48 protein-coding genes (1 of these 48 running past the window's edge) are annotated in these 57,671 nt (G+C 70.9%); 22 read left to right on the top strand and 26 right to left on the bottom strand.

What is annotated here, in order from left to right:
* The 7 genes from LCH29_RS36235 to LCH29_RS36205 all read right to left on the bottom strand — a co-directional run.
* A protein-coding gene (locus LCH29_RS36235) for a LutC/YkgG family protein (protein ID WP_446465924.1) crosses the window boundary here: on the bottom strand, positions 1-626 show its 5' portion. The gene continues 19 nt to the left of window position 1, outside the view; only the first 626 of its 645 coding nucleotides appear in the window; its start codon is at positions 624-626; its stop codon lies beyond the left edge, outside the window.
* Positions 623-2,104 (bottom strand): lactate utilization protein B, encoded by a 1,482-nt coding sequence (locus LCH29_RS36230; protein WP_446465932.1) that lies wholly within the window; start codon positions 2,102-2,104, stop codon positions 623-625. The genes LCH29_RS36235 and LCH29_RS36230 overlap by 4 nt, the downstream gene beginning before the upstream one ends.
* A 29-nt stretch (positions 2,105-2,133) precedes the next feature.
* Positions 2,134-2,886: a (Fe-S)-binding protein gene (locus LCH29_RS36225; RefSeq protein ID WP_446465923.1), complete on the bottom strand. Its 753-nt coding sequence runs from the start codon at positions 2,884-2,886 to the stop codon at positions 2,134-2,136.
* Complete coding sequence (locus LCH29_RS36220) at positions 2,877-4,358, bottom strand: rhamnulokinase (protein WP_446465931.1); 1,482 nt, start codon at positions 4,356-4,358, stop codon at positions 2,877-2,879. Before LCH29_RS36220 ends, LCH29_RS36225 begins: the two co-directional genes overlap by 10 nt.
* Positions 4,359-4,618: 260 nt before the next feature.
* Positions 4,619-6,808, bottom strand: coding sequence for a bifunctional aldolase/short-chain dehydrogenase (locus LCH29_RS36215; RefSeq protein WP_446465930.1), 2,190 nt, complete (start codon positions 6,806-6,808; stop codon positions 4,619-4,621).
* A gap of 17 nt (positions 6,809-6,825) precedes the next feature.
* Positions 6,826-7,986, bottom strand: a complete 1,161-nt coding sequence (rhaI, locus tag LCH29_RS36210) for an L-rhamnose isomerase (protein ID WP_446465922.1) — start codon at positions 7,984-7,986, stop codon at positions 6,826-6,828.
* A 33-nt stretch (positions 7,987-8,019) separates the two neighbouring features.
* Complete coding sequence (locus LCH29_RS36205) at positions 8,020-11,226, bottom strand: alpha-L-rhamnosidase (protein ID WP_446465921.1); 3,207 nt, start codon at positions 11,224-11,226, stop codon at positions 8,020-8,022.
* A gap of 200 nt (positions 11,227-11,426) precedes the next feature.
* Here LCH29_RS36205 and LCH29_RS36200 point away from each other — a divergent pair, with 200 nt between their 5' ends.
* From LCH29_RS36200 to LCH29_RS36170, 7 genes are all read left to right on the top strand, one after another.
* On the top strand, positions 11,427-12,935 hold the full coding sequence (locus tag LCH29_RS36200) for a sugar ABC transporter ATP-binding protein (RefSeq protein WP_446465920.1): 1,509 nt from the start codon (positions 11,427-11,429) through the stop codon (positions 12,933-12,935).
* On the top strand, positions 12,932-13,981 hold the full coding sequence (locus tag LCH29_RS36195; RefSeq protein ID WP_446465919.1) for an ABC transporter permease: 1,050 nt from the start codon (positions 12,932-12,934) through the stop codon (positions 13,979-13,981). Before LCH29_RS36200 ends, LCH29_RS36195 begins: the two co-directional genes overlap by 4 nt.
* Positions 13,978-14,946: an ABC transporter permease gene (locus LCH29_RS36190; protein ID WP_446465918.1), complete on the top strand. Its 969-nt coding sequence runs from the start codon at positions 13,978-13,980 to the stop codon at positions 14,944-14,946. Before LCH29_RS36195 ends, LCH29_RS36190 begins: the two co-directional genes overlap by 4 nt.
* Before the next feature lie 25 nt (positions 14,947-14,971).
* Positions 14,972-16,054, top strand: a complete 1,083-nt coding sequence (gene rhaS / locus LCH29_RS36185) for a rhamnose ABC transporter substrate-binding protein (RefSeq protein WP_446465917.1) — start codon at positions 14,972-14,974, stop codon at positions 16,052-16,054.
* Positions 16,055-16,065: 11 nt separating this feature from the next.
* On the top strand, positions 16,066-16,386 hold the full coding sequence (locus tag LCH29_RS36180; RefSeq protein WP_446465916.1) for an L-rhamnose mutarotase: 321 nt from the start codon (positions 16,066-16,068) through the stop codon (positions 16,384-16,386).
* A gap of 62 nt (positions 16,387-16,448) precedes the next feature.
* Positions 16,449-17,876, top strand: a complete 1,428-nt coding sequence (locus tag LCH29_RS36175; RefSeq protein ID WP_446465915.1) for a BNR repeat-containing protein — start codon at positions 16,449-16,451, stop codon at positions 17,874-17,876.
* Positions 17,877-17,881: 5 nt separating this feature from the next.
* Positions 17,882-18,967, top strand: a complete 1,086-nt coding sequence (locus LCH29_RS36170; RefSeq protein ID WP_446465914.1) for a LacI family DNA-binding transcriptional regulator — start codon at positions 17,882-17,884, stop codon at positions 18,965-18,967.
* Here LCH29_RS36170 and LCH29_RS36165 read toward each other — a convergent pair.
* The gene (locus tag LCH29_RS36165; RefSeq protein WP_446465913.1) at positions 18,901-20,079 is read right to left on the bottom strand and encodes an aminotransferase class V-fold PLP-dependent enzyme; all 1,179 of its coding nucleotides are present in this window, start codon (positions 20,077-20,079) and stop codon (positions 18,901-18,903) included. The two genes, LCH29_RS36170 and LCH29_RS36165, sit on opposite strands and share 67 nt — an antisense overlap.
* Positions 20,080-20,198: 119 nt before the next feature.
* Between LCH29_RS36165 and LCH29_RS36160 the strand changes: the two genes are divergently transcribed.
* From LCH29_RS36160 to LCH29_RS36145, 4 genes are all read left to right on the top strand, one after another.
* Positions 20,199-21,092: a LysR family transcriptional regulator gene (locus tag LCH29_RS36160; RefSeq protein WP_446465912.1), complete on the top strand. Its 894-nt coding sequence runs from the start codon at positions 20,199-20,201 to the stop codon at positions 21,090-21,092.
* 174 nt (positions 21,093-21,266) lie between these two features.
* On the top strand, positions 21,267-22,286 hold the full coding sequence (locus LCH29_RS36155; RefSeq protein ID WP_446465929.1) for a LacI family DNA-binding transcriptional regulator: 1,020 nt from the start codon (positions 21,267-21,269) through the stop codon (positions 22,284-22,286).
* A gap of 130 nt (positions 22,287-22,416) precedes the next feature.
* Positions 22,417-23,658, top strand: a complete 1,242-nt coding sequence (locus LCH29_RS36150; RefSeq protein WP_446465911.1) for an ATP-grasp domain-containing protein — start codon at positions 22,417-22,419, stop codon at positions 23,656-23,658.
* A 40-nt stretch (positions 23,659-23,698) separates the two neighbouring features.
* Positions 23,699-25,729, top strand: a complete 2,031-nt coding sequence (locus LCH29_RS36145; protein WP_446465910.1) for a hypothetical protein — start codon at positions 23,699-23,701, stop codon at positions 25,727-25,729.
* A gap of 2 nt (positions 25,730-25,731) precedes the next feature.
* Here the strand turns inward: LCH29_RS36145 and LCH29_RS36140 are convergent, their stop codons facing one another.
* Both LCH29_RS36140 and LCH29_RS36135 read right to left on the bottom strand, forming a co-directional pair.
* Positions 25,732-26,829, bottom strand: a complete 1,098-nt coding sequence (locus tag LCH29_RS36140; RefSeq protein WP_446465909.1) for an NAD(P)-binding domain-containing protein — start codon at positions 26,827-26,829, stop codon at positions 25,732-25,734.
* 7 nt (positions 26,830-26,836) lie between these two features.
* Positions 26,837-27,148: a hypothetical protein gene (locus LCH29_RS36135; protein ID WP_446465908.1), complete on the bottom strand. Its 312-nt coding sequence runs from the start codon at positions 27,146-27,148 to the stop codon at positions 26,837-26,839.
* A 235-nt stretch (positions 27,149-27,383) separates the two neighbouring features.
* Here LCH29_RS36135 and LCH29_RS36130 point away from each other — a divergent pair, with 235 nt between their 5' ends.
* Both LCH29_RS36130 and LCH29_RS36125 read left to right on the top strand, forming a co-directional pair.
* Positions 27,384-28,214, top strand: a complete 831-nt coding sequence (locus LCH29_RS36130; protein ID WP_446465907.1) for a helix-turn-helix domain-containing protein — start codon at positions 27,384-27,386, stop codon at positions 28,212-28,214.
* Position 28,215: 1 nt separating this feature from the next.
* A complete protein-coding gene (locus tag LCH29_RS36125) occupies positions 28,216-28,428 on the top strand; it encodes a DUF397 domain-containing protein (RefSeq protein ID WP_446465906.1) in 213 nt (70 codons plus the stop codon).
* A gap of 4 nt (positions 28,429-28,432) precedes the next feature.
* Here the strand turns inward: LCH29_RS36125 and LCH29_RS36120 are convergent, their stop codons facing one another.
* From LCH29_RS36120 to LCH29_RS36095, 6 genes are all read right to left on the bottom strand, one after another.
* On the bottom strand, positions 28,433-31,354 hold the full coding sequence (locus LCH29_RS36120; RefSeq protein ID WP_446465905.1) for a SpoIIE family protein phosphatase: 2,922 nt from the start codon (positions 31,352-31,354) through the stop codon (positions 28,433-28,435).
* Positions 31,355-31,464: 110 nt separating this feature from the next.
* On the bottom strand, positions 31,465-32,634 hold the full coding sequence (locus LCH29_RS36115) for an LLM class flavin-dependent oxidoreductase (protein WP_446465904.1): 1,170 nt from the start codon (positions 32,632-32,634) through the stop codon (positions 31,465-31,467).
* Positions 32,634-33,671 (bottom strand): ABC transporter substrate-binding protein, encoded by a 1,038-nt coding sequence (locus tag LCH29_RS36110; protein WP_446465903.1) that lies wholly within the window; start codon positions 33,669-33,671, stop codon positions 32,634-32,636. Before LCH29_RS36110 ends, LCH29_RS36115 begins: the two co-directional genes overlap by 1 nt.
* Before the next feature lie 56 nt (positions 33,672-33,727).
* Positions 33,728-34,516, bottom strand: coding sequence for an ABC transporter ATP-binding protein (locus tag LCH29_RS36105; protein ID WP_446465902.1), 789 nt, complete (start codon positions 34,514-34,516; stop codon positions 33,728-33,730).
* The gene (locus LCH29_RS36100) at positions 34,489-35,301 is read right to left on the bottom strand and encodes an ABC transporter permease (protein ID WP_123099588.1); all 813 of its coding nucleotides are present in this window, start codon (positions 35,299-35,301) and stop codon (positions 34,489-34,491) included. The genes LCH29_RS36105 and LCH29_RS36100 overlap by 28 nt, the downstream gene beginning before the upstream one ends.
* A gap of 109 nt (positions 35,302-35,410) precedes the next feature.
* A complete protein-coding gene (locus LCH29_RS36095; RefSeq protein ID WP_446465928.1) occupies positions 35,411-35,494 on the bottom strand; it encodes a putative leader peptide in 84 nt (27 codons plus the stop codon).
* A gap of 100 nt (positions 35,495-35,594) precedes the next feature.
* Between LCH29_RS36095 and LCH29_RS36090 the strand changes: the two genes are divergently transcribed.
* Positions 35,595-36,014: a YjbQ family protein gene (locus tag LCH29_RS36090; protein ID WP_446465901.1), complete on the top strand. Its 420-nt coding sequence runs from the start codon at positions 35,595-35,597 to the stop codon at positions 36,012-36,014.
* A gap of 17 nt (positions 36,015-36,031) precedes the next feature.
* Here LCH29_RS36090 and LCH29_RS36085 read toward each other — a convergent pair whose 3' ends face one another.
* Positions 36,032-37,669, bottom strand: coding sequence for an IPT/TIG domain-containing protein (locus LCH29_RS36085; protein WP_446465900.1), 1,638 nt, complete (start codon positions 37,667-37,669; stop codon positions 36,032-36,034).
* A 405-nt stretch (positions 37,670-38,074) separates the two neighbouring features.
* Between LCH29_RS36085 and LCH29_RS36080 the strand changes: the two genes are divergently transcribed.
* Positions 38,075-38,809, top strand: coding sequence for an IPT/TIG domain-containing protein (locus tag LCH29_RS36080; protein ID WP_446465899.1), 735 nt, complete (start codon positions 38,075-38,077; stop codon positions 38,807-38,809).
* Positions 38,810-38,857: 48 nt separating this feature from the next.
* Here LCH29_RS36080 and LCH29_RS36075 read toward each other — a convergent pair whose 3' ends face one another.
* On the bottom strand, positions 38,858-40,906 hold the full coding sequence (locus LCH29_RS36075) for a non-reducing end alpha-L-arabinofuranosidase family hydrolase (RefSeq protein WP_446465898.1): 2,049 nt from the start codon (positions 40,904-40,906) through the stop codon (positions 38,858-38,860).
* Between the two features lie 53 nt (positions 40,907-40,959).
* Here LCH29_RS36075 and LCH29_RS36070 point away from each other — a divergent pair, with 53 nt between their 5' ends.
* Together LCH29_RS36070 and LCH29_RS36065 are read left to right on the top strand one after the other, a co-directional pair.
* On the top strand, positions 40,960-41,148 hold the full coding sequence (locus LCH29_RS36070; protein WP_446465897.1) for a hypothetical protein: 189 nt from the start codon (positions 40,960-40,962) through the stop codon (positions 41,146-41,148).
* Positions 41,149-41,254: 106 nt separating this feature from the next.
* Entirely contained in the window at positions 41,255-43,798 is a 2,544-nt protein-coding gene (locus tag LCH29_RS36065) for an ATP-dependent Clp protease ATP-binding subunit (RefSeq protein ID WP_446465896.1), read from the top strand.
* Between the two features lie 19 nt (positions 43,799-43,817).
* Here the strand turns inward: LCH29_RS36065 and LCH29_RS36060 are convergent, their stop codons facing one another.
* From LCH29_RS36060 to LCH29_RS36045, 4 genes are all read right to left on the bottom strand, one after another.
* Positions 43,818-44,339, bottom strand: coding sequence for a hypothetical protein (locus LCH29_RS36060; protein WP_446465895.1), 522 nt, complete (start codon positions 44,337-44,339; stop codon positions 43,818-43,820).
* A gap of 106 nt (positions 44,340-44,445) precedes the next feature.
* Positions 44,446-44,631 carry a GMC oxidoreductase gene (locus LCH29_RS36055; RefSeq protein WP_446465894.1) on the bottom strand — a complete coding sequence of 62 codons (186 nt, stop codon included), beginning with the start codon at positions 44,629-44,631 and terminating at the stop codon, positions 44,446-44,448.
* Between the two features lie 140 nt (positions 44,632-44,771).
* Entirely contained in the window at positions 44,772-45,182 is a 411-nt protein-coding gene (locus LCH29_RS36050; protein ID WP_446465927.1) for a VOC family protein, read from the bottom strand.
* 14 nt (positions 45,183-45,196) lie between these two features.
* Positions 45,197-46,084 carry a helix-turn-helix domain-containing protein gene (locus LCH29_RS36045; protein WP_446465893.1) on the bottom strand — a complete coding sequence of 296 codons (888 nt, stop codon included), beginning with the start codon at positions 46,082-46,084 and terminating at the stop codon, positions 45,197-45,199.
* A 510-nt stretch (positions 46,085-46,594) separates the two neighbouring features.
* On the opposite strand from LCH29_RS36045, the gene LCH29_RS36040 reads away from it, so the two are divergent.
* Complete coding sequence (locus LCH29_RS36040; RefSeq protein WP_446465892.1) at positions 46,595-47,422, top strand: AfsR/SARP family transcriptional regulator; 828 nt, start codon at positions 46,595-46,597, stop codon at positions 47,420-47,422.
* 102 nt (positions 47,423-47,524) lie between these two features.
* Here the strand turns inward: LCH29_RS36040 and LCH29_RS36035 are convergent, their stop codons facing one another.
* Entirely contained in the window at positions 47,525-48,646 is a 1,122-nt protein-coding gene (locus LCH29_RS36035) for a class I SAM-dependent methyltransferase (protein WP_446465891.1), read from the bottom strand.
* Between the two features lie 265 nt (positions 48,647-48,911).
* Between LCH29_RS36035 and LCH29_RS36030 the strand changes: the two genes are divergently transcribed.
* From LCH29_RS36030 to LCH29_RS36015, 4 genes are read left to right on the top strand one after another with little or no spacing between them, the layout of a single operon-like run.
* Positions 48,912-49,610, top strand: coding sequence for a hypothetical protein (locus tag LCH29_RS36030; protein WP_446465890.1), 699 nt, complete (start codon positions 48,912-48,914; stop codon positions 49,608-49,610).
* A 14-nt stretch (positions 49,611-49,624) separates the two neighbouring features.
* Complete coding sequence (locus LCH29_RS36025; RefSeq protein ID WP_446465889.1) at positions 49,625-49,879, top strand: phosphopantetheine-binding protein; 255 nt, start codon at positions 49,625-49,627, stop codon at positions 49,877-49,879.
* Positions 49,869-50,951, top strand: a complete 1,083-nt coding sequence (locus tag LCH29_RS36020; RefSeq protein ID WP_446465888.1) for an acyl-CoA dehydrogenase family protein — start codon at positions 49,869-49,871, stop codon at positions 50,949-50,951. Before LCH29_RS36025 ends, LCH29_RS36020 begins: the two co-directional genes overlap by 11 nt.
* The gene (locus tag LCH29_RS36015; protein ID WP_446465887.1) at positions 50,948-51,658 is read left to right on the top strand and encodes an acyl-CoA dehydrogenase family protein; all 711 of its coding nucleotides are present in this window, start codon (positions 50,948-50,950) and stop codon (positions 51,656-51,658) included. The genes LCH29_RS36020 and LCH29_RS36015 overlap by 4 nt, the downstream gene beginning before the upstream one ends.
* Before the next feature lie 70 nt (positions 51,659-51,728).
* Here LCH29_RS36015 and LCH29_RS36010 read toward each other — a convergent pair whose 3' ends face one another.
* The 3 genes from LCH29_RS36010 to LCH29_RS36000 all read right to left on the bottom strand — a co-directional run.
* A complete protein-coding gene (locus LCH29_RS36010; protein ID WP_446465886.1) occupies positions 51,729-53,255 on the bottom strand; it encodes an amino acid adenylation domain-containing protein in 1,527 nt (508 codons plus the stop codon).
* Positions 53,256-53,290: 35 nt separating this feature from the next.
* Positions 53,291-53,503: an MbtH family protein gene (locus LCH29_RS36005; protein ID WP_446465885.1), complete on the bottom strand. Its 213-nt coding sequence runs from the start codon at positions 53,501-53,503 to the stop codon at positions 53,291-53,293.
* A 165-nt stretch (positions 53,504-53,668) separates the two neighbouring features.
* Positions 53,669-57,671: alpha/beta fold hydrolase (locus LCH29_RS36000; protein WP_446465884.1), on the bottom strand; the 4,003-nt coding region annotated here is incomplete at its 5' end.

Below are 57,671 nucleotides of genomic sequence, written 5' to 3'. Positions count from 1 at the left end.
GCTTCCAGGGTGCGGGGGCCGTGGACGCCCTCCACGCGGTCCAGTTCGATGTCGCTCGTCGCCGACGGGCCCGAGATCCAGGTCAACGGGCGAGCCGGGTCCAGGCGTTCGAGGGCCTGCGGGACCGAGTCCACCACCTGGGCCGGGACGCGGATCACGCAGATGTGGTGGTCGGGGACGAGCGAGATGCGGCGGCGGCCCTGGTCGGCGTCGGCGTCCAGGACGATGGTGCCGGTCTCGGCGATGGCCACCGCGCAGGCGGTGACCACGCTGGACACGTCGTCCAGGTCGTGGGGCGTCTGGTCGGGCGAGTCCGTCAGCCGTACGACGTCCGTCGCGGACAGCCACTCGGCGGGCAGGCCGGACGGGGCGACCACGCTCGTCGCGCCGCGCGCGGTGAGCAGGCTCGCGATCAGGGCGGGCAGGGCGGAGGCCGTGGTGCGGTGCACGATCGCGCGGTAGTCGGCGAGGTTTTCGGCGAGCAGGTCCACGGTCTCGGCGGCGGTGCGGTCGCCGTGTACGCGGTGGTATGTACGGTCGACCGCCACCTCGGACGGTGACTCGGCGCGCGGGATGTCGGCCAGCGCGCGGCGGATACGGGCCATTACCAGGGCTCGGGAACTCATGGGGTCTTCCTCGCGTCGTGGTCATGGGCCGATTGCGTGGTGCCCCGCGTCCGTTGCCACCAGTCGCGGAACGACTCCTCCGGTACCTTCGGCAGCTCCCGCGTGTCGCTCCACGCCCGGCCCGGCCCGGGCAGGCGGCGCGGGTGGAAGCGGCGGGTGCGGGCGGCCAGGCGCTGGCCGGTGCGCAGTACGCCGGGGTGGTCCAGGGCCCAGCGCGCGGCCCGCATGGCGGCCCGCTCCGCGGCGTGGCCCTTGGCGGGCTTGACCACCGCGCGGGTGCCGCGCACCGACGCCGGGCCGCCCTCGACCACCCGCTCGCGCAGGTGCACCAGGATCTCGGGGATGTCGATGGCCACCGGGCAGACCTCGTAGCACGCACCGCACAGGGACGACGCGTACGGCAGGGAGGCGTCCAACTCGCTCTGGGTGCCGCGCAGTTGCGGGGTGAGGATGGCGCCGATCGGGCCGGGGTACGCCGAGCCGTACGCATGGCCCCCGGCCCGCTCGTACACCGGGCACACGTTGAGGCACGCCGAACAGCGGATGCAGCGCAGCGCCTGGCGGCCCACGGTGTCAGCGAGGGTGTCGGTGCGGCCGTTGTCCAGCAGGACGAGGTGGAAGGCGCGTGGGCCGTCGCCGTCCGTGGTGCCGGTCCAGGTGGAGGTGTACGGGTTCATCCGCTCCGCGGTAGAGGAGCGGGGGAGGAGCTGGAGGAACACCTCCAGGTCCTGGAAGGTGGGGACCACCTTCTCGATGCCGACGACGGAGATCAGCGTCTCGGGGAGGGTCAGACACATCCGGCCGTTGCCCTCGGACTCGACGACGACCAGGGTGCCGGTCTCCGCGATCATGAAGTTGGCGCCGGAGATCCCCACTTTGGCGTTCAGGAACTTCTCGCGGAGGTGGAGACGGGCGGCTTCCGCCAGGTCGGCGGGCGCGTCGGTCAGGCCCTCCGGGGCCGGGCGGCCCCACCCGGCCATCCGCTCGGTGAAGATGTCGCGGATCTCGCCGCGGTTGCGGTGGATCGCCGGGACCAGGATGTGGGACGGGAGGTCGTCGCCGAGCTGCACGATCAGCTCGGCGAGATCGGTCTCGTACGCCGTGATCCCGGCGGAGGACAGGGCGCCGTTCAGTCCGATCTCCTGCGTCGCCATCGACTTGACCTTGACGACCTCGCGCTCGCCCGTGGCCTGCACCAGCTCGGTGACGATGCGATTCGCCTCGTCGGCGTCGGCTGCCCAGTGCACCTGGCCCCCGGCCGCCGTGACCGCGCTCTCCAGCTGCTCCAGGTAGTGGTCGAGATGGCGCAGCGTACGGTCCTTGATGGCCGCGCCCGCGGCGCGCAGCCGCTGCCAGTCGTCCAGCTCGGACACGGCCGTGGCGCGCTTCGCGCGGATGGTGTGCGTGGCGTGGCGCAGGTTGGCGCGCAGCTGGGTGTTGCGGGTGGAGGCGTCGGCCGCCGCCGGGAAGGCGGGCATCCCCAGATAGGTGGCTTGGTGGGTTCCGCTCACCAGACGTCTCCTTCCGTGCTGGCCAGGATCTCGGCGATGTGCACCGGGCGGACCGCCGAACCCTGGCGGGCGAGGGTGCCGCCGATGTGCATCTGGCAGGAATTGTCGACCGTACAGACCGCCTCGGCGCCGGTCGCCGTGATGTTGCGTGCCTTGTCCGCGCCCATCGCCGCCGACACGGCCGCGTTCTTGACCGCGAACGTGCCACCGAAACCGCAGCACTCCTCCGCGCCCGGCAACTCCACCAGGTCCAGTCCCTTGACGGCGGAGAGGAGGGTGCGCGGGCGGTCGCCCAGGTGGAGCATGCGCAGACCGTGGCAGGTGGGGTGGTACGTGACGGTGTGCGGGTAGTAGGCGCCGACATCCGTCACCTTGAGTACCTCGGTGAGGAACTCCGTCAGCTCGTACGTCTTCGGGACGACGGTGGCCGCCAGGTCCGCCAGCTCCTCGCCACGGCCCTCGGCGGCGGCCTTCGCGCCCATCCTCGGATAGTTGTCGCGCACCATCGCGGCACACGATCCGGAGGGCGTGACGATGTAGTCGTAGCCGCGGAACGCGGTGGCATAGCGGCGCAGGAGGGGCTCCGTGTCGTGGCGGTAGCCCGTGTTGAACTGCGGCTGGCCGCAGCAGCTCTGCTCGGGCGGGAAGCCCACCTCCACGCCGAGCCGTTCCAGCAGGGTGACCACGGCCTGGCCGGTGCGCGGATACAGCGTGTCGTTGACGCAGGTGATGAAGAGCGCTACCCGCACCGTTCCTCCTCGTGGTCCTGTGCCGCCGCCTCGGTCCCGGTGACCCGTGTGTCTTCCAGGCGGGACGCTGCCCTGTCCCACGCCGAATGATCACCTGTGGGCTCATACTGCCTCAGCGGCTGGGTGCTGTGAAGCAGTGCGCGGAGTTCTGGCAGCCCGCCGCTGATCGTTCCGGCCGTGCGCGCCTGGATCAGGACGTTTCCGAGCGCCGCCGCCTCGGCCGGGCCCGCGACCACCGGGAGGCCGCAGGCGTCGGCCGTGAGCTGGCACAGCAGCGCGTTGTGCGCGCCACCGCCGACGATGTGCACGGTGTCGACCGTCCCCGTACGGCCCGACAGGCGAACGGCGTCCGCGAGTGCGCGGCGGTGCGCCAGGGCGAGGGAGTCCAGGACGCAGCGGGTCGTCTCGGCGGGCGTACGGGGAACGGGCTGGCCGGTGCGGCGGCAGGCGGCCGCGATGCGGTCGGGCATGTCGCCGGGGGCGATGAACGCGGGGTCGCCCGCGTCCACGATGGAGCGCAGGGGGGTGGCGTGGGCGGCTGCTTCGAGGAGGGTGGGGAGGTGATGGTCTTCTCCGGTGTTCTCCCAGGTGCGCAGGCACTCCTGGAGCAGCCACAGGCCCATGATGTTGCGCAGATAGCGCACCGTGCCGTCCACGCCCAGCTCATTGGTGAAGTTCGCCAGCCGGCTCGCCTCGGTGAGGACCGGCGCGTCCAGCTCCAGCCCGGCCAGCGACCAGGTGCCGGTGGCGATGTACGCGAAGCGGGGGCTCGTGGCGGGGACTCCGACGACGGCGGAGGCGGTGTCGTGCGAGCCGACCGCCGTGAGGGGGGTGTGGCGCGGGAGGCCGGTCGCGGCGAGGACGTCCGGGAGGAGGGTTCCGGCGGGGGTGCCGGGGTCCCGGAGGGGTGGGAAGAGGGCGAGGTCGATGCCGAGGGTGTCCGCGATGTGGGGGGACCAGGTGCGGGTGCGGGGGTCGATGAGCTGGGTCGTCGACGCGTTCGTCAGCTCCGTGCCCGCCTCGCCCGTCAGCCAGTACGCGATGAGATCGGGAATGAGGAGCAGGCGGTGGGCGGCGGCCAGGGCGGGGGTGCCGCGGGCGGCGACGAGCTGGTAGATCGTGTTGAAGGGGAGGTGCTGGAGGCCCGTCGCCGCGTAGAGGGCGGGGGGTGGGATGGCCGCCGAGACGGTGTCCGCCGCGTCGGCGGTGCGGGTGTCTCGGTAGTGGACGGGGTTGCCGAGGAGCGCGCCGGTGGCGTCGAGGAGGCCGTAGTCGACGGCCCAGCTGTCGATGCCGATGCTGGTCAGGGGGGTGTCGGTTGTGTGCGACGCCGCTGCCTTCAGGCCGGTCAGGACGCCCTGGTAGAGGGACAGGATGTTCCAGTGCAGGGTGCCGTTGAGGCGCACCGGTTCATTGGGGAAGCGGTGCACCTCGTGGAGCGTCAGCGTGTCCGGGGCGACCCGGCCGACCATGACGCGGCCGCTGGACGCGCCGAGGTCCACGGCGGCGAAGCGGTGTTCTTTGGACACGGTGACCTCGTGGTGGGGGTGGGCGGTTTTGTGGTTGCGGTGTTTGGTTCGGGGCGGGGCCGGGCCTCCGGGGCGGGGCCCTGGACCGTCTCTTTACGGCGCCGGTGCTCGGAGACGTCGGGTGGGCCGGAAGTCCACGGCGCCACACATCCACGTGGTGTCCAGGACCCCACCCCTGCTACCCCGTCCCCCTCACGGGCGCGTCAGCGCAGGAACGCCGCCGCGACCCCCGCGTCGACCGGGATGTGCAGGCCCGTGGTGTGGGACAGATCGCCGCCGGTGAGCGCGAAGACCGCGTTCGCCACGTGGGACGGGAGCACCTCGCGCTTGAGCAGGGTGCGCTGGGCGTAGAACTCGCCCAGCTTCTCCTCGGGCACCCCGTACACGGCGGCGCGCTGCGCGCCCCAGCCGCCCGCGAAGATGCCGCTGCCCTGGACGACGCCATCGGGGTTCACCCCGTTGACGCGGATGCCGTGTCCGCCCAACTCGGCTGCGAGAAGGCGTACTTGGTGTGCCTGGTCGGCCTTGGTGGCGGAGTAGGCGATGTTGTTGGGGCCCGCGAAGACCGCGTTCTTGGACGCGATGTAGACGATGTCGCCGCCCATGTTCTGGGCGATGAACACGCGGGCCGCCTCGCGGGAGGCGAGGAAGGAGCCGCGCGCCATGATGTCGTGCTGGAGGTCCCAGTCCTGGGTCGTGGTGTCCAGGAGCGGTTTGGAGATGCTGATCCCGGCGTTGTTGACGAGGAGGTCTACGCCGCCGAAGGCCAGGACGGCTTCGGTGAAGGCTTCCTTGATCTGGTCTTCCGACGTGACGTCTGCTGCTACGGGGATTGCCTTGTCCGGGCCGCCCAGTTCCGTGGCGACCGCGGCCGCTGAGTCCGCGTCGAGGTCTGCCACCACGACACAGGCGCCCTCGGCCACCAGGCGGTGGGCGATCGCCTTGCCGATGCCCGAGCCCGCGCCGGTCACCAGGGCGATGCGGGTCGCCAGGGGCTTCGGCTTGGGCATGCGCTGGAGCTTGGCTTCTTCGAGCGCCCAGTACTCGATGCGGAACTTCTCCGACTCCTCGATGGGGGCGTACGTGGAAACCGCCTCGGCGCCCCGCATCACGTTGATCGCGTTGACGTAGAACTCGCCCGCCACCCGGGCCGTCTGCTTGTCCTTGCCGTAGCTGAACATCCCCACGCCCGGGATCAGCACGATCGCCGGGTCGGCGCCGCGCATCGCGGGGGAGTCGGGGGTGGCGTGGCGGTCGTAGTAGGCCGCGTAGTCGGTGCGGTAGGCGGCGTGGAGTTCCTTGAGGCGGTCGATGCTTTCGTCGAGGGGGGCGTCCGGGGGGAGGTCCAGCACGAGGGGGCGGACCTTCGTACGGAGGAAGTGGTCCGGGCACGAGGTGCCCAGCGCCGCCAGGCGGGGGTGTTCGGCGCGGGAGACGAAGTCCAGCACGGTGTCGCTGTCCGTGAAGTGGCCCACCTGCGGGCGGTCCGTGGAGGCCAGGCCACGGATCACGGGCGCGAGCGCGGCTGCGCGGGCGCGGCGTTCGGCCGGGGGGAGGGTGGTGTGGACGACGGGGCCGAAGGGGTCCGTCTTGCCGCGTTCGGCGAGGAACTCCTCGGCGGTGCGGATGATGCGGAGCGAGTTCGCCTCGCATTCGGCGGAGGTGTCGCCCCAGGCGGTGATGCCGTGGCCGCCGAGGATGCAGCCGATGGCCTGGGGGTTGGCCTTCTTGACGGCGGCGATGTCCAGGCCCAGCTGGAAGCCGGGGCGGCGCCAGGGCACCCAGACCACCTGGTTGCCGAAGCACTCCTTGGTGAGCGCCTCGCCGTCGGCGGCGCAGGCGAGGGCGATGCCGGAGTCGGGGTGGAGGTGGTCCACATGGGCGGCGTCGACCAGGCCGTGCATGGCGGTGTCGATGGACGGCGCCGCGCCGCCCTTGCCGTGGAGGCAGTAGTCGAACGCGGCGACCATCTCGTCCTCGCGTTCCACCCCCGGGTAGACGCCGGTGAGGGCGTGGAGGCGGTCCAGGCGGAGGGCGGCCAGGCCGGAATGGGTGAGGGTGCCCAGGTCGCCGCCCGAGCCCTTGACCCACATCAGCTCGACGTCCTGGCCGGTGACGGGGTCGGTGTCGGTGCCCTTGGCGGAGGTGTTGCCGCCCGCGTAGTTGGTGTTGCGCGGATCGGCACCGAGGCGGTGGCTCCGCTCCAGCAGCGTGGCCGCTTCGGGGTGGAGTTCTGCGGTCATGTCGTCCTCTGTGTGGGCTGTCTCAGTGGGTTTCTGCGACCGGAGTCCGTTCGCCCGGCACTTCTGCGTACGAGGGCGCCCGGGCTCCGGGGCGGAGCCCCCGGGGGCCCGGGGGCTTGCCCCCGGTCCGGAGAGGGGCGGGGTGGGGATACGGCACGCCGCAGGCGTTACGCACCCCAGCCCGCCTGTTCGCCGCCCACGCGCTCCGCGACGATCCGGTCCGCCCAGCCGGACGCCCGGTACGCGGCCATCGGGTCGGGGTCGATGCCCAGTTCCTCGCGGACCTCGGCGAGGAGGGGGCGTACGTCGGTGTTGTACGCGTCCATCAGGGCCGCGTTGGCGCCGAGGACGTCGCCCGACCGCTGGGTGGCGGCGAGGGCGTCGCGGTCGACCAGGAGGGCCTTGGTGGTGGCCTCCTGGACGTTCATCACCGAGCGGATGATCGCCGGGATCTTGGGCTCGATGTTGTGGCACTGGTCGAGCATGAAGGCGATGTCCGGGGTGAGGCCGCCGCCGCGGATGACCTCGTACATGATGCGGAAGAGCTGGAACGGGTCGGCGGCGCCGACCATGAGGTCGTCGTCGGCGTAGAAGCGGGAGTTGAAGTCGAAGGCGCCGAGCTTCTTCTCGCGGAGGAGCAGCGCGACGATGAACTCGATGTTGGTGCCCGGGGCGTGGTGGCCGGTGTCGACGCAGACCTGGGCCTTGGGGCCGAGCTTCAGGCAGTGGGCGTAGGCGGTGCCCCAGTCCGGGACGTCGGTGGTGTAGAAGGCGGGCTCGAAGAACTTGTACTCCAGCAGCATGCGCTGGTCGTCCCCGAGCCGGTCGTAGACGGTGCTCAGGGCCTCGGCGAGGCGGTCCTGGCGGGCGGCGATGTCGTCCTGGCCGGGGTAGTTGGTGCCGTCGGAGAACCAGAGCTTGAGGTCGCGGGAGCCGGTGGCGTCCATGATGTCGACGCATTCCAGGAGGTGGCCCACGGCCTTGCGGCGGACCGCCGGGTCGGGGTGGGTGACCGAGCCCAGCTTGTAGTCGTCGTCCTGGAAGACGTTGGAGTTGATCGCTCCCAGCTTCAGCCCGCGCTCCTGGGCGTACTTGGCGAGCGCCGCGTAGTCGTCGACCTTGTCCCAGGGGATGTGCAGGGCGACGGTGGGGGCGACGCCGGTGAAGGCGTGCACCTGGGCGGCGTCGTCCAGCTTCTCCTGGGGGGTGCGGGGGACACCGGGCTGGGCGAAGACCTTGAAGCGGGTTCCGGAGTTGCCGTACGCCCATGACGGCGTCTCGATCGCCTGGCTCTTGAGGGCTGCTTTCACGGCCGGAACGTCAGACATGGGTCTCCTTGGGAGTGAAACGATTCAAGAAAGCTAAGCGCGCAGGTCGGTGCGCGTCAAGAAGTGGTACGAACCCGAGCCCGCGGCGTACACCGCGCAGCCGTCGGCCAGCCGCACGAACCGGGCGCCCCGCTGCGTCACGTCGGCTTCGCGGCGCGCGGGCACCCAGATCTCGGCGGTGGCGTTGACCGGTACCGAGACGGAGAGGGTGAACGCCCCGTCCCGCTGTGACCAGCGGGTGGTGATCGGACCGTAGAGGGAGTCGTAGCGGCCCTCGGCGAAACGGACCTCCCCGCCAGGGCGGGGCCGGACGAGGATCCGGCGGAAGCCGGGGGCGGCCGGGGCGATGCCGGTGATGTTCTGGTACATCCACTCGCCGACCGAGCCGTAGGCGTAGTGGTTGAAGGAGTTCATCCCGACGTCCTGGAAGCCGCCGTCCGGCTTGATGGAGTCCCAGCGCTCCCACATCGTGGTCGCGCCCCGGTCGATCTGGTAGCCCCAGGAGGGGAAGGTGCGCTGCCGCAGGAGGCGGTGGGCCAGGTCGGTGTGGCCGGTCTCGGTGAGCGTCGGGAGCAGCCGCGGGGTGCCGAGGAAGCCGGTGGACAGGTGTCCGTCGCGGGCCTCGATCAGGGCGACGAGGCGGTCGGCCGCCGGGCGGCGCAGGGCGGCGGGCAGCAGGTCCATGGAGAGCGCCAGGACGTAACCCGTCTGGGTGTCGCCCTTGACCTTGCCGTCGTCGGAGACGTACGCGGCGGTGAACGCCCTCTTGATGCGGGCCAGCAGGTCCTCGTAGGGGGCCGGGTCCTCGCGGAGGACGTGCGCCGTGCGGGCGACGAGGTCGGTGGCGTGGGCGAAGTAGGCGGTGCCGATGACGTCCTTGGGGGTCTCGGCGTCCACGTTGAGCCAGTCGCCGTAGCCCTCGGCGGGGCGCAGCAGGTCCGAGCTGTGCTTCTCCAGGTACGTGATCCAGTCGCGCATGGCGTGCCAGTGCTCGCGCAGCACCCGGGTGTCGCCGTAACGCTGGTACAGGTTCCAGGGCACGGTCACCCCGGCGTCGCCCCAGCCCGCGGTGCCGCTGCCGAGCCCGCTGACGACCGGGGCCACGTCGGGGAAGGCGCCGTCCGAGCCCTGTCCGTCGCGCAGGTCCCGGAGCCACTTGGTGAGGAAGCGGGCGGACTCCATGGTGTACGCGGCCGTGCCGGAGAAGACGTTGATGTCCCCGGTCCAGCCGAGCCGTTCGTCGCGGGCCGGGGTGTCGGTGGGGACGGAGAGGAAGTTGCCGCGCTGGCCCCAGGTGATGTTGGAGTGCAGTTGGTTCAGCATCGGCACGTCGGTGCGGAAGGACATGGTGAACGGGGCGGCGGTGTGCATGACCCGGCCGGTCACCGCGTCCAGGGGCGGTGTGCCGGGGTAGCCGGTGACCTCGACGTAGCGGAAGCCGTGGAAGGTGAAGCGCGGTGTGTAGGTCTCGGTGCCACCGCCCTTCAGGGTGTACGTGTCGGTGGGGTGGGCGGTGCGCAGATTGGCGGTGTACGCGGTGCCGTCGGGGTTCAGCACTTCGGCGTGGCGGATCCGGACCGTGTGACCGGCCGGTCCCGAGACGGTGAGGCGGACGCTGCCGACCATGTTCTGGCCCAGGTCGAAGAGGTGGACCCCGGGGGCGGGTTCGGTGCGTTCGACGGGGGTGAGCTCGCGTTCCACCCGGGTCGGCGCGTCCACCTGGGCCACCACCTCGGCGGTGATGTCCGCGGCGGTGGTGGCGGGTTGCCATCCGGTGTCGTCGAAGCCCGGTGAGGTCCAGCCCGGGGTCTCCTTGCGGGCGTCGTACGCCTCGCCCATCAGCAGGTCGGCGGTCAGCAGCGGGCCGGTGGCGGCGCGCCACTCGGGGTCGGTGGTGACGCGCTCGGTGCTGCCGTCGGTGTACGTGACCTCCAGCTGGGCGAGCAGCGCGGGGCGGGTGCCGTACTGGTGCTGGCCGAGCCAGGCGACGTTTCCGGCGTACCAGCCGGGGGCGAGGGTCACACCGAGGGCGTTGGAGCCGCGCCGGAGGGCGTCGGTGACGTCGTACGTCTGGTACTGCACGCGTTTGCGGTAGTCGGTCCAGCCGGGGGTCAGCTGGTCGTGGCCGACGCGGACGCCGTTGAGGTGGGCCTCGTAGAGGCCGAGCGCCGTGGCGTACAGCCGGGCCCGGGCGACGGGCTTGCCCGCGAGCCGGAAGGTGCGGCGCAGCTGGGCGGGCGACTGTTGCGGCAGCACCCTGCCCCACGGTCCGCCGCCCCAGGGGGCGAGCTCCTTGGCGTCTGTCCAGTCGCTGTCGTCGTGGCCGGGGGAGGTCCAGGTGGCGGGTGGCCGGCGGTCGGTGGTGCGCCAGGTCCGGTCCGTGTGGTGGTGGGTGGTGCCGTCCTCGTATGTGAGCGCCAGGGTGGCCAGCAGACCGGCCGGACCCTGCTCGGCGTTGGTGGCCGCGATCGCGAGGGTGGCCGCTCCCCGGCGCAGGTGTTCGGTGACATCGACGGTGACCGGGTGCGCCCACGCCTTGGCCACGCCCAGCGCCTCGCGGGCGGCGACCTCGGTGCCGTCCACGTGGGCGGTGAAGCCGTCGTCGGCCGCCACGACCAGGCGGGCGCGCCGGACGGTGCCGGTGGCCCGGACCGTGCTGCGGAACCAGCGGGTGGCCGCCGGGGCATCGGCGGCCGGATCGCCTTCGGGGAACCAGATCCAGGTGGCGCCGTCCAGGTGCGGGGGCGCGGTCAGCTCGGCGGGCGCGGTGATCCAGCGCGCCTGCCACTGCCCGGCGCCGATCAGCCCGGTCTCCCACCAGTCGGGGGCGGACCACGGGGAGGGGCGGCCGCGGTCGTCCCAGACGCGTACCGACCAGTGGTAGCGGGTGCGCGGGCTCAAGTCCGGGCCGTCGTAGCGGACCAGGACCGACTGGTCCGATGGCCGCTTGCCGCTGTCCCAGACGTCCGGGTCGCCGAGCCGGTCCGGGGAGGTGGCGACCCGGATGCGGTAGGCGCTCTGCGACTGGTCGCGGGCGTCGGATTCGAGGATCCAGCTCAGCCGGGGGTGGGGCGTGTCCAGGCCGAGCGGGTGGGTGGCGTACTCGACCGTGGTGCTCCGGATCCGCAGTCCCGCGATGGGGCGGTTCTCCGCGGCGGCGGACGGGGCGAGTGCGGGCAGACCCGTGAGGGCCGTACCGGTGGCAGCGGTGGTGGCGAGCAGGTGGCGTCTGCTGATCACGAGCTTCCTCCAGGGGCGGCTGGATGAAAACGATTCAACCGGACGGCGCCTGGACCGTAGGGGCGGTGGTCGGGGTGCGTCAAGTGGTCGCGTCTCTAAGGGATTTACCTGCCGCGCACCCTCTTGACGGGTCCATGGCGCGGGGCTAGCTTCCCGGAATCCGCTTTGAAACATTTCATTCGCGCGCTTCAGGAGCCTCCGTGAGTCAGTCTGTTCCGGTCCTCGCCCTCAAGGGGGTGAACAAGTCCTTCGGCGCCGTACGGGCCCTCCGGGACGTCTCGCTGGAGCTCTTCGCCGGGGAGGCGCACGCCCTGGCCGGGGAGAACGGCGCGGGCAAGTCGACGCTCATCAAGGCGCTGGCCGGAGTGCACCGGCCGGACTCCGGCGAGGTGCTGCTGGACGGGCGGCCGGTGGTCTTCCACGGCCCCGCGGACGCCCGTGACGTGGGCATCGCCGTGATCTACCAGGAGCCGACGCTCTTCCCCGATCTGTCGATCGCCGAGAACATCTTCATGGGCCGTCAGCCCCGGCGGGCGTTCGGCCGGATCGACCACAAGGCGGTACGGGCGCAGGTCGCCGGTCTGATGGCGCGGCTCGGTGTCGACCTCGACCCGGACCGGCCCGCGCGCGGTCTGTCCATCGCCGACCAGCAGATCGTGGAGATCGCCAAGGCGCTCTCCTTCGACGCCCGCGTACTGATCATGGACGAGCCGACGGCGGCGCTGACCGGCAGCGAGACCGCCCGGCTCTTCGCGGTGGTCGAGACGCTGCGCGCGGAGGGCGCCGCGGTGCTGTTCATCTCGCACCGGCTGGAGGAGATCTTCGAGCTGTGCCGGCGGGTCACCACGCTGCGGGACGGGCGCTGGGTGGCGTCCGAGCCGCTGGACGGGCTGACGCAGGACGACCTCGTACGCCGCATGGTCGGCCGGGACCTGGAGGAGCTGTACCCCAAGCAGCCGACCCGGGTCGGCGAGACCGCGCTGTCCGTGCGCAGGCTGACCCGGGAGGGCGTCTTCCGGGACGTGTCGTTCGACGTGCGGCGCGGGGAGATCGTCGCGCTCGCGGGGCTGGTCGGCGCCGGGCGCAGCGAGGTCGCGCAGGCCGTCTTCGGGGTGGACCGGGCGGACGCGGGCGAGGTGCGGGTGGGCGGCACGGTGCTGCGGCCCGGGTCGCCGACCGCCGCCATGGAGGCGGGGCTCGCGCTCGTCCCCGAGGACCGGCGCCAGCGCGGCCTGGTCATGGAGATGTCCATCGAACGCAACATCGGGCTGACCGGTCTGGACCGGCTGGGCCGCGCGGGGATGGTGAAGCGCGCGCTGGAGCGCGGGCGGGCCTCGGACTGGGCGGTGCGGCTCCAGCTGAAGTACGGCAGCCTCGGCGACCACGTGGGGGTGCTGTCCGGCGGCAACCAGCAGAAGGTCGTGCTCGCCAAGTGGCTGGCCACCGACCCGGTGGTGCTCATCGTGGACGAGCCGACGCGCGGCATCGACGTCGGGACGAAGGCCGAGGTGCACCGGCTGCTGTCGTCGCTGGCCGCCGAGGGGCTCGCGGTGCTGATGGTCTCCTCCGATCTGCCCGAGGTGCTCGGCATGGCCGACCGGGTGCTGGTGATGCACGAGGGGCGGCTGGTCGCCGAGATCCCGCGTGCCGAGGCCACCGAGGAGTCGGTGATGGCGGCCGCGACGGGACTCAACGGGAGGGCGGCATGACGGTCACGGTCGAGAAACCGGCACCGGCGCCGGACACGGAGCGGTCGGCGCGTTCGCTGGTCGACGCCGTCTTCCGGGCGCGGGAGATCAGCATCGCGGGCGCGCTGGTGCTGCTGGTGCTGTTCACCTGGATCGCCGAGCCCCGCTTCCTGAACGACCAGGGCATCAAGGACCTGCTGCTGAACGCCGCGGTCCTGGTGCTGCTCGCGGTCGGGCAGTCCGTCGTGGTCATCACCCGCAACGTCGACCTGTCGGTCGGGTCCGTGGTGGGCCTGTCCGCCTTCGCCTGTGGGAAGTTCGTGTCGGGGACGGACCACGGGGTGCTGACGGTGCTGCTGCTCGGCGTCCTCGTCGGCGCGGTCTGCGGCCTCGTCAGCGGATCGCTCGTCAGCGGATCGCTCGTCAGCTTCGGCAAGGTGCCCGCGCTGGTGGTCACGCTCGGGATGCTCTACATCATCCAGGGCCTCGACTACTGGTGGGCGCAAGGGGAGCAGATCAACGCCGCCGACGTGCCGCAGTCCGTGCTGGACCTGGGCAGCGGCAGTGTCCTGGGGCTGCCGTATCTGCCGCTGATCTCCATTGCGGTGCTCGCCGGGACCGCGTACGTCCTGCGGACGTACCGCAGCGGCCGGGAGCTGTACGCCATCGGCTCCAACCCCGAGGCCGCCCGGCTCGCCGGGGTGCCGATCCGGCGGCGGGTGCTCGGCGCGTACCTCTTCTCCGGGGCCGTCTCCGGCTTCGCGGGGGCGCTGTGGCTGGCCCGCTTCGGGACGGTCGTCGCGGACAACGCGCACGGCTGGGAGCTGACCGTGGTCAGCGCGGTCGTGGTCGGCGGGGTCGCCATCGTCGGCGGCACCGGCACCGTGTGGGGCGCGGCGCTGGGGGCGCTGCTGCTCACCACCATCGGCAGCGCACTGGCCGTGCTGAAGGTCGACTCCTTCTGGGCGGACGCCATCGCGGGCGCGCTGCTGCTGGCCGCCATCAGCGTGGACCGGATCGTGAACGTGCGCATGACCCGTGCGCTGAGGAAGAGGAGCGCGCGATGAAGCCGAGGTGGGACACCGCGGTCGGGGTGCTGCTGGTGGCCGTCTTCGTCACCGGGCTCGGTACGACGGACGGCTTCGCCAGCCGCGACAACCTCGCCTTCGCCTTCAACGACATCGCCGAGGTCGCGCTGATGGCGCTGCCGATGACGCTGCTGGTGGTGGCCGGGCAGGTCGATCTGTCGGTGGCGTCGATGCTCGGCCTGTCCAGCGCGCTGACCGGTGAACTGTGGGACAGGGGCTGGGCGTTCGAGACCATCGTGCCGGTCGTGCTGCTGGTCGGCGTGGCCGGGGGGCTGCTCAACGGCTGGCTGGTCACCCGGGTCGGTCTGCCGTCGCTCGCCGTCACCATCGGCACGCTCGCGCTGTACCGGGGGCTGGCCTCGGTGGTGCTCGGGTCGAACGCCATCACCGACTTCCCGGAGACGTACGCGAAGTGGGCGGTCGACACCACCACCGTGCCCGGGACCTTCCTCACCTATCCGGTGGCGCTGTTCGTCGTGCTGGCCGTGGTCGCCGCCGTGGTGCTGCACTCCACCGGGCTCGGCCGGTCGCTGTTCGCCATCGGCGCCCAGGAGGACGCCGCGTACTTCGCGGGCATCCGCGTCAAGCGGATCAAGCTGCTGCTGTTCGTCGTGGCGGGGCTCGTCTCCGCCTTCGCCGGGGTGGTGTTCACCCTGCGGTACGGCAGCGCCCGCGCCGACAACGGCCAGGGCTTCGAAATGCTGGTCATCGCCGCCGTCCTGCTGGGCGGGGTCGACTTCGACGGCGGCAAGGGCACCCTGTTCGGCGCGGTCGCCGGGGTGCTGCTCATCGGCGTCCTGAAGAACCTGCTGACGCTCAACGACGTGGCCAACGAGGTCCAGGTGATCGTCACCGGGCTGCTGCTGGTGGCGTCCGTCCTCACCCCGCGCTTGATCACCACCGTGAGTGCCTGGCGCCATCGGCGCGCCGCCACGACGAGTTGACACAGATACAGCTGAAAGGTCACCCATGATCCAGCGCTCCTCCTCGCGGCGCCGCGCCGCCGCCACCGCGGCCGTGGTCTGTGCCATGGCCGTGGCCCTGTCCGGCTGCGGCGGCACCACCAAGAAGGACAGCGACAACAGCGGCCCCGTCAAGAGCAACGCCAAGGCCAACCCCGACGCCCCGCTGAAGAAGGGGCTGAAGCTCGCCTTCCTGCCCAAGCAGATCAACAATCCGTACCTGAAGATCCTGGACACCGCCGGGATCGGCGCCGCCCGGGAGTTCGGCAGTAAGGGCAAGGAGGTCGGGCCGTCCGACGCCAGTGCCTCCTCCCAGGTGTCGTACATCAACACCCTGGTCCAGCAGCGGCAGGACGCCATCCTCATCGCCGCCAACGATCCCAACGCGGTGTGCGGCCCGCTCAAGCAGGCCATGAAGAAGAACATCAAGGTCGTCGCGTACGACTCGGACACCGCCCCGGCGTGCCGCCAGCTGTTCATCAACCAGGCCAGTTCGGAGGACATCGGCCGCAGCCAGGTCCAGCACCTGGCGAAGCAGCTCGACTACAAGGGCGAGATCGCGATCCTCTCGGCCACCCAGAACGCGACCAACCAGAACACCTGGATCGGGTTCATGAAGGACGAGCTGAAGAAGCCCGCGTACAAGAACATGAAGCTGGTCAAGACGGTGTACGGGGACGACGACGACCAGAAGTCGTTCCAGGAGACCCAGGGCCTGCTGAAGGCGTACCCCAAGCTGAAGGGCATCATCTCGCCCACCACGGTCGGCATCGCCGCGGCCGCCCGCTACATCAGCGACTCCTCGTACAAGGGCAAGGTCGTGCTGAACGGCCTCGGCACGCCCAACCAGATGCGCAAGTACGTCAAGGACGGCACCGTCGAGCAGTTCGCGCTGTGGGACCCCAAGAAGCTGGGGTACCTGGGCTCGTACGCCGCCGCGGCGCTCGCCTCCGGGCAGATCACCGGGGCCGAGGGGGAGAAGTTCAAGGCCGGGAAGCTCGGTGAGTACACCGTCGGCAAGGACGGCGAGGTCATCCTCGGCCCGCCCACGGTCTTCGACACGTCCAACATCGACAAGTTCCACTTCTGAGGCGGCCCGCGATGCGGCGTGTGTGTTTTCTACTGAAGGTCCGTCAGGACCGGCTGGCCGAGTACCGCGAACGGCACGAGGCCGTGTGGCCGGAGATGCTGGAGGCGCTCTCGGCGGCCGGGTGGCACAACTACTCGCTCTTCCTGCGGGAGGACGGGCTGCTGGTCGGCTATCTGGAGACCGAGGACTTCGCGGCCGCGCAGGCCGCGATGGCCGCCACCGACGTCAACGCGCGGTGGCAGGCGGAGATGGCGGGCTTCTTCGAGGCGCTCGACGGTGCCAAGCCGGATGAGGCCATGACACCGCTCACCGAAGTGTTCCACCTCGCCTGAGCCACGGAGCCACGGAGCCACCGAGCACCGAGCACCGAGCCACGTAGGAGATGACGTCCCCCATGAGATCCCTGCCCGCGGCCGCGCTGGCCGCAGCCCTCCTCACCGCCGCCATGCCGACCGGGAGCGCGACCGCCGCGGCCCCGAGCGCCCCCGGCCCGGCGGTCGGCAAGGTCGCCGACACCCAGCTCGACCCCGGGGCCGTGTACTTCGAGTCGTACAACGGCCTCGTCAACAACAACGCGTTCCAGAAGAACGGGCTGCTCACCTACAAGGGCTACCAGTACGCCGTCTGGTACACCGGCGACCGCACCGCCGTCATCGGGCGCCGCGCGCTCGGCCGGGCGGACTGGCAGACCGTGCGGCTGCCGCACAAGCTCACCACCGACGACTCCCACAACGTGATCTCCATGGGGATCTCGCGCGTCGACGGCCGACTCCACCTCAACATGGACTCGCACAGCAGCGGCTTCTTCTACGTGAAGTCGGTGGCCGGACTGCTGGACGACCCCGCCGGACACCCCTGGAACGGCGCGCAGTTCGGCGCCGTGCAGACCACCCTGGACGGGCTCGCGCTCACCTCCCAGTTCACGTATCCGCAGTTCGTGGCCACCCCCGAGGGCCGCCTCCAGCTCAGCTACCGGGTCGGGGTCTCCGGCAACGGCCGCAACGCGCTGGCCGAGTACGACGGCACCCGGTGGACCGCGCTCGGCGAGTGGTCGGCGTCCACCGGCACGTACACCAGCGAGCACGGCTCCAGCACCGCCCGCAACATGTATCTGCACGGCATCGACTACGGCTCGGACGGCCGGTTGCACGCCTTCTACACCTGGCGCGAGCAGAACAACGCGGTGATGTGCGACGCCGGTGGCCTCACCAACCACGACACCGGCTACGTCTACAGCACCGACCGCGGCCGCACCTGGCGCAACGCGGCGGGCACCGTGGTCGGCACCACCGGCGGCGCCGACAAGGTGACCGTGAACGACACCGGCACCGTCGTCGATCCGCTGAATCCCGACCATTCGCTGATGAACCAGGAGAGCCAGGCCACCGACTCCGCCGGGCGCCCCCACGCGGTCATCAGTTACGTCCCCGGCCGCTTCGGCCAGTGCACCACCGACTACGTGGCCGACCGCACCACCAACGGCCGCGCCTTCCACCTCTTCAAGAACGCCGCGGGCGCCTGGAAGAAGACCGAGATCCCGGTCGCGCCGGGCTCCAGCCAGCGCACCCACCTGGTCTTCGACAAGTACGACAACGCCTACGCCGTCATGCCGTACGGCCGCATCGTCGCCGCGTCCAGCGCGTCGGGGTACACCGACTGGAAGACGCTCTTCGACGGCAGCGGCCTGAACGCCTTCGGCGAGGTCGTCGTCGACGACACCCGGCTCGCCCAGGACGGGGTGCTGTCGTTCATGTACCAGCGGAAGTCGAGCGGCACCACGCCCTCGGCCCTCCGCGTCATCGACTTCCGACTGCCGGGCTAGGGGACTTGAGCGCCCACGGCGTCGGCATCAAAGAAGTGGCGAAGGAGGCCGGGGTCTCGGTCGGCACGGTCTCCAACGTCATCAACCGCCCGGACTCGGTGTCCGAGCGGACCCGGGCCCGGGTGCTGTCCACCATCGAGCGGCTGGGGTACGTACGCAGCGAGTCGGCGCGCCAGCTGCGCGGGGGCCACAGCCGCATCGTCGGGCTGCTGGTGCTCGACATGGCGAACCCCTTCTTCGTGGACGTGGCGGGCGGCGCCGAGCGCGCCGCCCGCGAAGCGGGCCTCGGGGTGATGGTGTGCAACAGCGCGCAGAGCGCCCGGGAGGAGGCCGACTACCTGGGGCTGTTCACCGAGCAGCGGGTACGCGGCGTCCTCGTCACCCCCGCCGACACCACCGGGCGCAACCTGGAGTCCTTCCGGCGGCACGGCATTCCGTTCGTCCACGTCGACCGCGAGGTGCCCAGCGCCGAGGGCTGTTCGGTGTCGGTGGACGACATCGAGGGCGGCGCGCTCGCCGCCCGCCACCTCCTCGACCAAGGGCATCGCGCGCTCGCGTACGTCAGCGGCCCGATGCACCTCGCCCAGTGCCGCGACCGCCGCACCGGCGCGCTGACCGCCCTGCGGGAGGAGGGGGTCGCCGAGGCCGCGCTGCGCCATGTGGAGGTGGAGCGGCTGGATGTGGCAAGTGGCCGGGACGCGGGGGCGCGGCTGCTGGGCATGTCGCCGCGTCCGACGGCGGCGTTCTGTGCGAACGACCTGCTGGCGCTGGGGGTGTTGCAGGCGCTCTACGCGGCGGGGGTGTCGGTGCCGGGCGAGGTGGCGCTGGTGGGGTACGACGACATCGAGTTCGCGGCGGCCGCGGCGGTGCCGCTGACCTCGGTGCGCCGCCCCGCGTTCCGGATGGGGCGTACGGCGGCGGAGCTGTTGATCGAGGAGACGGGGGAGGCCGCCGACGCCCACCGTCACCGGCGGATCGTGCTGCGGCCCGAACTCGTCGTCCGCGGATCGAGCCTGGTCCGTGGTCAGCGGGCCGCGGCGAGTTCGGTGAGGACCTCGACGGCGCGGTCGATCTCGGCCTCGGTGTTGTAGTAGTGCGGCGAGAGCCGTACCAGCGGGTGGACGCCCCGGTCCTCGGTGTCGAACTGGGTCTGCGCCGGGTCGGTGGTGCTGACGTTGATGCCGCGCCCGGCGAGGGCGGCCGCGGCATCGGCCGTCGCCATGGTGTCGACCGCGCAGGTGACGATCGCGCACCGCTGCCGACCGAGATCGTAGGTGGTGATGCCGGGCACGGCGTCCAGCTGGTCGCGCAGACGGGCGCCGAGGCTGAGGGTGCGTCGGCCGATCTCGTCCAGGCCGAGGTCCAGGGCCTGCTGGACGGCGGCGCTCAGACCCAGGACGTTGGCATAGCTGACCTCCCATGTCTCGAAACGCCGCGCGCCGTCGTTCCAGGTGAAGCTGCGCCGGCCGTCCCAGGTGGCAGCGGCGACGTCGGTCACGTGCGGCTCCAGGTATGCGTGTGCCCCGGGGCGCACCCAGAGGAAGCCCGTGCCGCGCGGGCCGCGCAGGAATTTGCGGCCGGTGGCCGTGAGCATGTCGCAGCCGATCTCGGCGACGTCCACGGGGAACTGGCCGACGGACTGGGTGGCGTCGAGAAGGAAGGGAACGCCGGCGGCGCGGGTGAGGTGTCCGATCTCGGCGGCCGGGTTGACCAGGCCACCGCTGGTGGGGACGTGGGCGATGCCCACCAGCTTGGTGCGGTCGTCGATCAGGTTCGCGAGGGCGGTGGTGTCGACCTGGCCGGACTCGTCGTTGGGGACGACGACGACCTCGGCTCCGGTGCGCTGGGCTGTCTGCAAGTAGGCGAGGACGCTGCTGCCGTACTCGGCCCGGCCTGTGAGTATGCGGTCGCCCGGCTTGAACGTCATGGAGTAGAACGCGGCGTTCCAGGCGTGGGTGGAGTTGTCGAACAGCGCGATCTCGTCCGCCCGGCCGCCCACCAGCCGGGCGATGTGCCCGCGGGTGGCGTCGATGCGGTCCCGTTCCTGGTCCGCGGCCTCGTAGCCGCCGATCGCGGCCTCCAGCTCCAGGTGGGAGATCACGGCCTTGAGCGTCTGCCGCGACAGCAGGCCCGCGCCCGCGTTGTTGAGGTGAATCCGGTTCGCGGTGCCCGGGGTGTCCTGGCGGAGCGCTTCGATGTCCATGCCCGTTTCCCATCTGTGCGGTGCTGCCTTGCCATCACGGTTCCAAAGCGCCTCTCTTGAGTAAAGTGAACGTTTCTGGAGAAGACGGGCCACAAAAATTGATGCATGGAGTGAGGGCTGTGTACAACCTGCGCCGCCTGGTAGTGCTGCGGGAGCTGAAGCACCGTGGCACGCTGGCCGCTGTCGCCTCGGCCATGTCCTACAGCCCCTCGGCCGTCTCCCAACAGCTGACGCTGCTGGAGTCCGAAGTCGGTGCACCGCTGCTGGAGCGGGAAGGCCGGGGGGTCCGGCTGACACCGCAGGCGGAGATCCTCGTCGCCCGCACGGAGAAGGCACTCCGGGAGCTGGAGCGCGCCGAGGCCGAGATCGCGGCCTCGCTGCGGGAAACATCCGGGACGATCAAGGTTGCGGCCTTCCAGACCGCGATGCTCGCACTGGTGCCCGTCGCGTTGACCTGGCTGCGGGAGAACCATCCCCGGATAAGGGTGGAGGCCACGCAGGCCGAGCCCGACACCTCGCTGCCGGGCCTGCTGACCCGGGAGTTCGACCTCGTGATCGACGAGACGTTCCCCGGGCACGCGCGGCCGGCCCGCGCCTCCGAGTTCGAGCATCACCCGCTGTACGAGGACGCCATGCGGCTGGCCACATCCGCACCCGTGGAGTCGCTCGCTGATCTGGCCGAGCACCCCTGGGTGATGGAACCCGCCGGCACGCCCGCCCGGGCATGGGCGACCGGCATCTGTCACGCCGCCGGGTTCGAGCCGGACGTCGCCTACGTGTCCGCGGACATGCTGGTCCACGCACGGCTGGTCGAGGAGGGCCACGCGGTGGCCTTCCTGCCCGACATGCTGTGGTTCGATCGGACCCCCTGCCTCCTCCTCGCCGGCTCAGCAGGCCACACCCGCTCCGTACTCGCGACCGCACGCGCCGGAGCCGGGGAGCATCCCCTGATCCAGACCTTCCTCACCGCCATCCGCCACGCGATCGGCGAACTGGCCGCCCGTACCGGGTGACCGCCGCATGCCGGGCCGTCCACGAGCAAGGGCTGGTGTGGCTTGCACAAGATCATCCCGTGACGGACCTCCAGCGCACCCGGGACATGCACCGATCCCCTCCGCGTACGCCATAGCATGGGTCCCGCGGCCGAGGTGGGTCGCGGGAAGGCGGAGGCCGAGGTCGTGGGACGCATGGTGGGGATCAAGGACGTCGCGCGGCAGGCGGGAGTGTCCGTCGGCACCGTCTCGAACGTGATCAACCGACCGGAGATGGTCGCCGAGGCCACCCGTGACCGGGTGCAGGCCGCGATCGAGCGGCTCGGCTACGTACGCAGCGAATCCGCGCGCCAGCTGCGCGCCGGACGCAGCCGGATCATCTCGCTGCTGGTGCTCGACATGGCGAACCCCTTCTTCGTGGACGTGGCCAGCGGTGCCGAGCGCGCCGCCCGGGACGCGGGCCTCGGCGTCATGGTGTGCAACAGCGCACAGAGCCCCGACGAGGAGGCCGACTACCTGGGGCTCTTCGCCGAGCACCGGGTGCGCGGCGTCCTGGTGACCCCCGCCGACGCCACCGGCGGCAACCTGGAGAACTTCCGCCGCCACGACATCCCCTTCGTCCTGGTCGACCGCGAGGTGCCCAGCGCCGAGGGCTGCTCGGTGTCGGTGGACGACATCGAGGGCGGCGCGCTCGCCGCCCGCCACCTGCTCGCCCAGGGACACCGCGGGCTGGTGTACGTCAGCGGCCCGATGCAGCTGCCGCAGTGCCAGGACCGCCGCGCCGGGGCGCTCGCCGCGCTCGCCGACGAGGGCCTGGCGCCGGATGCGCTGCTGCACATCGAGGCCGCGCGGCTGGACGTGGCGGCGGGCCGCGACGCCGGTGCCCGGCTGCTGGGCATCTCACCCCGGCCGACCGCGGTGTTCTGCGCGAACGACCTGCTGGCGCTGGGCGTCCTCCAGGCGCTCTTCGCGGCCGGGGTGTCGGTGCCGGGCGAGATGGCGCTGGTGGGTTACGACGACATCGAGTTCGCGGCGGCCGCGGCCGTGCCCCTGACCTCGGTGCGCCAGCCCGCGTTCCGGATGGGCCGTACGGCGGCGGAGCTGCTGATCGAGGAGACCGGCGAGGACGCCGACGCCCACCGCCACCAGCGGATCGTCCTCCAGCCGGAACTGGTCGTACGGGACTCCACGCTGGGGGCGAAGCCGGGCGCGTGAGCCGCGGGCTGTTCCCGGGGTGGCTTCGCCGCGGCCTTGCACGCGGAAGGGAGGTGCTTGCGCGTCAGGTCGCCGGGTAGGCGCACAGTCACGCCGTCGATGCGCGTACGCGCCGAAGGAGAAACTGTCTATGCCACAGGTCGAACCGACGACCAGGAACCCGGACAAAGGCTATGTAGCGCTTCTTGGCTGGAGTCTCAACGCGGTGGAAGCCCTCGATCGGTTCGACCGGCGATACGTCGTCGTGGCGCCGGAGTGGGCCGAGGAGTACTGCGTCGACCACGATATCCCCTACGTGCCGTGGAATTTCGAACGGCTCAACGACCGCTCCATGGAGATCGCCGAGACTCTTCAGAACGAGGGTGTCGACGTCGCGATCCCGCTGTTCGAGGAAACGGTCGAATGGGCAGGGGCGATCAACTCCGTTCTGTTGGACAACCCGCGTCTGTACGGTCAGGCCATGCTGCTGCGGGACAAGGCGCTGATGAAGCGCCGCGCGCAACTCGGCGGCATCCGGGTCGGAATATTCGAGGAAGCCCACGACCGGGACGACGTGATCCGCTTCCTCAAGCGCGTCAATCAGACCCTGCTCAAGCTGGACGGTGACCCGAACGACCCGATCCATCTCAAGGCGTTCGACAAGGCAGGGTGCCTCGGGCACCGCGTCATCCGCACGCCGGACGAGATCGACTCGATTCCGGAAGAGGAGTTCCCGGTCCTCATGGAATCCCACCTCGATGGCTGGGAGTTCGCGGTCGAGGCGTGGGTACACAACGGGAAGATCAAGTTCCTCAACATCTCCGAATACGTCACGCTGGGGTATTCGGTGTTCGTGCCGGCAACCCCGGAACTGGAGCGGTACCGCCCGCAGATCACCGCGCAGATCGAGAAGCTCATCAAGACGTTCGACATCGAGTTCGGCTTCGTGCACCCAGAGTATTTCGTCACCAGTGATGGCGAGATGTACTTCGGCGAGGTCGCCTACCGGCCGCCGGGCTTCAAGGTGTTCGAGCTTCTGGAGCGGGCATACGGGTTCAATGCCTACCATGGGCTGGTGCTGGCCTTCGACCCGAAGACGACCGAGGAGGAGATCGACGCCTTCTTCCCACGTGAGGTGGTGGACGCGTCCGGAGTGGCCGGCTGCTTCGGTGTCTACCCGCGCCGCCGTGTCGTCAGCGCCTTGGAGATCCCGGAGGAGACCGAGGACGACGACTACTACGAGTCGCACGACCTCTCGACGCCGCTCGAGGAGACTGTCACCAAGAGGACCGCGTTCGGCACCCACTGGGGCCTGGTGTACTTCTTCGGTGATGACCCCTACCGGATGCGCGACACGTTGAAGAAGCAGGAAGAGCTCGACTTCTACGTCTGACGACCCCGCCGGACGCAGGAGACCTACCCGAGGAAACCCTTTGAAATCGACCGTCGACGTCAGCGGTGAGGCCACGACGCTGGACAAGCGCGTGGCCTCACTCGACGACGCCATCCAGGCCATGGCCGAAACCCGCGACTTCGGCAAGCACACGAAGCTGCGGCGGGTCCTGGAGGCCTTGCGCCGGGTGCTCATGCAGCCGGGCGGCGCCGCGGCGGTCCAGGCCAGGGCGCAGGCTCTGGAGGAAGCCGGGCTCTTCCAGGGGACGGACTGGGCGTCACCGGAGATCCTCATCCCGGCGCTGGTCGGCCCGAGCCTGCGCAGCGGAGACGCGGACACCGTTGTCATGGAGGCGGTCAGCGAGCTGCGGATGCTCGCCGTCGCCCTCGGCGACTTCGCGCACCCGACGTTGCCCGCCGAGGACGCCCGCCAGTTCCTGTCCCAGGTCATGGCAATGAACCTGGAGCTGCTGTTCACCCCGCCCAGCGAGGCGGAGCGAACCCGGCAGGGCCGGACCGCACAGCTCATCCGGGACCTGTTCCGCCACCTCGGCGACGGGATCGGTTACGACAGCCTCATGGACAACCTGGTCGACGAGATCTGGCGGATCCTGCGCCAGCGTCCGATCCAGGTCGAGGCGGTGCAGTCCCTGATCATCCGGATCGCGAGCTACCGCGATGATCCGGACGTCGCTCTCGGTGCGTCCTCAGGGCTGGGCATCGACCGGCTCATCACGAGTCTGTTCGGGACCACCGAGGCGTGCCGGGAGGACCCGGGCATCGACGTCTTCCGCTCCCGGCTCGAGGCGATGGACGCCGGCGGCCTGCAGTACGAGGCGTCGGGGTTCGCGCGGGCGATGCACGACACCGGCCTGGTGTCGCCGTACCACGCGGAACTGCTCCGGTTCCTGCTGAGCGAGAGCGACCACCTCGTCGGTGAGGCGCTCGGGCTGTCCGACACCGGCCGGAACTGCCTGCTGCGCTACAGCGAACTGGTGCACCGGCTGATCGAGGTGGCCGTTCACCCGCAGACCGCGCAGAGCGTCTACGGGCTGGCGCTGCTGCTCGACCGCGGCATCCTGTACGAGCCGCCGATCGTGCCCGCCCTGTGGCGCCAGCTGGCGCTTGAGCTCTCCCCGGTCGCGCGGGAGCGGTTGACGACGGTTTTCGGCGAGGTGCCGGGGCCGCGGGCGCGGCTGGTCGCAGGGGTGCTCTCGGTGCTGGGCCAGCCGCTCGGCGTCGGTCAGGGCGACAATCCCACCTGCCAGTCGGCCCGCGCGCTGTCGATGTGGTCCTACAACGACCCGGACTACCTGCTGCAAATGGTGGTCTGGGCGGCCCGTGACGACGAGATCCTCATGCACTTCGAGGGCCAGCCGATCTCGTCGAAGGACAGCGCGACCGGAGTCGCCAGCACGCTGCCGATGGACCTGGACCCCGTGTCGCTGCTCGTGGTACCTCACTTGGACCGGATCTACGCCGAGATGGGGCGGCGGTGTGCCGCGCGGCCAGGGGACCCGCACCGGTGGGTCAACCCCGAGTTTCACGGCTGGTGGGCGGGCCGTGGGTTCCACATCAACGTCGACGTCGCGACCGGAAACCTGGTCGACCTCGACGAGTTCCTGCGGCAGTTCCACGCCACCTACCACCCGTCCTACAACGGTGAGCAGCCGCTGATCCATCCGCAGCCGGCCGGCGTCGCCGTCACCGACAGCGCGGCCCGCTACGTCGGCTGGCACGCGATCACGATCCTGCGGGCCGCGCCGGACCCACAGGACGTCATGCGGGTGTATTTCTTCAACCCGAACAACGACAGCGGCCAGGACTGGGGCGACGGTGTCGTCGTCTCCACCGCGGGCAACGGCGAGCGGTTCGGCGAGGCCTCACTGCCGTTCGACCAGTTCGCCTCGCGGCTGTACATCTTCCACGCCGACCCGCTCGAGCGCGGCGAACCGGCGAGGGTGCCCGACGAAGACATCGCGCGGATCATCGGCTACATCGAGCGCAGCTGGGGCAACGACCGGCTCCCCGCGGGGACGCTGCAAGCCCTCGAAGGGCCCACGAGCCTGTGAGCCTACTGCGTCACCACGGTCGTGGCGGTCGCACGGGCGGGAACCGCGTCCAGCAGCGCCCGGATCTCCTGGACGGCGGCCCGGCCCGCCCGGTTCGCCCCGATCGTGCTCGCCGACGGCCCGTAGCCGACCAGGTGCACGCGGGGATCGCGTACGGCCCGGGTCCCGTCGACGGCGATCCCGCCGCCCGGCTCGCGCAGCCGCAGCGGGGCCAGGTGGTCGATCGCCGCGCGGAAACCGGTGGCCCAGAGGATGACGTCCGCCGCCACCGTACGGCCGTCCGCCCAGCTCACCCCGTCGGGGGTGATCCGGTCGAACATCGGCAGCCGGTCCAGCACACCCCGCTCCCGGGCCCGCTCCATCGCCTCCGTCATGGGTAGCCCGGTCACCGACACCACGCTCTGCGGCGGCAGCCCCCGCCGTACCCGCTCCTCCACCAGCGAGACCGCGGCCCGCCCCTGGTCCTCGCCGAACGGCCCGCTGCGGAACACCGGCGGGCGGCGGGTGACCCAGGTGATCGAGGCCGCCACCTCGGCGATCTCCAGCAGATGCTGCACCCCGGACGTCCCGCCCCCGACCACGATCACCCGCTGCCCGGCGAACGCCTCCGGGCCCGGGTACTGCGCGGTGTGCAGCTGCCGCCCCCGGAAGGTCTCCTGCCCGGGGTAGCGCGGCCAAAAGGGGCGGTCCCAGGTGCCGGTCGCGTTGATCAGGGCGCGGGCGGACCACGTACCGGCCGAGGTCTCGACCCGTAGCCCGCCGTCGCCGGTGTCGCGTACGGCGGTGACGTGTACTGGCCGTACGACCCGCAGGTCGAAGGCGCGCTCGTAGCGTGCGAAGTACGCCGGGATCACCTCGGACGACGGCCGCTCGGGATCGGCGTCGTCGCTGGTCAGCCGCATCCCGGGCAGGTCGTACATCCCGTGCACCGTGCCGTACGTCAGCGACGGCCACCGGAACTGCCACGCCCCGCCGGGGGCGGGGGAGTGGTCGAGCACCACGAATCCGGCGCCCGGCTCGTACCCCGCCCGCCGCAGGTGATACGCCCCGGACAGCCCCGCCTGCCCGGCGCCTACGACCACGACGTCCACGTTGTTCATGCTTCTACTAACTCGGCTCCGGCGCCGGTTCTTCCCGGTCCTCCAGCCGCATGCCCCGGCTCTCGGCCACCCGCAGCGCGTCATGCAGCGCCTCGGCGAGCCGATGCCCCACGAAGCGCAGCTCACCGGCGTGCGCCTTGCGGTCCTGGAGGAGCGGGCGCGCATGCGCCAGCAGCTCGGCCCCGGTGCGGAGCTGCACGGTCTCCATCTCGTCGGCCAGCCGTGAGATGCAGCCCGCGCCGGAGTCGTCGCTGACGAGGTAGCAGGGCTTGCCGTTCTCCGCGGGCCACGGCAGGAGGCGGGGGCGTGGGGATGGCATGAGGGTGGCTCCAGGAAATGGGGAGTTGATGGCCCGAACAGCTTCGAGGCTGTGAGAGTTGTCATGCAAGAGCGATTGAAATTCTCACTTGAGATGGCATATATGACCGAGTGAGCTGTTGTCGGAACAAAGCCGATTCCTGGTGCCAGACTCTGAACTCCCACCACGGCATGGCAGGCTCAACCCACCGGGAGGCATACTCGTGGCAGCACCAACTGGTCCCACCGTCCGTCGCATGCAACTCGGTTGGGAGCTCAAGCGGTTGAGAGATAAAGCGGGATTCACCCTTGCGGAGGCGGTGGACGGGTTGACGTTCTCCCCTTCGAAGCTCCATCGCGTGGAGAACGGGCTGACCGGCCTCAAGACCGCCGCGGAGCTGCGAACGCTCTTGGACCGCTACGGAGTCGAGGACGAGGATGACGTGGACTTCCTCATGCAGGTCCACCGCGATTCCCTCAACCGGGGTTGGTGGTCGCTCTATCGGAGCGTGCTGCCGTCCGGCGTGGGGATGCACATCGGTCTGGAGAACGGAGCCCGTACCAGCCGGACGTGGCAGCCGAACGTGATCTTCGGCCTGTTGCAGACCGATCGTTACGCGAGGGAACTGTTCCAGGCCGCCAAGCCGGTCGAGGAGACCACGACCGAATTCGTCGAGCGACACATCCAGATCCGGATGGAACGCAAGAAGGCCCTGACTCGCAGGGACAACCCGATGGAACTCTGGGTCATCCAGGACGAAGCGTCGCTGCGCCGAGTGGTCGGCAGCCCCGAGGTGATGCGTGAGCAGTACGAGGAGATCCAGACCCTGCTGCGGCTCGACAATGTGACGGTCCAGATCGTTCCGATGGCCACGCCCGCCTATCGGCCGCACACGAACTTCAACCTGTGGGAGTTCGGCACCCCGCTGCCGTCCGTGGTGCAGAGCGACGCCGTCGACGGATCCGACATCAGCGACAAGGAAACGACGATCTGGTCCTTCTCCCGCAGGTTCGAACACCTGCGGGCCGCGGCTCTCGCTCCTGGCGAGACACCGGCGTTCCTTCAACGACTAGCACGGGAGATCTGACATGACCCACGGCATAGCAACCAACGTCGCGCCCGAGAACGCCTGGTTCAAATCCTCCTACAGCGAAGCGAACGGCACCATGTGCGTGGAGATCGCCCACCTCACCCGCACCACCGAGGTCGGCATCCGCGACTCCAAGGAGAAGGCCGGCCCCGCCTTGGTCGTCCCGGCCGCCGCTTGGGCCGCGTTCATCAGGGAGATTCGTCGCTCATGACCAGTCAGGGCATCTGCTGCTCGGTCCAGATGCACTTTCCGGTGGCCGTGTAGCGCGTGCCCCAGCGCTGGGAGAGTGCGGCCACCAGCTGCAACCCGCGCCCGCCCTCGTCCGTCTCCGCGGCATGGCGGATGCGGGGCGTGGTCAAACTGCCGTCGGAAACCTCGCAGATCAGCGACTCGCCGCGCAGCAGACGCAGCCCGACGGGGCTTTTGGCGTGCCGGACGGCGTTCCCGACCAGCTCGCTGACCAGGAGCTCCGCGGTCATGATGAGCGGGTCGAGGTCCCAGCGGGCCAACTGGTCGCGGACATGGTCGCGTGCCTCGCTCGCGGCGATCGGCCCGTCGGACAGCGGCCAGGCGGCGATGTCGTCGGGGGTTGTCGCATGGGTACGGGCGATCAGCAGCGCGGCGTCGTCCTGCGTGAGCTCCTTCTCGGGCAGCAGCTCCGCCAGGACGTCGTCGCACAGCCGCTCCAGGGGTTCCCTCCCGCCCCGGACCGTGATCGCGCCGGACAGCGCGTTCGCCAGGTGCCTCATGCCGCGGTCGATGTCCCGGGTGGGCGATTCGATGAGGCCGTCGGTGTACAGCACCAGCAGACTGCCCTCGGGGAGGGAGATCTCGACCGTCTCGAACGGCGGCCTGGCCGCGCCCAGCGGAGGGTCGGGGGAGTGGCCGGGGAACTGGACGGCGCCCCCGGGGAGGACGATCCCCGGTGGAGGATGCCCGGCGCGGGCGAAGGAGCAGGTGGTGCTGACGGGGTCGTACACCGCGTACAGACACGTGGCGTAGGAGTCGTCCCCGAGGTCGTTTACCAGGTCGTTGAGGCGGGTGAGAAGTTCGGCGGGCGGGAAGTCCAGATCCGCGAGCGTGCGCACGGCGGTGCGCAGCCGCCCCATGGTGGCGGCCTCGGACAGGCCGTGCCCCATCACATCACCGATCACCAGAGCCACCCGGGCGCCGGACAGCGGGATCACGTCGTACCAGTCGCCGCCGACGTCGATGCCCTCGCTGGCGGGCAGATAGCGCGCGGCGGTGGTGACCGTGCGCAGCGACGGCAGGGTCCGCGGCAGGAGTCCCCGCTGGAGCTCCTTGGCCCGGTTGTGCTCCGTGTCGTACAGCCTGGCTCGCTCGATGGCGTGCGCCATGAGCCCGCTGAGGGCGGTGAGGAGGGCCCGCTCCTCGCCGTCGAGGTGGCGCGGCTCGGTGAAGGAGATGACCGAGCAGCCGACGCAACGGCCGGAGACGGTCAGCGGCAGAAAGGCCCAGGCGGCCTTGTCGGCCGCGCCCGGACGCCAGGCCATCGCCGGATAGCGCGCGATGTACTCCTCCACCGAGCCGACGAAGGCCGGTGTCCTGCTGTAGTACACCTCCGCGATCGGGGAGACGTCGCCGACCGGGGACCCGTCGATGGAGTCGAGGAAGGCCCGCGGATATCCGACGGCGCCGGCGACCCGTATCACCTTCCCCTCGATGAGCTGGACGACGAGGCCGGAGGCGCCGAACGGCCGCAGCACCCGCTCGGCGATGGCCTGTACCACGTCCCGCATGGTCAGGGCCTCCGCGAGGGCGTTGGTGAGATCGGTGATCCGGGCGGTGCGCTCGGCCGCCGCGCGTTCCGCCGCGGCGCGCTCCTCCTCGCGTGACCGGCGCTCGGTGACATCGGTGGCGTAGACCGTCAGACCCTCAGGCACCGGGACCAGCCGCATGTGGTACCAGCGCTCGTTGGCGGGCCACCGCACCTCGCATTCGACGGGTGCGCCGCTGTCGGCGGCCTGTCGGCAGTGTGCCTCCAGGCCCGGTTCCGCGGCGTCGACGCCGAGCCGGGCGAAGGCGTCCCACAGCGTCCGGCCGTGCAGCGTCCGGGGGGTGCCGAGCAGCCGTTCCGCCTCGACGTTGACGAAGGTGATCCGCCACTCGCTGTCGACCGCGAGGAACGCGTCGCTCATATGGCGCAGCGCACGGTTCACCGCATCGCGGGCGATGCGGCTCTCGGTGGTGTCATATACCGTGCCGACCATGCCGGCGGGCTGACCGTCCTGCCCGAGCAGGACCCGCCCCCGGGCGCTGGCCCAGCTCGTGGTCCCGTCGGGTCGGCAGATCCGGTACTCCACGCTGAAGACCCGGCGGTGGCGGATCGCCTGCTCGGCCTCGACCAGCACCCAGGGCAGATCATCGGGGTGGACCCGGCTGGTCCAGTTCTCGAACGACTGCTTCGGGGTGCCCGGGTCCATGCCGAAGAGGGCCAGGGTCGGCTCGTCCCACACCAGCTCTCCGGTGGCCAGGTTCCACTCCCAGGACCCCACCCTGAGCGCTTTGAGCGCGTGCCGCAGACGGGTGGCGGGCGGCTCCTGCCGCACGTGGCCATCCCAGCCCGCGTCGTCCCGGTCCCGGTCCTCCCGGTCCGGGGAGGCTTCGGTCGGCCAGGGGGCCGACGAGTGTTCCCGCAGCCGCTGCGCGGCCCACGCGGCGAGCGTCTCGACCGACTCCCGCTGCCGCCGCGTGGGCTCCTGCGCGCGGTCCATCAGCACGGACAGCACGCCCGCCACCCCGCCCGGGGTGACCAGCGGAACCGCCAGCAGCCCGCAGCCTGCGGGCAGCGCCGGGCCGCGAGCGTCGCCGGTACGGGCGGGCGCCCATACCGGTACCCCGCCGGCCACCGCGCGGGCCGGGGCGCCGACGCCGGACTCCTCGATCTTCTCCCAGTGCCGGGCGACCGTACGCGCGAGCCCGTGCGCCGCCATCAGCAGCAGCCCCGGGCTGATCGGGCCCCGCAGATGCACCATGCCGCCCAGCCCGCCCGATTCCGTGACCGCGTGGTCCAGCGCGAAGCCCAGCAGCTCGGCGTCGCCCAGCTCATCGCCCGCCGTGATGATCGTGCGCAGCCGGGTGGCACCGGCCTGGTCCAGGGCGTCCTGCTCGGCCATGGCCCACCTCCCGCCGTGAGCGCACACGGAACCGGGGCGAGCCGCCGGGTATGCCCCGGAACATCACTATTCAAAATACTCGCGTCCGAGACCTGGCGAGGAGGCCCTTGTCAACGGCCCCCGGCGACCAGCAGCGGCGCGCCGCCCGGGGCCGGGCGGCCGTTCCCGGGCGCGTCCGCCAGCAGGCCGCGACCTGCCAGCTCCGGCGTCACGCCCTCGCCGAACCAGTACGCCTCCTCCAGGTGCGGATAGCCCGACAGCACGAAGTGCTCGATGCCCAGCGCGTGGTACTCCTCGATCCGGTCGGCGATCTCCGCGTGGCTGCCGACCAGCGCCGTCCCGGCCCCGCCGCGCACCAGACCGACCCCCGCCCACAGGTTGGGCGAGATCTCCAGCTGGTCGCGCGAGCCGCCGTGCAGCGCCAGCATCCGATGCTGCCCCACGGACTCGCTGCGCCCCAGCGCCTGTTGGGCCCCGGCGATCGCCTCCGGGTCGAGGTCGTCCAGCAGCCGGTCGGCGACCGCCCATGCCTCGCGCGAGGAGTCGCGGGCGATGGTGTGCAGCCGGATGCCGAAACGGACCTCCCGGCCCTCCCGCTCCGCCAGACCCCGGATCCAGTCGATCTTCTCCTTGACCTGGGCGGGCGGTTCGCCCCAGGTCAGATAGACGTCCGTGTGCCGGGCGGCGACCGGCCCGGCGGCCGCGGAGGAGCCGCCGAAGAAGATCTGCGGCAGCGGGTCGGGCGGCACCGCGGTCAGCCCGCCCGCGACCTGGTAGTGCTCGCCGTCGAAGTCGTAGGGCTTGCCGCCCCACACACCCCGTACGACCTCCAGGAACTCCGCCGTGCGGGCGTACCGCTGGTCGTGGTCGAGATGGTCGCCGAAGCGCCGCTGCTCGGTGGAGTCACCGCCGGTGACGATGTTGAGCAGCAGCCGCCCGCGGGTGACCCGCTGGTACGTCGCGGCCATCTGCGCGGCCAGCACCGGTGAGATCAGCCCCGGCCGGAAGGCCACCAGGAACTTCAGCCGTTCGGTGTGCTGGGCGAGCGCCGCCGTCGTCAGCCACGCGTCCTCGCACCATGTGCCGGCCGGGGTCAGCACCGCCTCGAACCCCAGGTGCTCGGCGGCCTTGGCGATCTGCGCGAGGTAGTCGATGTCGGGCGTCCGGACGCCGCTGACCGGGGTGACGCCCGAGCGGTCACCGCCGCTGTAGGCGTGCCGGTCGACCAGGGTGCGCCCGTCGCCGCCCGTCGGCAGGAACCAGTGCAGGCGGACGGACATCAGGAGCCCTTCCCGAAGGTGCGGGGCGCGGTGCTGGACGGCGGCAGCCCGCCGTTGAAGCGGGTGTCCACGTAGTCGGAGAAGGTGAAGCGGCGCGGGGTGAGCTTCAGCTCGGCGAAGGTGTCCGCGATCTCCTGCTCGGAGGCGATGGCGGGCTTGTCGACGGCGGTGTACACCCGGGTGCCGTTGGTGCGCTTCACGGATTCCAACGCCACGTCGTACGGGAGCCCGGTCTCCTTGCCCCAGACCTTGGCCCACGCCTCGGGGTGCTTGTAGACCCAGTTCTGGGCCCGGCGCAGCCGCTCCAGGTAGTCCTTGATGACCTTCGTCTTCTTCTTGTCGTCGAGCGAGGACGGGTTGGCGACCTGGAAGTTGAGGCCGTTGGTCACCCCCTTGCCCGTGGTGAGGATCCGCGCGTCCGCCTGGTGCTCGGCCTGTGCGGTGTACGGGTCCCAGATGGCCCAGGCGTCCACCTTGCCGCCCTTGAAGGCCGCCAGCGCGTCGGCGGGCTGGAGGAAGCTGACCTTGACGTCCTTGATCGAGAGCCCGGCCTTCCGGAGCGAGGCGACGAGCTGGAAGTGGGCCGAGCTGCCCTGAGCGACCGCGACCCTCTTGCCCTTGAGGTCGGCGGTCTTCTTGAGCGGCGAGCCCTTCTTCACCACGATCGCCTCGCCGTCGGCCGTACCGTGCTTGGCGCCCACGACCTTGATCTTGGACTTGGCTGCCGCGGCGACGACGGGCGGGGTGTTGCCGACGCCGCCGATGTCCACGGCCTTGGCGCTCACGGCCTCCAGGATCGGGGGGCCGGAGGTGAACGTCGACCACTTGATCTTGTAGGGAAGGTTCTTCAGCTCACCGGCGGCACGCAGCACCGCCTCGTCGTTGCCCTTCTGGTCGCCGACGTTCAGGGTCACATCGCCCTTGCCGTCGACGTTGCCGGCAGAGCCGGACGAGGCGTTGTTCGCGTTCGAGCTGACGCATGCGGACAGCGGCAAAGCGAAAGAGATGAGCAGGGCAGGGGCGAGTCGCCGTCTCATGGCAGCGGGATTCCGTTCGTGAGGGTCGTACAAGAGGGGGCGGGGGCGAGATGTGGCTACGCGACCTTCTCGACCTCGGCGGCTTCGGGTGCCTCCACACCCAGCCGGTCCAGCAGTTGGGCGCGCAGATCCGCGATGGAGGGGTCGGCGATGTCGCGAGGGCGATCACGGTCCACCCGGACCTCATGCGCGATGACACCGCCGTACATCACCAGCACGCGGTCGGCGAGCAGCAGCGCCTCCTCGACGTCGTGCGTCACCAGCAGCACCGCGCAGCCGCGCCGCTGCCACAACTCGGCGACCAGCCGCTGCGCGGTGATCCGGGTGAGCGCGTCCAGCGCGCCGAACGGCTCGTCGAGCAGCAGCAGATCGGGTTCGCGCACCAGCGCCCGGGCGAGCGAGGCGCGCTGTGCCTCGCCACCGGACAGCGTCTTGGGCCAGGCGTCGGTGCGGTGGCCGAGCCCGACCTCCTCCAGCGCCTTCTCGGCGACCTCCCGCCCGGGGCGGCCGGGAAGGCCGAGCAGCACATTGCGCCACACCTTCTTCCACGGCATCAGCCGCGGCGCCTGGAAGGCGACGGCCTTGCGCCGCGGGACCAGCACCTCGCCGGTGATGTCCCGGTCGAGCCCGGCCAGTACGCGCAGCAGCGTCGACTTGCCGCAGCCGCTGCGGCCGAGCAGTGCCACGAACTCGCCTCGGGGAACGGTCAGTTCGAGATTGTCGATGACGGCGCGGCCGTCGAAGGACCGAGTGAGCGAGTCGACCCGTACCGCCGCGTCGTCCCTCGTTTCCTTCCTGGTGTCCTTCGCGAGGAGGTTCACTTGCCGGTGAAGGTCGGTCGCCATTGCAGCAGCAGCCTCTCCAGAGTGCGGACGATGAAATCGGCGAGCAGGCCGAGGGCGGCGTAGACGATCAGGCAGACCACGATCACATCGGTCTGGAAGAACTCACGCGCACGGTTGAGCAGGAAGCCGATCCCGTCGTCCGCGTTGATCGTCTCGCCGAAGACCAGCGCCAGCCAGGCGGTGGCCAGCGAATACCGCAGGCCGGTCATGGCCCCGGGCAGCGCGCCCGGCAGCACCACATGGCGGATCAGTGCCCAGCGCCCGAGCCCGAGCGAGTTCCCGGCCTCGATGAGCTGTGCGTCCACACCGCGGATGCCCGCGTACACGTTCAGATAGAGATGGAAGGTGACACCGAGCGCGATCAGCGCGATCTTGGGGGCCTCGCCGATGCCCATCCAGATGATGAACAGCGGGATCATCCCGACCCACGGGATGGTGCGGAACATCTGCACGCTCGCGTCGACCAGGTCCTCGCCGAGCCGCGACAGCCCGGAGATCAGCGCCAGGGCAACCCCGACGATCCCGCCGATCACCAGCCCGTTCAGCACCCGCTGCACCGACACCAGCATGGCGTGCGGCAGTGTGCCGTCCTGGACCATGCCGGAGGCGGTACCGGCGATGGTGCCGGGCGAGGCGAGCATGTCGGAGGGCAGCACGCCCGTCGCACTGCACACCTGCCAGAGCAGCAGCAGAAAGAGGGGACCGGTCGTGCGGCGCAGCCAGCGGGGTACGGAGCGACGGCGCGCGGACAGGGGCACGACCGGTTCGAGAAGAACCGGGGACACGGGGACTCCAGAAAAGGGGTACGCCTCGGCGCCCGCACGGCACGACGGTCAGCAGGGGACGGTCAGCGCGGTACGACGAAAACGGGAAGGAGGGGAGGGGAGAGAAAGGTCAGCAGGCGCCGGGACACACGGCGGACGCCACCCGCAGCAGGTCGATGTGACCGCGCGTGGTGAGCAGGGCTGACGTAGACATGCCCCGAAGCTAGCCAGCGCGTCCGACCGGGGTCAACGCCGTCTTGCCCCTCGGACCTTTGTTGCGGGAGTTTTAACGGAGCACGTACGAGGATGGAGTCATGGCTACTTTCCGCACCCACACGCTCGACATCACCACCGGCACCACCGAGACCGTCGCCGACCTCACCGCCGACTGCGAGGCGTATCTGCGCGAGGTGGCGCAGGGCGCCGACGGCCTGCTCAATGTGTTCGTCCCGCACGCGACCGCCGGTATCGCGATTCTGGAGACGGGCGCGGGCAGCGACACCGACCTCCTCGCCGCCCTCCGCGACCTCCTCCCCGCCGACGACCGCTGGCGCCACCGCCACGGCTCCCCGGGCCACGGCCGCGACCACGTCCTCCCGGCCATCGTCCCGCCCCACGCCACCCTCCCGGTCGTCGGCGGCAGTCTGGCGCTCGGCACGTGGCAGTCGGTGTGCCTGGTCGACACCAACCGGGACAATCCGCGCCGCAAGGTCCGGCTGAGCTTCCTGGGCTGAAACCGGGTCGGCCGTCCTCAGATGTAGGTGTACGACTGGGGAGAGGTGGCGGTGGCGCCGGTGGAGGTGGTCACGACGACGGCCACGGGGCCGGGTGCGTGCGGCGGCGTGATGGATTGGACCTTGATGGGGGACATGACCTTGAACGAGAGGGCCGGGACGCCCCCGAAGGTCACGCTGTTGACCTGGGACAACGAGGTGCCGTTGATGTTGACGATACGGCTCCCGGCCGCCGGTCCCGAGACCGGGCTGATGCTGGTGATCGCGGCGGTGCTGACGTAGGTGTAGGAGAGGCTGTTGGAGACGCCTCCCTTGCTGGTGACGTAGACGGGGACGCTGCGGGCGAGGGCCGATGGCGGGACGGTGACGGTGAGCCGGGTGTCCGACAGGACGGTGGCCGGGGCCATGAGGGTGCCGAACCGCACGTACGTGACGCCGGTGAGCCGCCTGCCGGTGAGAGTGAGGACGTTCCCGCCGGTCATCGGTCCGGAAGACAACGAGATTTCATCGATGATGGGGAGCAGCTGGTAGTAGTAGTGGCCGATGATCGCCGTTCCGCCACTGGCGGTCACGGTGACCGGTGCGGCCTTGGCGCCGGTGCGGCTGAGGGAAGGTGTGACGGCGGTCAGCACGGTGTCGCTCACCACGGTGAAACTCTTGGCCGGCCGCTGACCGAAGAGGACGCTGGTCGTACCGAGAAAGCCCCGGCCGGTGATGGTCACCATCGTGCCGCCGCTCGGCGGGCCCTGGTCGGGCGTGATGGCGGCCGGCCTTCTCAGGACGCCCACCGTGTCATCGCCGTAGTTGGCGGCGTAGAGGTAGCCGCCGTCCGGGGTGGTCGTCACCTCGTGGGGCGTGGCGAACCCCGAGAGCGTGTGGGTGACCGTGTTGCTGCTCGCGTTGATCACCGTCAGTGAGCCCGAGTCGGTGTTGGTGGCGTAGAGGAGGGTCCCGTCCGGGGAGACGGCCAGATAGGCAGGGCTGGACGCGACGGTGATGGTGCCGATGACGGAGTTGTCGGTCGTGCTGACGATGCTCACCGTATTGCCACCGGAGTTGGCGACGTACAGTCGGGCCCCGTCGGGGGCGACAGCCACGCCCAGAGGCACGTGGAACCCCGTCACGGTGGCCGTGACGGTGTTGTTGAGCGTGTTGATCACGCTTACGGTACCGGCGGCGGGATGGGAGACGTACGCGCGCAGGCCGTCCGGACGGATCGCGATGGTCTCCGGGCTGTTCCCCACGGTGACCGTGCCGGTGATGGCTCTGGTGGCCGTACTGATGACGCTCACCGTGTTGGCACCGGAGTTGGCGACGTACAGGCGGGTCCCGTCGGGCGTGACGGCCAGCCCTCGCGGCACGGTCAGGCCACTGATGGTGCCGATGAGCGCGTGGGTGGCGGTACTGACGAAGCCGACCGTTCCCGAGCCCGGCTCGGTGACGCAGACGAACTGGCCGTCGGGGGTGACCGTCACGGCCCACGGACCGGTACCCACGCCGACGGTGGCGGTGACGACGCTGGCGGTCGTGTCGATCACGCTTAACGTGCCGGTACCGGAGTTGCTCACATAGGCGCGCGACCCGTCGGGCCGTATGGCGAGGGAGTGGGGTGCCGAACCCACGGGAATGGTGTCCGGGGCGGACGCGGTGGCCATGCGGGCTCCTCTCGACCGAACTCCCGAATTCGACGAGTCAGAGCGATGGTGCCAGGCCCCTGGGATTCGTCACCGGGCGCCCCAGGTTCAGGAGTCGATTCACTGTTCTCCATGGAGCATCCCATCGGCCGGGATCCGGCGAAACAGCACAAGAGGTCAACCGGGGGCACTCCGGCGCGCATTCGGAATGGGAACGCCAATTCACATCATCGCATAAACGGTGAGTGCCTCATGTGCGCCCTCCCTCTTTCGTGGAGCGCCTGATCCAATTTTTGTGCAAGGGAATGCCCTGTCAGGAAATCAGTCACGCGCGTCGTGCCGATGCCCATAGGCCCAACCGCACTCCTGCATGCGGGGGGCGCCCCTTCCCGGAGAAGAAATCACTCAAGGCGAGGAGAAGGCATCGTGCCCACTCTCAATCCGAACCAGGGACCCACCTCCGGCGGGAACCAGGTCGTCATCACCGGAACCGGCTTCACGGGCGCCACCAGCGTGAAGTTCGGCATCAAATCGGCCAGTTTCGTGGTCGACAGCCCCACCCAGATCACCGCTGTCGCACCCTCGAACAGCTCCGCCGTCCAGGTCGTCGTGACCACGCCGGGCGGTTCATCGGCTCCGGTCTGGTACTACTACATCCCGGCCCCGCACAAGTTCAGTCTCAGTAACACCATGGGGCCGCTCAGCGGCGGCACCACGACCCTCACCGGTGCGAACCTGTACACCGCCACGTCGATGGCCTTCGGCTCCAACACCGCGGTCCCCACGGTCGTGAACGACACCACGCTGAACGTCACGGTGCCGACCGTGACCACTCCCCAGACCGTCGGGGTCAGTGTCACCACCGTGGGCGGCACCACCAACGGGTTCACCTACACCTACGTCGGCGATCCCACGGTGACCAGCATGGACCCGACGACCGGACCGGACTACGGGGGTACGGCCTCCACCATCATCGGCACCAACCTCAGTGACGTCACGGACATCTCGTACGGGCCCGACTCGACGTCCTTCAACATCATCGACGACAGCACCATCATCGCCTACTCCCCGGGCGGCACGGGCACCGTCACCGTCACCCTCACCAGCGCGGGCGGCAGCGACTCGTCCCAGTCCTTCACCTACACCGTCAGCCCCGGCTGAACCCGCCCTCTGCCCCCGGCCGGCTCGCCGAGCCGGCCGGGACCGCGGTCAGCAGGCGGAGTTGGTCTGGGTGAGGAGGCCGAGGCGCCACGGCAGGGTGTTGTAGTCGCCGCCGGCGTTCGGGTTCATGCCCTGGTAGAGGTACTGGAGCTGGCACGGGTTGATGGTGAGGGTCTGGTCGTTTCCGGCGCGGATCAGTTCGCCGTGGCTGATGTCCTTGGTCCAGGCGCCCGCGGGGAAGGCGGTGTTGTTGGCCCGGGCGAAGGGGTTGGCCTCGGAGGCGGCCAGCGGTGTCCAGGAGCCCGCGATGCTGCCGGAGGTCCAGGACCGGAAGTAGCGTTTCCCGTCCGTTCCGATCGCCTCGACGATCAGCAGATACTGGTTGCTGCCCTGCACCTTGTAGATGTTGCTCGCTTCGAACAGGGCGTATTTGTTGGAGTCCTGAGCCGCGATGACGGTGTTGGTGAATCCGTTCGGGAACTGGGCCAGGGTCGTCTGCGAGCGGTACAGGTGTCCGTTGTCGTCGGAGGAGAACAGGTAGCAGTTGGCGCTGTCACAGATCACCCACATGTCCACCCAGTAGCCGTTGCCGATGTTCTGCTTGATGATGTCCGGCATGGCGGAGTAGAAGTTTTTCGGTGCGCTCCAGCCGTTCGGATTGCTGATGTCGCTGTTGGTCGAGTACGAGGCGTTCCCGGTCTGGTACACCAGGTACCACTTCTTCTGCGGCGCGAAGTAGAACACCTGCGGCGCGGCCCGGTAGCCGGTGCCGATGGCGGTTCGGTCCAGGTAGTGATGGGTGGCCGAGGCCGCCTGGGACCAGTCGGTGAAGCTCAGGTACACCAGGTTGTAGCCGGAGGCGCTGGCGACGCTGGCGAAGACGTGCCACTTGCCGTTGTGGTAGACCACCGTCGGGTCCTTGAGCCCGGCGATGTTGTGGGTGGCGTCCGGCTTCGGGGACATCAGGATTCCGCTGGAGTTCCACTTGAAGCTGGAGGGCAGGGAGGCGGTCGGTGACGTTGCGGCCTTGGTAGCCGCGGGCGTGCCGCCCAGGGCGGTCAGCGTGGCGTTGTAGGCCGCTTTCTTGTTGCCGTTGTTGTCGAAGAGCAGCGGCTTCTCCCCGGCGCGCCAGGAGTCGCTGTCCCGGATGCCCCAGACGGTGATGCCGGTACAGCGGGGGACGTTCATGCAGGCCCTGACGGTGTTCGTGTACGCGGCCGTCGGCGCCTGCGCGATGTCCAGCTCGGTGATCTGCACGTCCACGCCGAGGGCGGCGAAGCTGGACAGCGTGGTCTGGAAGCTGGCGGGCGGGCCGCCGGTGCCGAAGTGGGCCTGGAGGCCGACGCAGTCGATGGGCACCCCGCGCGCCTTGAAGTCGCGCACCATGCGGTAGACGCCCTGGGTCTTCGCGGCGCTCCAGTCCTCGATGTTGTAGTCGTTGTAGCAGAGCTTGGCCGCCGGATCGGCCGACCGGGCGGCGCGGAAGGCCTCCTCGATGAAGCCGTCGCCCAGCAGGTTCTGGAACACCGAGGGACGGTGCTGGCCGCCGCCACCGTCGGCGAACGCCTCGTTCACCACGTCCCAGGCGTAGATCTTGCCCTTGTAGTGGGCCATCGTGGTGGTGATGTGGTTCTTCATCACGCTGCGCAGGGTGGTGGCGTCGCCGATGGAGCTGACCCAGCTGGGGAGTTGCGAGTGCCAGACCAGGGTGTGTCCGCGTAAGCGCTGTCCGCGTGAGGTGGCGTGGTTCGCGATCTGGTCGGCCGGGGCGAAGTTGAACGAGCCGCGGGACCGCTCGATGGTGTCCCACTTCATCTCGTTCTCCGGGGTGACCATGTTGAACTCACGGTTCAGGATGCCCGCGTACGTGGTGTCCCCGAGCTTGCCCGCGGCCACCGCGGCCCCGAAGTACCGCCCGGACTGGGCCGCTTGAGCACCCAGGGTGGAGGCCTTGGCGGAGCCGGTCGCCGTCTGGGCCTGAGCGGGGCTTGTCGCGGCACCCGCGGTTCCGGCCAGTCCGGCCGTCGTCATGACGGTGGCGGCCAGTAACCCGAGCAGCGAGGCTCGGGTTCGGCCGCGTCGTGGTGTGAGAGCCATGTCTCTCCTTGGGGATGCGGGAGCGCTATGGGAGCGCTCCCATGAATGCTGGCATGAACACGACCAAGAGGGAAGCGCTCTCACATATTGGCGGGAGGAGTTGCCCGGCACCGGCCCGTGACGGCCCCGACGCGGTGGCCCCGCCCGCCCTGTCGCGGGACCACGACGAGCCGCACCGCGTGGCCCGCCCGTTCGACCGGGCCACGGGCGGCCGCGTGCCGGGCCTGCCGCACCACGTGTAAGCCGCGCCGATCCCGGGCACCCGCGCCCGGCAAGCATGACGCCTACCAGAACAGCGGGCCCGGCCCGGCTCGTACGTGCTCGGCCGGAATCGCGGAACGGAAGGCTATGAACAGCGGTTTCATGGGTCCGGGAGGCTTCGGGCCGGACCCGCTCGAGGAATACCTGGCGCGATTCCTCGGCGGCGGGCCGCGCGGTCCCCGGCAGATCGACATCGGACGTCTGATGAGCGACCCCGCCCGGCAACTGGTCGCCGACGCCGTCTCCTACGCCGCCGAGCACGGCAGCACCGACCTGGACACCAAGCACCTGCTGCGCGCGGCGCTCACCGCCGAGCCGACCCGGGGGCTGCTGGCGGGGGCGGGGGCCGACACCGACGCGCTGGCCGCCCAGATCGACCGTACGAGCGGCGACGGACCGCCCCAGAACCGGCTGACCGTCACCCCCGCGGTCAAGCGCGCCCTGCTGGACGCCCACGACCTGGCCCGGGCCACCGGCGCCTCCTACATCGGGCCCGAGCACGTCCTCGGGGCGCTCGCCGCCAACCCCGACTCCGCCGCCGGCCGCATCCTCAACACCCTCCACTTCGATCCCGCGGCGGCCCAGCAGGGGCCGCAGACCGCACCGGGGCAGCCGACGGTCACCGCGAACGGGCAGCAGCCCGGGGGCCGGGCGCAGGACACGCCCACCCTGGACAAGTTCAGCCGCGACCTGACCGAACTCGCCCGCGAGGGCCGCATCGATCCGGTCATCGGCCGCGGAGAGGAGATCGAACAGACCGTCGAGGTGCTGTCCCGCCGCGGCAAGAACAACCCCGTGCTGATCGGCGATGCCGGTGTCGGGAAGACGGCCATCGTCGAGGGGCTCGCCCAGCGCGTCACCGAAGGCGATGTCCCCGACATCCTGCTCGGCCGCCGCGTGGTCGCCCTGGACCTCTCCGCCGTCGTCGCGGGCACCCGCTACCGGGGTGACTTCGAGGAGCGGCTGAGCGGCATCATCGAGGAGATCCGCAACCACTCCGAGCAGCTGATCGTCTTCATCGACGAGCTGCACACCGTCGTCGGCGCGGGCACGGGCGGCGGCGAGGGCGGCTCCATGGACGCGAGCAACATGCTCAAGCCCGCGCTGGCCCGTGGCGAACTCCATGTCATCGGTGCCACCACGCTGGAGGAGTACCGCCGCCACATCGAGAAGGACGCGGCACTGGCCCGCCGTTTCCAGCCCGTCCTGGTGCCCGAGCCCACCGCCGCCGACGCCGTGGAAATCCTGCGGGGCCTGTGCGACCGCTACGAGGCCCATCACCAGGTCCGTTTCACCGACGAGGCGCTGTGCGCCGCCGTGGAGCTGTCCGACCGCTACCTCACCGACCGGTTCCTGCCCGACAAGGCCATCGACCTGATGGACCAGGCCGGTGCCCGCGTGCGCTTGCGCGCACGCACCAAGGGCACCGATGTGCGGGCAGTGGAGCGGGAGGTCGAGCAGCTGACCCGGGACAAGGACCAGGCGGTGGCCGCGGAGGACTACGAGCGGGCCACCGAACTGCGCGACCGCATCGTCGAGCTGAACGGCCGGATCGAGGCGGGCGACGACACGGAGCCGGACGACGGGCAGAGCCTGGAGGTCGTCGCCGAGGACATCGCCGAAGTGGTGTCCCGGCAGACCGGCATCCCGGTCAGCAGCCTCACCCAGGAGGAGAAGGACCGGCTGCTCGGCCTGGAGGAACACCTGCGCAAGCGCGTCATCGGGCAGGACGAGGCCGTCGGCGCCGTCGCCGAGGCGGTGCTGCGCTCCCGTACCGGCCTGGCCGACCCCGGCCGCCCGACCGGAAGCTTCCTCTTCCTCGGATCCACCGGTGTCGGCAAGACAGAACTCGCGCGGGCCCTGGCCGAGGCGCTGTTCGGCAGCGAAGAGCTGATGGTGCGGCTCGACATGAGCGAGTACCAGGAGCGGCACACCGTCAGCCGCCTGGTCGGCGCCCCGCCCGGGTACGTCGGCCACGAGGAGGCCGGACAGCTCACCGAGGCCGTGCGCCGGCGCCCGTACTCACTGCTGCTGCTGGACGAGGTCGAGAAGGCCCATCCCGATGTCTTCAACATCCTGCTCCAGGTGCTCGACGACGGCCGCCTCACCGACGCCCAGGGCCGCACGGTCGACTTCCGCAACACCGTCATCGTGATGACGAGCAACCTCGGCTCCGAGGCCATCGGCGGCGCCGCGCTCGGCTTCGGCACCACGGATGCCGAGACCGGCGAGCAGGCCCGGCGCGAGCGCGTCCTGCGCCCGCTGCGCGAGCACTTCCGCCCCGAATTCCTCAACCGCATCGACGAGATCGTCGTCTTCCGGCAGCTTGACGACGAGCAGCTGCGCCGGATCACCGACGTGATGCTGGAGGAGACCCGCCGTCGGCTGCACGCCCAGGGCATCACCGTCGCGTTCGCCCCGGAGGCCATCGACTGGCTCGCGCGCCACGGCCACCAGCCCGAATACGGAGCCCGGCCGCTGCGCCGCACCATCCAGCGGGAGGTCGACAACCGGCTGTCCCGGATGCTCCTCGACGGCGGCCTCGCCTCCGGCGAGCGGGTCCGGGTGGAGGTCACGGACGGACACCTGGACTTCCACACCGACGCGCCCTCGGACGCGCAGCAGCCCTGAGCCGCTCATGGCTGTCGGGTCAGTGCTGGAGCGCGACCTTGAAGATGACGATGACCATGCCGAGGAGCAGGTTGGCCGCACTGGCGATCAGGATCAGGGGGCGTGCTGCGCCGGCGCGGACGGCGGCCAGGGCCGCCCAGCCGACCTGCCCCGCCAGCGCGACACCGAGCGCCAGCCATGCCGCGCCCTCGACTCCCAGCCCGAAGAGCGGGCTGATCGCCACGGCGACGGCCGGGGGAACGGCCGCCTCGAGGATGGGCCGTTCGTCGGCGCACACGCGGCGGACTTCCTCCCGGCCCGCGGGCTCCTGCGCCATCCGGGCTCCGAAGAGGCGGGAGAAGACGTGTGCGGCCCAGAACACCACGCCCGTACACAGCAGGAGCAGCACGAGTTCCAACCGTGGATACGAGCCGAGCGTGCCGACACCGGCCACCACGGAGGCGGCGAGCAGCGAGCCGTACACCGCGCCGCTGTAGTCGACGTGCGCGGCACCGGTCGGCGGTCGGCTCCGCGCATCAGGCGCGGGGGGCTGGTGTGTCACACCCCCAGGGTCGCCGAGCGGGCCGCGCTCCGCGTGGGCGCGCGCCGGTGCGGGATCGGTCCGTCACTCCGGGGCCCGCAAAACGGGCCCCGGAGTGGTGGCCGGTTTACGCCGCCTGGCGGATGAGGTCGGCGGCCTTCTCCGCGATGGCGATCGTCGCCGCGTTCGTGTTGACGGAGACGATCGTCGGCATGACCGACGCGTCCACCACCCGCAGGCCCCGAAGGCCGTGAACGGTCAGATCCGGCGCGACCACGGCGTCCGGGCCCACTCCCATCGCGCAGCTGCCCACGGGGTGGTGTTCAGCAGGTCGTGGTGGGCGCGGGCGAGGCGCACCCGGCGCAGATGGGCGAGCGGAGTGGTGTCCAGGTGCCGGAACCGCCCCCGACGTCGCCGTCGTAGAGCGGTGCGGCGCGGTGGCCACGGGCCGGGTCAGCCCGTCGGACGCGGCTCGCCCCGGTAGGTGCCGAAGGACCACTTGTTGCCCTCGGGGTCGGCGATCGCGAACTCGCGGCTGCCGTACGGCTGGTCCTCGATCTCGCGGATGACCTTCACCCCTGCCGCCTTCAGCCGCTCATAGAGGCTGTCGACGTGGTCGGTGACGACGTACGCACCGAAGGTGCCCGGTCGCAGACACCACTCCGCGCTGTCCGGCTTGTACGACCCGAGCATGATCCCGCCGCCCTCGGGCCAGTCGAGCTGGGCGTGCGCCACCCGGTTGCCGTCCTCGTACACGGCGGTGCGCAGGAAGCCGACCGTGCCGACGAGGAAGTCGATCAGGGCGGGCGCGTCATGGGCCTGGAGGGTCGGCCAGATGCTGGGGGTTCGCGCTGGGGTTTCCATGGTGTTCATGCCTCTCACTCTTCGCCGTTCCGGTGCCCGCCCGCTTGGATATTCCGGCACTCTTCGGCGAGCCAGACCGTGGGGCTGACGCCGGTGTACTGGCGGAAGTCCCGCACCAGATGCGAATGGTCGTAGTAGCCGCAGTCGGCCGCGACCCGCGCCAGATCGGCGGGGGCGCCCGCGGCGAAGGACCGGGCCACGGTGCCCTTGGCGTGCTCGAAGCGCATCAGCCGGGCGGCCTGCTTCGGGCTCAGCCCGGTCTCGGCCCGGAAGAGCGCCGTGAGCCGCCGCGGGCTGAGCGCCACGTGCTCGGCCAGCCCGCGCAGCGTGCCCGCGCCCCGGTGGCGGGCCAGCCACGCCCAGGCTTCGACGATCTCGCGCCGGACCGGCGTGGCCTCGTCCGCCGCGGCCACACGCGCCCGCAGATACGACCCGAGGAGGGCGAACCGCTCCTCCCACCCCGGCTGCTCCCGCATCCGCTCGTGGATCTCCGCGGCCCGCGCGCCCAGCACCTCCGTCCCCGACACCACGAGCTGATCCGTGAGCGCCCCCGCGGGCAGGCCGAGCAGCCTGCGCGCCGCCAGCGGATGCAGGGCCAGCTGCACCCCGGTCTCGTGCTCCGGCTGGATGATGTACGCCGGACTCTGGTGCAGCCCGCCCACCACGATGTCGGTCCGCACCGCATCGGGGCCGCGCGCCTGCTCCAGGGTGAGTCCGCTGGTCACCGGCCCGTCCAGCGAGAAGATCAACGTCAGCCAGGGGGAGGGCAGCCCCCGGTGCAGGGCCGGTGGCTGCCCGCCGGAGCGATAGCCCACCGCGGAGGCGACCATCCCGCCGAGCCGGGGCGCGAACCGCACGAACTCCTGGAACGCCTCGCCTTCCCGTCCCGCCTCAGCAGCCATGTGGCCAGTATGCGACGCCCCGCCGAACCCGGCCGCATCGCTGCGCAGCCGCCTGGTGTGGGGTGCGGTGCTGCTGGTCGCCGTCGCGGTCCTCGCCGCCCGGACCATCGGGTTCCTGGTGCTGCGCTCACGGCTGCGGGGCCGGATCGCCGGCGGCCCTCGTGGTGGGCGGGCTGCTCGCGACCGGCCGGCAGAACCACTGAGCACAGTCCGGAAACCCACCCCCGCCCGCCACCCGGGCGTCGCTTTGTCACGGTGCTGTGACAGTGTTGTTATGAAGCACGTACGGGCGTGACCTGGAAGGACTTCGAGCACTCTTCCTGATCGCACGACGCGAGGCGATCAAGGGGAGGGGTTGGTCACGGCGAGACTACGATCACGAATTACGGGGCGGCCTCCAGCAACACGACGCATCAGGCCGACCCGGCACTCCACGTTGGCAGAGCCCATAGGGCCACGTTCCTGGTGGTGGCCAGTCTTGGGCAGGCGCTCGAGAGAAGGATCTCATCCGTGAGTCGCGACGAGGCTATGATCATCAAACTCCTGGGCGGCCTGGAGGCCAGAACCGCGAGCCAAGCAGTGTTGAGTCCGCAAGTCGAGACGGTGCTCGCGTTACTCGCCGCCCGCAACAACTCGTACGTGGCGATCGCGGACCTGATCGACGAGGTCTGGGGCGCGTTCGCGCCGAAGACCGCGGTGAACACGATCCAGGTATACGTCTCCCGCATCCGCCGGACACTTCAGTACCCGGCCGGAATGACGAGTCCCGAAATCCGGCACGTGCACGGTAATTACATGCTGCGGCTCGATCCGCATCTGGTCGACGCGGACCGCTTCATGAACCATGTCGCCGAGGCGCGCGGCGCGTTGAGCCAGGGCGCGATAGAGGACACCGCCGACCACTTCGCCGCGGCGTTGCGGTTGTGGCGCTCCGAACCGCTCACCGGCGTGCACTGCGGGCCGCGGCTGGCCGCGTACCGGCGCCGGCTGACCCGATTGCACGAGGAGGCCACCCAGGAGTACGCCTCCGCACTGATCGCCATGGGGCGCCACACCGAGGCGATCCCGCCCCTCGAGGAGCTCATCACGAGCAATCCGTACCGCGAAACCGCCTACACCCACCTGATGGTCGCGCTGATGATGGTCGGCCGGAGGGTCGACGCCTTGCAGACCTTCAACACCGCCCGGCAGGTCCTGCGCGACCGGCTCGGGCTCGACCCCAGCCCCGAACTGGCCGCACTGCACCAGCGGGTGCTGTCCGGTGACGGACCGGACCACTACCCGGAATCCGTCACCAACAGCTATAGGCCCGTCCGGCAGTCCCCGACCGTGTCGTGACCGGCCAACACCCGTCCGGTTAGCGGAACTTCGGCTCCGGCGGCGGCCGGTGGCTCCCCGTCGGGCGCCACCGGCCCCAGGGCCTGTACGCATCCGAGCGGCCTACGCGCGTACCGCCACCGGCTCCGCGGCGCCGAACAGGGCCTCGTGCAGCGGCGACCGCCGGAACGCCGACCCGGCGTAGAGCGACTCGGCCGTGACCGGGACGCGCCGGCGGTCGGCGCGCCGGACCGACCCGGCGAACCGGTAGTCCGGGTGGACCCCGTCGGCGCTCAGCTCGGAGGTGACCCGCAGTTCGATGACGTCGCCCGGGTCGAGGGTCACCGGCTCCGGGATCTGTAGGGGTACGTAGACCGGCAGCCAGCTGGTCCGGGTCGCCAGGGTGTCGAGGCGCTCGCCACCGGCCCGCCCCTCCAGGTCCAGCCACAGCAGCAGCCCGTCGACCCGGCCCGGCCGGGTCATGGTCAGCCGCAGATCGCCGTCCTGCTGGTACACACCGTCGTTGAACCGCAGATCCTCGACCGTCCCGGTGGTCGAGCGGATCGCGTCGTATCCGATCCCGCCGACGCACATCCGCAGGTCGAAGAAGCCACCGGCCGCACGGAACACCGACTCCACGTACGGCACCAGGATCTCCGGCACTCCGGGTCCTTCGGGCATCAGATCGGCGAGGCACACCGCGGCGGCCAGCGTACGGACCCGGTGCGGCACCACCCGGGCACCCGGGGAGAGATGGCGGCGCCGGGCGTCGTCGATCACTCGGGCCATGCCCTCGGAGCCGCCGATGCAGCCCACCAGCTCGGCGATGCACAGACCGGCCCGGTCCGGCAGCGTCACCTCGGTCGAGAGCCCCGCCACGACGCTGATGCGGCCCGGCGCCCGGTCCCGGGCCAGCTCCTCCGCACGGCGGACGCTGTCGTCCAGGCTCTCGACGGAGAGCACCCGGTCCGCACCGGCCTCCGCGGCACACAGCGACCAGAGCAGATCGGGCCCGCAGCCGATCTCCAGCACCGTGGCGCCGGGCGCCTGCTGGACGATGGTATCGCGGAACACCTCGTTGCGGTGCCGGTCGGCGAGCATGGCGTGATAGAGGAAGGCGTCGTAAATCGGGTACTCACCGACCGATGGCCACAGGTGGGGTCGATCGGGCTCCGGCACCGGCCCCGCGAGGTTGACCCGCGCCTGGCGGTCACCGACCACCAGAGTTTCCCATTCGCTTCCCATCCGATGCCCTTTCCTCGGCCATATTCCGCCCGGCCGCGCGGGTGGAGATCATTACCATCGTGGGCTCCCGGAAATGGCCCGGCAAGGGCGCGGAAGGGGATCTGAGCGAAGACTGAGCGGTGGCTGAACGCATACTGAACGACCACTGACCGGGTCCTGATCAAAGCACTGAGAACCCTTTTCGGAATGTCCACCGCGCACCGATGATGCCGATGATGAAGCACACAGGATTCCATTTCGCTGCCCTGTGGAAAGGCTCGGACGCATGCTGACCGAGGTCCTCGCACTGGATCTGCCCGGTAGTGGCAACGCCGCGGATTTCGGCTTCCTGGCCGGACCGGGCAGCCCCGGGCGTCTCACCCGGATCGACCCGCTCGTCGCCCAGGTCGCCGGACCGCTCGACCTGGAGCGGCAGGCCGACGAGCTGCTCAAGGAGCAGCCGGAGCGGCCCGACGTGGTGCTGGCGTACTGCGCCGGTGCGACCTTCGCGGTACGTCTCGCCGAACGGGCCGGGGCACGGGCCGTGTTGGTCGACCCGTATCCGATCACCATGGATGTCATCCATTTCGAGCTGACCAAGCTCTGCCGCACCCTCGCGTGCGACGCACCCGCGTACGAGGCGTTCGCCGCGGGCGACCTCGCCCAGTGGGAAATGGTGCTGAACAAGACCCGCGACGGCCTGGTCGGGCAATACGGCGGTGACGAGGCGGCGTTCGAGATGGTGGACGGCCTGCTCGACCGTTACCGGTCCTGGCTGCGGTTCCTGACCGCGTGCTCGGCGGCCCGCCCGGCCGATACGGACCGGGCGCTGGTGATCGCCGGAAAACCCCTCTCGGGCCTGGACACCCTGCTCGCGGACCCGGCGGGCGCGACGGTACGCCACGTCGACGCCCCCACCGAACCGCTTGCATCCCCGCAGGTCCAGGCCCTGCTGTCGGCCGCGATCGACGCTGCCGCCGCGTAACGGAAGGACGGAAGATGGACGACCAGGCGCTGGTACTCGAGCTGGCCCGGGAACTGCTGGACCGACCCGATCTGACGCTGGACGAGGACTTCTTCTCGGCCGGCGGCGACAGCATCACCGCGATGCACCTCATCGGCCGGCTCTCCCGGCAGACCGGGCTGCGGCTGCGGGTGGCACAGGTCTTCGCGAACTCGACGCTGCGCGACCTCGCGGCGTCGGTGGAGCAGGTCCGGGCGGCGGCCGAGCACGAGGCCACCCATGCGTCCTGAGCCGGACGCCGCGCAGGCCCGGCTCGCCGACGAGGTGGACCGGGTACTGGACGCCGCGCCGCCCGGCACCGACCCGCTGGAGCTGTTCGCCCGGCTCGGCGACGAACGGCTGCTGGCCGTGCACTACCCGGCCGCGTTCGGCGGGCGCGGACTGAGCCTGGCCCACCACGTGGCCGCCGCCGAACGGATGGGCGCCCGCGGCCTGCCCGATGTGATCCACATCGTCACCGTGCAGGCCATCGGCGGCGCGCTGCTCGCCTTCGGCAGCGCGGAACAGCAGGCCGAATGGCTGCCGCGGATCGCGTCCGGCCGGTTGTTCGGCAGCCTCCTGCTCTCCGAGCCCGGCGCCGGGACCGACGCGGCCGCGCTCCGCACCACGGCCGCCCCGGACGGCGAGGGGTGGCGGCTCACGGGCGTCAAGACCTGGAGCGTGGCCACCGACCGGTCCGGTATCGCCCTGTGCTCGGCGCGGACCCGCGAAGGCCGGAACCGGTACGACGGGATCAGCCTGTTCCTGCTCGACCTGAGCGACCCGGCGATTCGGCTGAGCCCGGTGCCGCGGGCGCTCGGCGACCCCTACTTCGAGGTCACGCTGGACGGCGCGTACGTCGGCCCGGACGCCGTGGTCGGGCCGCTGCACCGGGGGTGGGCGCTGCTGCCGTCCACGATCGGATTCGAGCGGGCGGGGTTCGAGTGCCTCTCGCGGGCGACGTCCTGGCTGGGCGCCGCCGAGAACGCGTTCCACCAACTGCCCCCGGCGGACCGCGCGGCGACGGCCGGCGACCTGGTCCGGCTGCGGACCCGGGTCGCCGGGGCCCGCGCGCTCGCGTTCCACGCCATGCACACCGCCGACGCCCTCGACACCGACGAGGTCCTGATCGCGTACTCGAAGCTGGCGTGCGCGCGGGCCGGTCAAGCGGTGGCCCGGTGGGCGGGCGAGGAACTCGCGCCGACGCCGGAACTGCGGGCGGCCGTGGACGAGGCCCCGGAGCTGACCGTCTCGGGCGGCCCGCAGGAGCTGCAACTCGATCTCATCGCCCATGACTTCCCGATCGGACGGGCCGTACGGTGAACCTCGAACTCGACCGCGACCAGCGGCAGCTGGCGGACGCCGTGCGGAAGGGCGGCCAGGCGGTTCCGCCCGGTGGATCCGGCTGGGAGGTGCTGCGGCACGCCGGGGTCACCGCGGCCCTCGCCGACGGCGGGCTGGTGGAGTGGTGTCTCGCGCTGGAGGAACTGGGCGCGGGCTGCCACGACATCACGACGGTACGGGCGGGGCTCGCGTTCCTCGACGCCCACCCCGGCGAGCAGCTGCCCGACGACATGACAGCTGCCGCCGCACCCGCCACCACCGACCGCGACCTGCTGCTCTGCGCCGCGTACGCGGTGGGCCTCGGCCGCGCCTGCCTGGAGGCGGCGCAGAACCGCGCGGCCGACCGGGTGATCACGGGCCGTCGGCAGATCGAGTACCAGGGCACCTCGCACCGTCTCGCCGAGGCCGCCCTCGACCTGGCCCTCGCCCGCATCGCCGTCTGGCACGCCGCCTGGTACGAGGACCAGGGCCGCCCGGACGGCCACGCCGCACCGGCCGCCGCGGGCGCCAGCGTGGAGGCGGCGCTGACCTGCGCGCACACGCTCGTGCAGGCGTATGGCGCGGCGGGCACCAGCGACCCGGACGTGGTCCGGCTCTACCGGGGTGCCTACGCGCTGACGGAGCTGTGCGGATCCCCGCGCGTCCTGTGGCGGACGGCCGGGGAACGCTGGCTCGCCACCGTGTGACGACAGCGAACGCATGACGGTCGCCCCCGGTCCTCCATGAGGGCCGGGGGCGACCGATCGTGCATCGGGATCAGGCGGGCAGTTCGGCGCCCACCGTCGTGGCGGACTCGCGCAGCAGCCGCCGGTCCACCTTGCCGTTGCCGGTCCGCGGCAGCTCGGGCACCTGCCGCCAGCGGGTGGGCAGCATGTACGCGGGCAGCCGGTCGGCCAGGAAGGCGGACAGCGCCCGGCCGCCCGCCGACCGGCCCGGGGCGAACTCCACCACCGCGACCAGGCGCAGCCCGGTCGCGGTGGTGTGCGGCACGACGGCCGCGTCCAGCAGATCCGGATGCTGGAGCAGGTGCGCCTCCAGCTCGCCGAGTTCGACGCGGAAGCCACGGACCTTGACCAGGTTGTCGGTGCGCCCCTGGAAGACCAGCTCGCCGTCCGGGGTCATATGACCCAGGTCGCCGGTGCGGTACATCCGCTCACCAGGGAACCGGGGATCCGGGTCGGCGACGAAACGTTCCGCGGTCAGCGCGGGCCGACCCAGATAGCTCCACGCCAGCCCGGCACCCCCGAGGTAGATCTCGCCGAGGTCCCCCGGTTCGGCCACGCTCAGGTCGGCCGCGCGGACCGTCGCCCGGACCCCGCTGATCGGCGGCCCGATCGGCACCAGCGGCCCGGCATCGGCCTCGGTGCACCGGTGGACGGTGGCCCACACGGTGCCCTCGGTCGGCCCGTACTCGTTGAACAGCAAGGTGTCCGGCAGCGCCGCCACGTGCTCGCGGACCACGGCGTGGTGCAGGCTCTCGCCGCCCGTGATGACGCACCGCAGACCGGTGAGCAACTCGGGGTGGAAGCGCAGCAGCGCCGCGTACTGCGACGGCAGCCCGTCCAGGTGGCTCACCGCACGGTCACGCACCAACTCGGCCAGCAGCAGCGGGTCCAGTACCTCCTCCGCGGTGGGGATCACCACCCTGCCACCGGCGGCGAGAGTGAAGAAGAGCCCGGCGACGGCGGCGTCGATGCTCAGCGGCGCGAGCATCAGATAGGTGACGTCGTCGTACGGATAGACGCCGAACCGCGCCAGCGTCGACGCGACCACCGCCCGGTGCGGCACCACCACCCCCTTGGGCCGACCGGTCGAGCCGGACGTGAAGATGGCGTACGCGGGCCGGTCCGGGGCGGAGCCCGGCAGGTCCCCGTCGCCCGGCCCGGTCCCGTCCGCCGGGATCCACCGGGCCGGGATCGCGTCCGCGACCCGGGCACCGGACCCGGTCACCACGCCGATGCGCGCATCGTCCGCGATCGCCCGGATCCGCTCGTCCGGCAGCTCGGCGGCGATCGGCACATACGCGGCGCCGGACAGCAGGACGCCGAGCAGCCCGGTGACGGCGTCGAGGGAACGGTCCACCGCCACCCCGACGAAGTCCCCCGGCCGGACCCCGGCATCGCACAGCCGCCGGGCCAGCCGCTCGGCCCGGTCGAGCAGATCGCCGTAGCGGACCGACGCCGGGCCGAGCGTGACCGCCACGGCCTCCGGCGCCGACCGCGCCCGCGCGGTCACCAGGTCGTGCAGGCCGCCGGTGCGGGCCGGCAGGTCGATGGAAGCCACGCGGTCCCTCCCTCCGTCGTTTCCGCCCGGGCCGCTCAGCGTCCGGCCGATTCCCGAATCAGACTCGCCGGACGCATATCGGTCCAGCTGTTCTCGATGTAGTCGACGCAGTTCTGCCGGGTGTCCGGGCCGTGTACGACCGTCCAGCCGCCGGGCACGTCGAGGGCGGTCGGCCACAGCGAATGCTGGTTCTCCGTGTTCACCACGGCGACGAACTGACCGTCCGGATCGTCGAATACATTGGTCATCACTCGTCATCCTTTCGGGAAAACAGTTCCGGAAGAAACCGGAATGCTCCGGAATTCGGTCCGCGGCGGAAGCCGAGGCCCGCTTACATCATGGCGCCCCGAATGGTGCGCCGGAATGGTGGCCGTGTATTTACTCAGCGGCCGGTCAGCCAGTGGTCAGCAGGTTCACCGGCCTTGTCGCAGCAGTTCGGCAAGGGCGCCGACGTGCGGCGTGTCGAGGGTGGTCATGTGGTTTCCGGGGGCCCGGGAGACGCGCAGATCGGCGATCCAGGCGGCCCAGCCCCGCTCCCGCTCGGCGAACTCGGCGTCGTTCTCCGCCCGCGTACGGCGGGGATCGTCGGCGAACACCATCCGCACCGGGCCCGGATAGGTCTGCCGCGGGGTATACGCGGTCCGCACGGCGGCCGCGAACGTCGTCAGCGGACCCCGCAGATACGACGGCGAGGTGCGGGCGGACGCCAGCCCGAAGTGGACCAACCTGCCGTGAACAGCGGTCAGTTGGGCCGCCAGCGGCTGCGCCGCCACCTCCTCGGCCGTGAGGCCGAAGGGCTGCTCGACGGTCATCTCGAAGATCTCCAGCCAGCGGGTCAGCACCTCCAGATGGCTGCGCTGCGAGACGGCTGCCCCCGCCGGATCGGGCGCCTCGCTGTCGACGACCGTCAGCGTGACGTCCCGGCCCTCGGCGTGCAGCACCGTGGCCATCTCATAGGCCACCCAGCCGCCGAACGAGTGGCCGACCAGGTGCAGCGGTCCGGTGACGCCGGTGCGCGCGATCCCGGCCAGATAGGCGCGGGCGGCCGCCTCCACGCTGCTGTGCGGCACCTCCGTACCGTCCAGGCCGCGCGGCTGGAGGCCGTACACGGTCCAGTCCCGGCCCAGCTGGGACGCCAGATCGCTGAAGCCCACCACGCCCGCACCCGCACCGGGTACGCAGAACACCGCCGGATGGGTGCCGGGCCGCCCGCGCTGGAGCGTCACCACCGGCTGGTACGCGCCGGACTGCCGGGGCGTGCCGACACCGTTCAGCGCCGCCGCGAAGTCCGCCCCGAACCGGTCGAGGTGGGGCGCCGTCATCATCGTCTGGTGATCGCCCGGGACGGTGATCACCGTGACCGTACGCGGGGACAGCACCTGACCCCAGCCGAGCATCCCGTCCGGCGCGGCCCCGGCGGGCCCGGCCTCGACCGACTCGGCGGCCTTGAAGAGGTACACCGGGACGGTGCTGGGATGGACCACGTACCGGGTCTCGGCGCGCAGCATCGCGCGCATGGCGGACACCGCGGCCCGGAACTCCGGCACCGTCATCTCCGGCGGCCACACCGCACTCACGGCCTCGACGAGCCCGGCGAAGTCGCGCGGGCCGGACGCGACCAGCTCGCGGACCATCGCCTCCCGCTCCGGATCGCCCTGGGCCAACTGCTCGTACATGCGCAGCAGGAACGCCTCGTCACCGTCCAGCGCACCGGCGAAAACACCGGCACTGCCCGGGAAGTGGGTGTCGATCAGCCCGACGAAATCCACCTGCTGGTCAAGACCGCGCAGCTGCACCGCGATCTCATACGCCAGAGTCCCGCCACTGGAGTAACCGGCCACCCGGTACGGCCCGTCCGGCTGCACCTCACGCATCAGCCGGACCATGCGGGCCGCACTGCCCTCGACCGTCCGCATGCCATCCGGCCCGGCCGGGTCCACCGGGAGGCCGTACACCGGCAGGTCCTCGTCGAGGTACGGCAGCAACGCCCGCCCGTACAGCAGATAGCCGTCGCCGTCGTGCACCAGGAACAGCGGCGTCCGGCCGCGCTCCCCGGCACGCAGCACCACGGCCCGGTCCTCGGCGGCGGCCGGTTCGGCCGCACCCGCACTCGTCCCCGTGCCCGCACCCGTACCCGACCGCTTGGCCAGGGCCTCGCCGAGATCCATCAGCCGGGGGTACGCGAACAGATCCGCGACCGTCACCTCCAGCCCCGCCCGCTTGCACTCCAGCCCGACCTGGATCGCCAGCAGCGACTGACCGCCCAGCTCGAAGAAGCTGTCCTGACGGCCGATGCGGGGCACATCGAGCAACCGCGCCCAGATCTCCGCGATCCGCTCCTCGATCGCACCGCGCGGCGCCTCGTACGCGGGCTCGGCCGCACCGGTGAGACCGGGAGCACCCGCGGTCTCCTCCTCCGGAGCCACCACCTCAAGGGTGCCGTCGGCCCGCCACCGGCCCCGGTCGCCGGTGCGCCGCAGCACACCGCCGGGCTCACCGGTGGCCACCAGCTCACCGGTCACACCGATCGGCGTCAGCCGGTCCTGCGCGTCGAGAATGCGCACCTGCCGCCCCGACGCCTCGGGGAAGGCGCTCCGCACGAGGTCGCGCTCGTCGGCAGGCAGGACGTCCAGGTCCCGCACCGGCGTGCCGGGCGCCTGCTCCAAGGCCTCGGTCAGGGTCCCCAACGCCGTGTTGAACAGCGCGCACACCCGCTCCGCCTCGACCGGCTCGGCCACCTTCACCGTCAGGACGAAGCCATCACCGAGGTCGTCCACCGTGATGTCGATCGGATACGTGGTGCGCTCGTCGGCCCCCAGCATCTCCAGACCCGACCAGGGCGTCGCCTCCGGAGCGTCCGACTCGGCCGCCACCACAGGGCTGTAGCGGTACACGAGCAGACTGGTGAACAGCGGCGCCGGGGCGGCGACGCCGCTGCACCGCTGCGCCACCATCAGCGGCGCGTGCTCGTGCGCCAGCAGGTCCGCCAGCAGGTGGTGGGTCTCCCGTACGCCGTCCGCCGCGCTCGCCGCGCCGACCGCGATCCGCATCGGCAGCGTGTTGATGAACAGGCCGATCCCGCGGTCCGCCCCGGCGCCGCCACTCAGCCGCCCGAACAGCCCGGTGCCGAACACGACATCCGAGCGGCCGGTCAGCCGCGACAGCGCCAGCCCCCAGGCGAGGTGGCACACGCTCGCCGGGGACACGCCCCGCCGATGCGCCTGCTCGCGCAGGGACCGGGCCACCGCCGGATCCACCTCGACGGACACGGCGTCCATCCGGGTGCCGTCGCCGCGGACGTCCAGCAGGCCGTACGGCGCGGTCGGCTCGTCCACGTCGCCGAGCAGCTCGGTGAAGAACTCCTCGTGCTCCTGCTGGGTCGTGCCGAGCACGGCCTGAGCCACCACGTTGCGATACGGCACCGGCTCCGGCAGCGCGTCCGCCCGGCCGTTCAGCAGGGCGGCGATCTCCTCCTGCATCACCTCCAGCGTGGTGTGGTCGCCGACCAGGTGGTGCATCAGCACCAGCAGCAGCCACCGGTCGTTCGGCTCGTCGTACGCGGTGACCACGCGCAGCATCGGCGCGGTACGCAGGTCGAGCCGGTAGTGCCCGGGCTCGAAACGCGCCTGCAACTCGGCGGCGGCGTCCACGGTCCCGTCCCCGCCGAGTGACACTTCCTCCACGGGCAGGGCGGCATGCCGCCAGACCACCTGGACCGGCCGGGGCAGGCCCTCCCACGCCACCGCCGTACGCAGGATGTCGTGCCGGTCGAGCACGGACTGCACCGCTGCCGTGAAGCGGTCCGCCGCCGCCCAGGTCTCCATGGTGAGGAGGAAGGACAGCAGGTAGGGATCGCCGTCCTCGTACATCGCGTGGTGGAAGAGGAAGCCCTCCTGGAGCGGGGCGAGGGGGTAGATGTCCTGGATGTTGCGGGCTCCGCCGGGGACCGTGGAGACGACCTTGGCGATCTGGTCCTCGGTCAGCTCGACGAGGGGCAGCATCTCGGGTGTGATCGCGTCGGCGTCGGCCGGGATGGCGTTGGGCGGTATCTCCACCTCGGCGCCGCCTCCGGCGGCGACCGCGGTGGCGAGTCCGGCGATGGTGGGAGTGGTGAAGACCGCCCGCACGTCGCAGGACAGCTCGGCTTCGCGCATGCGCTCGACCAGGGAGACGGCGAGGAGGGAGTGGCCGCCGAGTTCGAAGAAGTCGTCGTTGCGGCCGACGCGCTCCACGCCGAGGAGGTCCGCCCAGATCGCGGCCAGCTCCTCTTCCACGACGCCGATGGGCGGTTGATAGCCGCGGGTGACCACTGCGTCGCCGTCGGGGGCTGGCAGTTTGTCGCGGTCGACCTTGCCGTTGGGGGTGAGTGGCAGGGCGTCGAGTGCGACGAATGCCGAGGGCACCATGTAGGAGGGG

This window comes from Streptomyces sp. BRA346 (assembly GCF_052851135.1).
This window is presented reverse-complemented; position numbering and strand designations above follow the sequence as displayed.

Excerpts from the sequence above, each read along its gene's own strand:
- LCH29_RS36230 (WP_446465932.1), bottom strand. The coding sequence starts at position 2,104 with ATGCCCGCCTTCCCGGCGGCGGCCGACGCCTCCACCCGCAACACCCAG.
- LCH29_RS36220 (WP_446465931.1), bottom strand. The coding sequence starts at position 4,358 with ATGGTCGGCCGGGTCGCCCCGGACACGCTGACGCTCCACGAGGTGCAC.
- rhaI (WP_446465922.1), bottom strand. The coding sequence starts at position 7,986 with ATGTCTGACGTTCCGGCCGTGAAAGCAGCCCTCAAGAGCCAGGCGATC.
- LCH29_RS36195 (WP_446465919.1), top strand. The coding sequence starts at position 12,932 with ATGACGGTCACGGTCGAGAAACCGGCACCGGCGCCGGACACGGAGCGG.
- LCH29_RS36190 (WP_446465918.1), top strand. The coding sequence starts at position 13,978 with ATGAAGCCGAGGTGGGACACCGCGGTCGGGGTGCTGCTGGTGGCCGTC.
- rhaS (WP_446465917.1), top strand. The coding sequence starts at position 14,972 with ATGATCCAGCGCTCCTCCTCGCGGCGCCGCGCCGCCGCCACCGCGGCC.
- LCH29_RS36180 (WP_446465916.1), top strand. The coding sequence starts at position 16,066 with ATGCGGCGTGTGTGTTTTCTACTGAAGGTCCGTCAGGACCGGCTGGCC.
- LCH29_RS36175 (WP_446465915.1), top strand. The coding sequence starts at position 16,449 with ATGAGATCCCTGCCCGCGGCCGCGCTGGCCGCAGCCCTCCTCACCGCC.
- LCH29_RS36165 (WP_446465913.1), bottom strand. The coding sequence starts at position 20,079 with ATGGACATCGAAGCGCTCCGCCAGGACACCCCGGGCACCGCGAACCGG.
- LCH29_RS36155 (WP_446465929.1), top strand. The coding sequence starts at position 21,267 with ATGGTGGGGATCAAGGACGTCGCGCGGCAGGCGGGAGTGTCCGTCGGC.
- LCH29_RS36150 (WP_446465911.1), top strand. The coding sequence starts at position 22,417 with ATGCCACAGGTCGAACCGACGACCAGGAACCCGGACAAAGGCTATGTA.
- LCH29_RS36140 (WP_446465909.1), bottom strand. The coding sequence starts at position 26,829 with ATGAACAACGTGGACGTCGTGGTCGTAGGCGCCGGGCAGGCGGGGCTG.
- LCH29_RS36135 (WP_446465908.1), bottom strand. The coding sequence starts at position 27,148 with ATGCCATCCCCACGCCCCCGCCTCCTGCCGTGGCCCGCGGAGAACGGC.
- LCH29_RS36130 (WP_446465907.1), top strand. The coding sequence starts at position 27,384 with ATGCAACTCGGTTGGGAGCTCAAGCGGTTGAGAGATAAAGCGGGATTC.
- LCH29_RS36125 (WP_446465906.1), top strand. The coding sequence starts at position 28,216 with ATGACCCACGGCATAGCAACCAACGTCGCGCCCGAGAACGCCTGGTTC.
- LCH29_RS36120 (WP_446465905.1), bottom strand. The coding sequence starts at position 31,354 with ATGGCCGAGCAGGACGCCCTGGACCAGGCCGGTGCCACCCGGCTGCGC.
- LCH29_RS36115 (WP_446465904.1), bottom strand. The coding sequence starts at position 32,634 with ATGTCCGTCCGCCTGCACTGGTTCCTGCCGACGGGCGGCGACGGGCGC.
- LCH29_RS36110 (WP_446465903.1), bottom strand. The coding sequence starts at position 33,671 with ATGAGACGGCGACTCGCCCCTGCCCTGCTCATCTCTTTCGCTTTGCCG.
- LCH29_RS36105 (WP_446465902.1), bottom strand. The coding sequence starts at position 34,516 with ATGGCGACCGACCTTCACCGGCAAGTGAACCTCCTCGCGAAGGACACC.
- LCH29_RS36095 (WP_446465928.1), bottom strand. The coding sequence starts at position 35,494 with ATGTCTACGTCAGCCCTGCTCACCACGCGCGGTCACATCGACCTGCTG.
- LCH29_RS36090 (WP_446465901.1), top strand. The coding sequence starts at position 35,595 with ATGGCTACTTTCCGCACCCACACGCTCGACATCACCACCGGCACCACC.
- LCH29_RS36085 (WP_446465900.1), bottom strand. The coding sequence starts at position 37,669 with ATGGCCACCGCGTCCGCCCCGGACACCATTCCCGTGGGTTCGGCACCC.
- LCH29_RS36075 (WP_446465898.1), bottom strand. The coding sequence starts at position 40,906 with ATGGCTCTCACACCACGACGCGGCCGAACCCGAGCCTCGCTGCTCGGG.
- LCH29_RS36070 (WP_446465897.1), top strand. The coding sequence starts at position 40,960 with ATGAACACGACCAAGAGGGAAGCGCTCTCACATATTGGCGGGAGGAGT.
- LCH29_RS36065 (WP_446465896.1), top strand. The coding sequence starts at position 41,255 with ATGAACAGCGGTTTCATGGGTCCGGGAGGCTTCGGGCCGGACCCGCTC.
- LCH29_RS36050 (WP_446465927.1), bottom strand. The coding sequence starts at position 45,182 with ATGGAAACCCCAGCGCGAACCCCCAGCATCTGGCCGACCCTCCAGGCC.
- LCH29_RS36045 (WP_446465893.1), bottom strand. The coding sequence starts at position 46,084 with ATGGCTGCTGAGGCGGGACGGGAAGGCGAGGCGTTCCAGGAGTTCGTG.
- LCH29_RS36035 (WP_446465891.1), bottom strand. The coding sequence starts at position 48,646 with ATGGGAAGCGAATGGGAAACTCTGGTGGTCGGTGACCGCCAGGCGCGG.
- LCH29_RS36030 (WP_446465890.1), top strand. The coding sequence starts at position 48,912 with ATGCTGACCGAGGTCCTCGCACTGGATCTGCCCGGTAGTGGCAACGCC.
- LCH29_RS36025 (WP_446465889.1), top strand. The coding sequence starts at position 49,625 with ATGGACGACCAGGCGCTGGTACTCGAGCTGGCCCGGGAACTGCTGGAC.
- LCH29_RS36020 (WP_446465888.1), top strand. The coding sequence starts at position 49,869 with ATGCGTCCTGAGCCGGACGCCGCGCAGGCCCGGCTCGCCGACGAGGTG.
- LCH29_RS36005 (WP_446465885.1), bottom strand. The coding sequence starts at position 53,503 with ATGACCAATGTATTCGACGATCCGGACGGTCAGTTCGTCGCCGTGGTG.